The sequence below is a fragment of the Hymenobacter sp. genome (assembly GCF_031398885.1).
Taxonomy (GTDB): Bacteria; Bacteroidota; Bacteroidia; order Cytophagales; family Hymenobacteraceae; genus Hymenobacter.
On the sequence record NZ_JANNOD010000030.1, the window covers coordinates 1 to 56,758 of the forward strand.

General features: G+C 60.3%; 55 protein-coding genes and 1 pseudogene (1 of these 56 cut by a window edge). 29 read left to right on the forward strand and 27 right to left on the reverse strand.

All coding sequences use genetic code 11. From position 1 onward, the window contains the following. Positions 1–169: 169 nt before the first annotated feature. Together RMO51_RS04800 and RMO51_RS04805 are read right to left on the reverse strand one after the other, a co-directional pair. On the reverse strand, positions 170–712 hold the full coding sequence (locus tag RMO51_RS04800) for a YfiT family bacillithiol transferase (RefSeq protein ID WP_310392506.1): 543 nt from the start codon (positions 710–712) through the stop codon (positions 170–172). A gap of 65 nt (positions 713–777) precedes the next feature. After that, entirely contained in the window at positions 778–1,317 is a 540-nt protein-coding gene (locus tag RMO51_RS04805; RefSeq protein WP_310392508.1) for a nuclear transport factor 2 family protein, read from the reverse strand. Positions 1,318–1,400: 83 nt separating this feature from the next. Between RMO51_RS04805 and RMO51_RS04810 the strand changes: the two genes are divergently transcribed. Next, the gene (locus RMO51_RS04810) at positions 1,401–2,318 is read left to right on the forward strand and encodes a LysR substrate-binding domain-containing protein (RefSeq protein WP_310392510.1); all 918 of its coding nucleotides are present in this window, start codon (positions 1,401–1,403) and stop codon (positions 2,316–2,318) included. On the opposite strand, the gene RMO51_RS04815 is transcribed toward RMO51_RS04810, so the two are convergent. The 10 genes from RMO51_RS04815 to RMO51_RS04860 form a co-directional block, all read right to left on the reverse strand. After that, complete coding sequence (locus RMO51_RS04815; protein WP_310392512.1) at positions 2,293–3,201, reverse strand: alpha/beta fold hydrolase; 909 nt, start codon at positions 3,199–3,201, stop codon at positions 2,293–2,295. The two genes, RMO51_RS04810 and RMO51_RS04815, sit on opposite strands and share 26 nt — an antisense overlap. Positions 3,202–3,612: 411 nt before the next feature. Beyond that, positions 3,613–4,005, reverse strand: coding sequence for a nuclear transport factor 2 family protein (locus RMO51_RS04820; protein ID WP_310392514.1), 393 nt, complete (start codon positions 4,003–4,005; stop codon positions 3,613–3,615). A gap of 150 nt (positions 4,006–4,155) precedes the next feature. Continuing rightward, positions 4,156–4,758, reverse strand: a complete 603-nt coding sequence (locus tag RMO51_RS04825; protein WP_310392516.1) for a cyclic nucleotide-binding domain-containing protein — start codon at positions 4,756–4,758, stop codon at positions 4,156–4,158. Positions 4,759–4,999: 241 nt separating this feature from the next. Continuing rightward, on the reverse strand, positions 5,000–5,476 hold the full coding sequence (locus tag RMO51_RS04830; protein ID WP_310392519.1) for a DoxX family protein: 477 nt from the start codon (positions 5,474–5,476) through the stop codon (positions 5,000–5,002). 111 nt (positions 5,477–5,587) lie between these two features. Further along, a complete protein-coding gene (locus tag RMO51_RS04835; protein ID WP_310392521.1) occupies positions 5,588–5,941 on the reverse strand; it encodes a nuclear transport factor 2 family protein in 354 nt (117 codons plus the stop codon). Positions 5,942–6,026: 85 nt separating this feature from the next. After that, positions 6,027–6,641 carry a Crp/Fnr family transcriptional regulator gene (locus RMO51_RS04840; protein ID WP_310392523.1) on the reverse strand — a complete coding sequence of 205 codons (615 nt, stop codon included), beginning with the start codon at positions 6,639–6,641 and terminating at the stop codon, positions 6,027–6,029. Between the two features lie 389 nt (positions 6,642–7,030). Next, the gene (locus RMO51_RS04845) at positions 7,031–7,684 is read right to left on the reverse strand and encodes a DJ-1/PfpI family protein (RefSeq protein WP_310392525.1); all 654 of its coding nucleotides are present in this window, start codon (positions 7,682–7,684) and stop codon (positions 7,031–7,033) included. 107 nt (positions 7,685–7,791) lie between these two features. Then, positions 7,792–8,136 (reverse strand): OsmC family protein, encoded by a 345-nt coding sequence (locus RMO51_RS04850; RefSeq protein WP_310392526.1) that lies wholly within the window; start codon positions 8,134–8,136, stop codon positions 7,792–7,794. A gap of 174 nt (positions 8,137–8,310) precedes the next feature. Further along, the gene (locus RMO51_RS04855) at positions 8,311–8,847 is read right to left on the reverse strand and encodes a GNAT family N-acetyltransferase (protein WP_310392529.1); all 537 of its coding nucleotides are present in this window, start codon (positions 8,845–8,847) and stop codon (positions 8,311–8,313) included. Then, positions 8,804–9,784 (reverse strand): LysR substrate-binding domain-containing protein, encoded by a 981-nt coding sequence (locus tag RMO51_RS04860; protein ID WP_310392531.1) that lies wholly within the window; start codon positions 9,782–9,784, stop codon positions 8,804–8,806. Before RMO51_RS04860 ends, RMO51_RS04855 begins: the two co-directional genes overlap by 44 nt. A gap of 60 nt (positions 9,785–9,844) precedes the next feature. On the opposite strand from RMO51_RS04860, the gene RMO51_RS04865 reads away from it, so the two are divergent. The 5 genes from RMO51_RS04865 (at position 9,845) to RMO51_RS04880 (ending at position 12,660) form a co-directional block, all read left to right on the forward strand. Then, positions 9,845–10,249, forward strand: coding sequence for a rhodanese-like domain-containing protein (locus RMO51_RS04865; protein WP_310392533.1), 405 nt, complete (start codon positions 9,845–9,847; stop codon positions 10,247–10,249). A 187-nt stretch (positions 10,250–10,436) separates the two neighbouring features. Next, entirely contained in the window at positions 10,437–11,387 is a 951-nt protein-coding gene (locus RMO51_RS04870) for an IS481 family transposase (RefSeq protein ID WP_310392534.1), read from the forward strand. Positions 11,388–11,491: 104 nt separating this feature from the next. Then, entirely contained in the window at positions 11,492–11,794 is a 303-nt protein-coding gene (locus tag RMO51_RS04875; RefSeq protein WP_310392536.1) for a transposase, read from the forward strand. A gap of 61 nt (positions 11,795–11,855) precedes the next feature. Next, entirely contained in the window at positions 11,856–12,473 is a 618-nt protein-coding gene (locus RMO51_RS22560) for a DDE-type integrase/transposase/recombinase (RefSeq protein WP_409025028.1), read from the forward strand. Then, positions 12,424–12,660: an integrase core domain-containing protein gene (locus RMO51_RS04880; RefSeq protein ID WP_310392601.1), complete on the forward strand. Its 237-nt coding sequence runs from the start codon at positions 12,424–12,426 to the stop codon at positions 12,658–12,660. Before RMO51_RS22560 ends, RMO51_RS04880 begins: the two co-directional genes overlap by 50 nt. A 14-nt stretch (positions 12,661–12,674) precedes the next feature. Here RMO51_RS04880 and RMO51_RS04885 read toward each other — a convergent pair whose 3' ends face one another. The 3 genes from RMO51_RS04885 to accC form a co-directional block, all read right to left on the reverse strand. Beyond that, complete coding sequence (locus tag RMO51_RS04885) at positions 12,675–13,730, reverse strand: ATP-binding domain-containing protein (protein WP_310392538.1); 1,056 nt, start codon at positions 13,728–13,730, stop codon at positions 12,675–12,677. A gap of 26 nt (positions 13,731–13,756) precedes the next feature. Continuing rightward, positions 13,757–14,833 carry an exonuclease domain-containing protein gene (locus RMO51_RS04890; RefSeq protein ID WP_310392539.1) on the reverse strand — a complete coding sequence of 359 codons (1,077 nt, stop codon included), beginning with the start codon at positions 14,831–14,833 and terminating at the stop codon, positions 13,757–13,759. 79 nt (positions 14,834–14,912) lie between these two features. Further along, positions 14,913–16,424, reverse strand: coding sequence for an acetyl-CoA carboxylase biotin carboxylase subunit (gene accC / locus RMO51_RS04895; protein WP_310392541.1), 1,512 nt, complete (start codon positions 16,422–16,424; stop codon positions 14,913–14,915). A gap of 202 nt (positions 16,425–16,626) precedes the next feature. Between accC and RMO51_RS04900 the strand changes: the two genes are divergently transcribed. Together RMO51_RS04900 and RMO51_RS04905 are read left to right on the forward strand one after the other, a co-directional pair. Further along, positions 16,627–17,874: an aminotransferase class I/II-fold pyridoxal phosphate-dependent enzyme gene (locus tag RMO51_RS04900; protein ID WP_310392542.1), complete on the forward strand. Its 1,248-nt coding sequence runs from the start codon at positions 16,627–16,629 to the stop codon at positions 17,872–17,874. Between the two features lie 253 nt (positions 17,875–18,127). After that, a pseudogene (locus tag RMO51_RS04905) lies at positions 18,128–18,298 on the forward strand (histone H1); the annotation flags it as partial. Between the two features lie 304 nt (positions 18,299–18,602). Here RMO51_RS04905 and tyrS read toward each other — a convergent pair. Then, entirely contained in the window at positions 18,603–19,952 is a 1,350-nt protein-coding gene (tyrS, locus tag RMO51_RS04910) for a tyrosine--tRNA ligase (protein WP_310392544.1), read from the reverse strand. 197 nt (positions 19,953–20,149) lie between these two features. Then, a complete protein-coding gene (locus tag RMO51_RS04915) occupies positions 20,150–20,929 on the reverse strand; it encodes an MBL fold metallo-hydrolase (protein ID WP_310392546.1) in 780 nt (259 codons plus the stop codon). A 138-nt stretch (positions 20,930–21,067) separates the two neighbouring features. Between RMO51_RS04915 and RMO51_RS04920 the strand changes: the two genes are divergently transcribed. From RMO51_RS04920 to trmB, 11 genes are all read left to right on the forward strand, one after another. Then, positions 21,068–21,418 (forward strand): helix-turn-helix domain-containing protein, encoded by a 351-nt coding sequence (locus tag RMO51_RS04920; RefSeq protein ID WP_310392548.1) that lies wholly within the window; start codon positions 21,068–21,070, stop codon positions 21,416–21,418. A 281-nt stretch (positions 21,419–21,699) separates the two neighbouring features. After that, the gene (holA, locus tag RMO51_RS04925; protein WP_310392549.1) at positions 21,700–22,758 is read left to right on the forward strand and encodes a DNA polymerase III subunit delta; all 1,059 of its coding nucleotides are present in this window, start codon (positions 21,700–21,702) and stop codon (positions 22,756–22,758) included. Positions 22,759–22,809: 51 nt separating this feature from the next. After that, entirely contained in the window at positions 22,810–23,544 is a 735-nt protein-coding gene (locus RMO51_RS04930; protein ID WP_310392551.1) for an ATP-grasp domain-containing protein, read from the forward strand. Positions 23,545–23,713: 169 nt separating this feature from the next. Continuing rightward, complete coding sequence (locus tag RMO51_RS04935; protein ID WP_310392553.1) at positions 23,714–26,956, forward strand: tetratricopeptide repeat protein; 3,243 nt, start codon at positions 23,714–23,716, stop codon at positions 26,954–26,956. Positions 26,957–26,991: 35 nt separating this feature from the next. Further along, complete coding sequence (locus tag RMO51_RS04940; protein ID WP_310392554.1) at positions 26,992–28,791, forward strand: hypothetical protein; 1,800 nt, start codon at positions 26,992–26,994, stop codon at positions 28,789–28,791. Positions 28,792–28,924: 133 nt separating this feature from the next. Then, positions 28,925–30,085 carry an SPOR domain-containing protein gene (locus tag RMO51_RS04945; RefSeq protein ID WP_310392555.1) on the forward strand — a complete coding sequence of 387 codons (1,161 nt, stop codon included), beginning with the start codon at positions 28,925–28,927 and terminating at the stop codon, positions 30,083–30,085. Positions 30,086–30,093: 8 nt separating this feature from the next. Further along, the gene (locus RMO51_RS04950) at positions 30,094–30,789 is read left to right on the forward strand and encodes a MotA/TolQ/ExbB proton channel family protein (RefSeq protein ID WP_310392556.1); all 696 of its coding nucleotides are present in this window, start codon (positions 30,094–30,096) and stop codon (positions 30,787–30,789) included. Between the two features lie 89 nt (positions 30,790–30,878). After that, complete coding sequence (locus RMO51_RS04955; RefSeq protein ID WP_310392558.1) at positions 30,879–31,298, forward strand: biopolymer transporter ExbD; 420 nt, start codon at positions 30,879–30,881, stop codon at positions 31,296–31,298. Between the two features lie 113 nt (positions 31,299–31,411). Beyond that, positions 31,412–32,290, forward strand: a complete 879-nt coding sequence (locus tag RMO51_RS04960; RefSeq protein WP_310392560.1) for a hypothetical protein — start codon at positions 31,412–31,414, stop codon at positions 32,288–32,290. 121 nt (positions 32,291–32,411) lie between these two features. Continuing rightward, on the forward strand, positions 32,412–33,728 hold the full coding sequence (locus RMO51_RS04965; protein ID WP_310392562.1) for a folylpolyglutamate synthase/dihydrofolate synthase family protein: 1,317 nt from the start codon (positions 32,412–32,414) through the stop codon (positions 33,726–33,728). Positions 33,729–33,788: 60 nt separating this feature from the next. Next, positions 33,789–34,454 carry a tRNA (guanosine(46)-N7)-methyltransferase TrmB gene (gene trmB / locus RMO51_RS04970; RefSeq protein ID WP_310392563.1) on the forward strand — a complete coding sequence of 222 codons (666 nt, stop codon included), beginning with the start codon at positions 33,789–33,791 and terminating at the stop codon, positions 34,452–34,454. Here the strand turns inward: trmB and RMO51_RS04975 are convergent. Beyond that, complete coding sequence (locus RMO51_RS04975) at positions 34,451–35,047, reverse strand: hypothetical protein (RefSeq protein ID WP_310392564.1); 597 nt, start codon at positions 35,045–35,047, stop codon at positions 34,451–34,453. The two genes, trmB and RMO51_RS04975, sit on opposite strands and share 4 nt — an antisense overlap. A 139-nt stretch (positions 35,048–35,186) precedes the next feature. Here RMO51_RS04975 and rpe point away from each other — a divergent pair, with 139 nt between their 5' ends. Continuing rightward, a complete protein-coding gene (gene rpe, locus RMO51_RS04980; protein WP_310392566.1) occupies positions 35,187–35,909 on the forward strand; it encodes a ribulose-phosphate 3-epimerase in 723 nt (240 codons plus the stop codon). 27 nt (positions 35,910–35,936) lie between these two features. Beyond that, positions 35,937–38,540 (forward strand): TonB-dependent receptor plug domain-containing protein, encoded by a 2,604-nt coding sequence (locus RMO51_RS04985; protein ID WP_310392568.1) that lies wholly within the window; start codon positions 35,937–35,939, stop codon positions 38,538–38,540. Here RMO51_RS04985 and RMO51_RS04990 read toward each other — a convergent pair. The 3 genes from RMO51_RS04990 to RMO51_RS05000 form a co-directional block, all read right to left on the reverse strand. After that, on the reverse strand, positions 38,537–38,770 hold the full coding sequence (locus RMO51_RS04990) for a hypothetical protein (RefSeq protein WP_310392569.1): 234 nt from the start codon (positions 38,768–38,770) through the stop codon (positions 38,537–38,539). The two genes, RMO51_RS04985 and RMO51_RS04990, sit on opposite strands and share 4 nt — an antisense overlap. Positions 38,771–38,774: 4 nt before the next feature. After that, positions 38,775–39,494, reverse strand: coding sequence for a sterol desaturase family protein (locus RMO51_RS04995; protein ID WP_310392570.1), 720 nt, complete (start codon positions 39,492–39,494; stop codon positions 38,775–38,777). Between the two features lie 96 nt (positions 39,495–39,590). Further along, positions 39,591–40,157, reverse strand: a complete 567-nt coding sequence (locus RMO51_RS05000) for a Crp/Fnr family transcriptional regulator (RefSeq protein WP_310392571.1) — start codon at positions 40,155–40,157, stop codon at positions 39,591–39,593. 441 nt (positions 40,158–40,598) lie between these two features. On the opposite strand from RMO51_RS05000, the gene hisG reads away from it, so the two are divergent. The 7 genes from hisG (at position 40,599) to hisIE (ending at position 48,064) form a co-directional block, all read left to right on the forward strand. Then, a complete protein-coding gene (hisG, locus tag RMO51_RS05005; RefSeq protein ID WP_310392572.1) occupies positions 40,599–41,450 on the forward strand; it encodes an ATP phosphoribosyltransferase in 852 nt (283 codons plus the stop codon). 11 nt (positions 41,451–41,461) lie between these two features. Then, positions 41,462–43,891, forward strand: coding sequence for a histidinol dehydrogenase (gene hisD, locus RMO51_RS05010; protein ID WP_310392573.1), 2,430 nt, complete (start codon positions 41,462–41,464; stop codon positions 43,889–43,891). A gap of 56 nt (positions 43,892–43,947) precedes the next feature. After that, positions 43,948–45,054 carry a bifunctional histidinol-phosphatase/imidazoleglycerol-phosphate dehydratase HisB gene (gene hisB, locus RMO51_RS05015; RefSeq protein WP_310392574.1) on the forward strand — a complete coding sequence of 369 codons (1,107 nt, stop codon included), beginning with the start codon at positions 43,948–43,950 and terminating at the stop codon, positions 45,052–45,054. A gap of 74 nt (positions 45,055–45,128) precedes the next feature. After that, entirely contained in the window at positions 45,129–45,716 is a 588-nt protein-coding gene (hisH, locus tag RMO51_RS05020) for an imidazole glycerol phosphate synthase subunit HisH (protein WP_310392576.1), read from the forward strand. Positions 45,717–45,763: 47 nt separating this feature from the next. Then, positions 45,764–46,480, forward strand: a complete 717-nt coding sequence (locus tag RMO51_RS05025) for a 1-(5-phosphoribosyl)-5-[(5-phosphoribosylamino)methylideneamino] imidazole-4-carboxamide isomerase (protein WP_310392578.1) — start codon at positions 45,764–45,766, stop codon at positions 46,478–46,480. Between the two features lie 52 nt (positions 46,481–46,532). After that, positions 46,533–47,288, forward strand: a complete 756-nt coding sequence (hisF, locus tag RMO51_RS05030) for an imidazole glycerol phosphate synthase subunit HisF (protein ID WP_310392579.1) — start codon at positions 46,533–46,535, stop codon at positions 47,286–47,288. An 80-nt stretch (positions 47,289–47,368) separates the two neighbouring features. After that, a complete protein-coding gene (gene hisIE / locus RMO51_RS05035) occupies positions 47,369–48,064 on the forward strand; it encodes a bifunctional phosphoribosyl-AMP cyclohydrolase/phosphoribosyl-ATP diphosphatase HisIE (RefSeq protein WP_310392581.1) in 696 nt (231 codons plus the stop codon). Here hisIE and RMO51_RS05040 read toward each other — a convergent pair. From RMO51_RS05040 to RMO51_RS05065, 6 genes are all read right to left on the reverse strand, one after another. Continuing rightward, positions 48,061–49,110: a hypothetical protein gene (locus tag RMO51_RS05040; RefSeq protein ID WP_310392583.1), complete on the reverse strand. Its 1,050-nt coding sequence runs from the start codon at positions 49,108–49,110 to the stop codon at positions 48,061–48,063. The genes hisIE and RMO51_RS05040 overlap by 4 nt on opposite strands. Before the next feature lie 662 nt (positions 49,111–49,772). After that, the gene (locus tag RMO51_RS05045) at positions 49,773–50,933 is read right to left on the reverse strand and encodes a tetratricopeptide repeat protein (RefSeq protein ID WP_310392585.1); all 1,161 of its coding nucleotides are present in this window, start codon (positions 50,931–50,933) and stop codon (positions 49,773–49,775) included. A 178-nt stretch (positions 50,934–51,111) separates the two neighbouring features. After that, a complete protein-coding gene (gene gyrA, locus RMO51_RS05050) occupies positions 51,112–53,712 on the reverse strand; it encodes a DNA gyrase subunit A (protein WP_310392586.1) in 2,601 nt (866 codons plus the stop codon). Between the two features lie 145 nt (positions 53,713–53,857). Then, positions 53,858–54,088 (reverse strand): hypothetical protein, encoded by a 231-nt coding sequence (locus tag RMO51_RS05055; protein WP_310392588.1) that lies wholly within the window; start codon positions 54,086–54,088, stop codon positions 53,858–53,860. Positions 54,089–54,148: 60 nt separating this feature from the next. Further along, a complete protein-coding gene (locus tag RMO51_RS05060; RefSeq protein WP_310392589.1) occupies positions 54,149–54,796 on the reverse strand; it encodes an HD domain-containing protein in 648 nt (215 codons plus the stop codon). 98 nt (positions 54,797–54,894) lie between these two features. Next, positions 54,895–55,695 (reverse strand): DUF547 domain-containing protein, encoded by an 801-nt coding sequence (locus RMO51_RS05065; RefSeq protein ID WP_310392591.1) that lies wholly within the window; start codon positions 55,693–55,695, stop codon positions 54,895–54,897. A 195-nt stretch (positions 55,696–55,890) separates the two neighbouring features. Here RMO51_RS05065 and RMO51_RS05070 point away from each other — a divergent pair, with 195 nt between their 5' ends. Next, positions 55,891–56,758: the beginning of a TonB-dependent receptor gene (locus tag RMO51_RS05070; protein WP_310392593.1), read on the forward strand. 2,135 nt of this gene lie beyond the right edge of the window; 868 of the gene's 3,003 nt are visible here — the first part of the coding sequence; its start codon is at positions 55,891–55,893; its stop codon lies beyond the right edge, outside the window.

The window sequence follows — 56,758 nt, forward strand, 5'->3', positions numbered from 1 at the left end:
CCTCCAGGTAGGCCACCCGCAAGCGGGAAGTAGGCCCCACCACCGTGGTGCTGCTGCACGCCAACAGCGAGCTGGCAGCCATAGAGAGAAGGGACGGATAAGGTGGTGAAAACGTGAATCAACCGGGGAGAAACTCTCCCCAGCGCTGCCGGTGGAGCCGGCAGCGGGATTAAAGGTGCTGCCCAGCCAGCAGGCGCACGTGGCCCAGGTGGTGCCGGCTGTGCCAGGCGTACAGCGTCAGGGCATGGTTTAAGGTGAAATGGCGCTGGAAAGTGGACTGAAAGAAGCGGCGCTGCCACTGCTCTTCGCTCAGTTGCTCCAGCAGCACCCCCCAGCGCGTGTGCAAGGCTTCCAGCAGCGCCAGCGACACCCTCACCGGCGTTCTCGCCACGTCGGGCAGGGCTGTCCAGGCGTTTTGGTTGTAGCCGGCTACGCTGAGCTGGTCTTCGGTGAGTGTGAGCCGGAACCGCAAATACCCCAGCTGGTGGGCATCAGCCAAGTGGTGAATAACCTGACGGCCGCTCCAGCCACCGGGGCGATAGGGTTGCTCCAGGCGTATCTCCCCGGCGTCGCGGACGGCCTGCATGAGCTGCGCCGGCAGAGCGGCCAGCTGCTCCAGCAGCGGACGCCGTTGCGCCGCAGTCAGCGGCTCAGCGGGCAGCTCAAGCGGCCCGACGGGGTAGCGGTAGTCAACTGCAGCAGTAGGTTCCATGTACAAGCGGGGTTTAAGTCAGCGGCAATCACTACCGGAGTAAGATTAGAAAAGCGCAGGCTGCCTTACCGACCCCGGCGCAGGCGGATGAACTGCTCAAGGCCCCGCAGGCTGGTCAGGAATGCCAGCCGGACCTTGGTGGGGTTGAAGTACGCTACCCGCTCCACCACGCATCCGTCCCGGATAAGGAAGCGGTCCACGTTGTACCAGGTCAGGTAGCGGCCGCCGATGGTGGCGCTGAACGTCATTTCCACGAATATCACCTCGCCGCTGTGACTCCAGCGCAGCACCTTTCCGGTCAGGTCGGGCAAGGCTATCAGCGTCTTGGCAAAGGCGCGCCGGCCCGCCTCGTGCCCCACCGTGGGCTTATAGCCGGGGGCGACGAGGCGAATGTCGGGCCCGAAAATATCCATGATGCGGTCCAGGTGCCGGGCCGGGTCCGACCAGACCTCCGCAAAGGCAGCCACCCATTCCGCCACCGGCCCGCGCCGGCCGGCCCGGGCACTGGTGAGCAGCGTTGCGGTGCCGTTAGCCTGGCTGGCGGTGCCGTTGCTTTGGCTGGCCACGGGGGGATAATTTCCGTTCGACATAGTGAAGGGGAACATGTGGGTGAAAAGCAGTACAAGATTACGCGGTGTTTTTGCGTGAGCAAAATGATTTAATTTTGCTATTTGCATGAAAATATTTCATGTTTACGCTCCACCACTTTCGTATTCTCCAGCTCATTGCTACCCACGGGTCCATCACCCGTGCGGCGGCCGAGATGAGCTTAACCCAGTCGGCCCTTAGTCATCAGCTTCGGGACCTGGAAGCAGCGCTGGGCGTGACATTGCTGCACCGGGTGGGCAAAGCACTGGTTTTCACCGAAGCCGGCAACCGGGTGCTGCAAACCGCCCAACTGGTGCTGCCGGAAGTGGCCGCGCTGCGCGGCGACCTGCGGCGGCTGCAAGCCGACGCCGCGGCCCGCATCCGCCTCAGCACCGAGTGCTACACCTGTTACCAATGGCTGTCCCCGGCGCTGGCCGCATTTCAGTTGCAGCATCCCGGCGTAGAGCTTGCCCTGGTGCCCGAAGCCGCCGCCGACCCGCTCACCCAACTGGCCAAAGGCCGGCTCGACATTGCCATCGTGAGCGAGGCCGCCGCCCCGGACCCGTGGGTGAAGCTGCCATTGTTCGACGACCAGCTGCTGCTCGTCGTGCCGGCCGCGCACCGGCTGCTGGCCCACCCTCAGCCCCTGGCTCCGCCCGATTTTGCTGCCGAGACCTTACTGGTCTACAGCTTGAAGCGCCCGGTGGGGCTGCTGCGCCATCCCTTCTTTGAGGCGCTGCGGCCGAAAGCAGTGCTGGAAGTGCATTCCACGGAAGCCATCATCGAGTTGGTGAACGCGGGGCTGGGCGTGGCCATCATGCCGCACTGGGCCGTTCAGCCCTTTTTAAACGTTAGGCAGCTGGCCATGCTGCCCTTGCCGGCCGACGTGCCCCCGCGCACCTGGTCGGCGTACGTGGCCCCCACCGCAGCGCCCGTCGTGCACCGCTTCGTGGAGGCCATCCGGGCTACCGCACCCCAGGCCCATGCCCCGCTTACCGCGTTTCTCCCGCTTCGGTAGGCTCAATGTTGTTGGGTTGTTGCTCAGCTGCAACGAATTGCAGCACGGCACTCAGCACGGCCGGGTTGCGCAGCAGGCGGTAGTGTCCGATTCCGCTGACCAGCAATTGCTCAACGCCCGGATTCTCACCCAGGTAGCGGCGTACGGCCGCTACCGGCAGCAGTTCATCGGCCGTGTCATAGACAGCCAGTACCCGCCGGGCTCGCAGCTGCGGGCGAGAAGCAAATGCGAAGTTGTCAATGGATTGGCCCAGGTGACGGCTAAGTCGCGTGTAGAACTGCTGCTGCACCTGGGCCGGCACCCGGAGTTGGGAGAAGCCGATGTCGAACGTGGCCCGCGCCGTGATGGGGCTGGCCAGAAACACGAATTTTTCCACGCCCACCGCCTCTTCGGCCAGCAGCAGCGCGGCGGCCGTGCCCCCCAGGGAGTGGGCCACCACGGCGTAGGGCAGGCCAATGCTCCGCCCGTAGTCCAGCAAAGCCTGCTTCATTTCCAGCAGATTGGTTTGGGTGCCGGGCGAGCGGCCGTGAGCGGGCATGTCGAAGCTGGTGACGGCAAAGCCGGCCGCCACCAGGGGCGGTACCAGGTCGCGGAAGTCGCTGACGCCACCTTCCCAGCCGTGCACCAGGAGCACGGTGCGGTGGCCCTGCCCCCAACGGTAGCCCTGCAGAAAGACGGCCTCGCCCTTCAGGGCGCTGTGGCTGACAAATGTGAAGGGCTCGGCCGTCTCCAGAAACTGCTCGTCGGTCGGGCGGAGCGGGCGCCGCCGCGGCGTAAAGAGTTTCCACAGCAAATTGACAGCCAGGCGCGGCAAGATGGTGCTGATGGTAGCGTAGAAAAACCGCAGCAGTCGCACGGCTAAAGGCAGAGAGGCTTGCTTCATACGGGATGGAAAATCGCCAAAACCTGTTGTTTCACTTTTCAAGTCAATAGAATGAGTACTGCAATTGAGCAATGTCTAGATGCTACTCTATTCATCGGCGTTGTCAAGGCAACAGCATGCAGCAACTGGGGTCGGGCTTGCGCAGTACAGACGCTCACAACCAGGGTTGGCAGGATAGCCGAAATTCTTGTGCAACATTAGCTTTCGGTTTCTCATGAGCAAAATGATATATTTTCCACTGGCACATGAAATAAAATCATACTCCATTGTATCCTATTTCTATTTTGCCTTCAAAAGCATCTCCTGATATCCAATATAGTCAGCTTGGCTATACTTGATTCAGCCGCTCGGCTAGCCACTAATGGCCAAGGGAGCACACGCTAATGACCCAGTACCCGGTATGTGCGTGGTCTAAAGAGGACGGTAAGTTGCGTGGGAGGCCAACAGGCTCCATTGCCCTTGCTCTTTGACGTAGGTTTCGGTAATTCGCTCCCACAACTCGCGGGCGGGCATCTTGCCGCTGATAATGGAAATATGCAGCACCGCTGTGACAACGGCGGTGCCACCCTCGATGGTCACCCGCTGCTCTGAACCAGCAAAGACGGGCAACTGGATGGCAGAGTTCATGGCAAAACCTTTGATGAAGCCCGCTTTGGTGAGCACTTCGGCGTTGGCTGAAGTAAAGACAAAGCCGCTATTTAGTCGCTTTTCCAGGGTGGCTTCGTCTCTGGCCGCAACGGCCACCAGTAGCTGGGAGTGTAATTGCAGCACTTGGGCTTGGTCCGTATTGCTTGCGGTTTGCATGGGAATTCGGGAAAAAGATTCAGAAGTAGTTGTGAGTAGCCCTATCATGGCCACAACGGTGGTTGGGGTTATGAGCATTGCGCCTTTGCTGTGCAGTGATTGGAAGATGCAAAGCTGGAGCAGTTGCCATGCGCGATTGTATAACCCAGGTTATAATCCTTTCGAGTGGGAACTCTCTACTAGTCTTTTTCTTATCCGACTGAGGGAGGGTTGCTTGACGCCGATGTAGGAAGCCAGATGATAAAGCGGAACCCGGGCCATGATGTCTGGATGAAGGGTAGGCAATTGCAGATACCGGTTCTCGGGCGTGTCCAGCAGCAGCGACTCCGCGCGTACCTGCGCGACGATAAATGCGTTTTCGCTAGCAATCCGGCCGAACCGCTCCCAGTTTTTACTCTCTTTAAATAATCTCTGGAGGTGGTCGTAGCTGATAAGCAACAAGTTAGTGTCCTCCAGTGCCCGAATCCACAACCGACTGGCCGTGCGGGTCAGAAAGCTATGATAGGCCTTGGGCCAGTGACCTTCGAAAAAAAACCCGCAATTGACTTCTTCGCCATCGACCAGGTAAAACGCCCGCATTAAGCCTGTGAGCATAAAACCAATGTAGTCATACGTCTTGCCCGCTTCAATAAAACATTCCCCTTTTCTTACTGCCGTAAAACGTAAGCCTGGCTGGGCCATTTGCCAGTCGCTCTCGGTGAGCGGAGTTAGTGATTCTACCGCTTCGCGTAGCAGCTGATAACCGGCCGTCATAAGTTTGAGTGTAAAAATGAAAATGTTCTATTGCGAGGTGAGGTTGCGCCAATTGATTACAACTTTAATTCAACTACTCTATACGAGTGTGCTTTGCTAAAGAAACAGGTTTTGAATAGGTCTCGCGCGCCAACACGCCTCAGCGCTGCCGTAACGAATACTGGTGTTGTTCAACAAATGGAGAAGAACTACCGAATTAGCCCTACTCGGGTTGACCCGGCGGCTGTTCGGCCCAGTAGGCTTAGGCGAAAGTCGAGCCGGGTGCGGGAGGACGGGAATGCAGCGCGGCATCGACCGAGTACCGGCCGCCGCCATTTATTAGCAGCGCCCCGGCCAGGCCGAGCATCAGCAGGAAATACTCGTAGCCTTCGCCTTTCTGATTGCCGAACCAGTTCATGAAAAAGCCGTGTTGGAGGCGTGAGGTGAAGACAATGCCCAGCGCCAACCCGGCAAAGGCAGCGGCCCACAGGCGGCTGGCCCAGCCGACCAGGATGCACAGGGCGCCGAAGAATTCGATGACGATGACCAAAAAGCCCAGCAGCCACGGCAGGTGCACCGTGCCGGTAAAGAATTGCATGGTGCCGGCAAAGCCGTGACCACCGAACCAGTCCAGCAGCTTCTGGGCCCCGTGGGGCCACATAACTATACCGAGCGCCAGGCGCAGAATTGGGCCCGTCCAATCGGGACGGGCTGTTACCAAGGAAGAAGCGACACTCATGGGCAGGAAAAAAAGGAGGTGTCGACCCCGCGGGCTAAGTGTTCAGCAACTTGCTGGGTGTGGCCTTAGGCGCTGTGGTATACTCCGGCGACGGTGGGCGGAGTAGCGGCGTCAGCTGCCATAGAAAAACTGCTCGCGGACAATGAGCCCGTCCTGCCAGTGCTGCACCGACGCCTGAGTGTAATTGCGCACGCCCCACTCGCGGTGAGTGTAGTCGTAGTGCCAGACGACGACGGTCATTTCATCGCCCACAGCTACGTCACGTATCTCGGCGCCCCGGAACTGGGTAATGGCGTCGAAGAACTCCTGCTCGCGGCGGCGGTTGGCGTCTTTGCCCACGGTGAGGCTTTGTTCGTTTTCCTGCACCACCACATCGGGATGGTAATACAGTTCAAAGGTTTCGAGGGCTTTGCCGTCGAGGACCAAGGCGTTCAGGCCTTGGATTCTTGCCAGCAGCGGGGACATACGGATGCCGTTTAATGCAGCACAAAGGTCCGCTCGGCGTCCGGTGGAGCCAATGAAGTAGCACAAGAACAAACCTTAACCTAACTTAAGAATCGGCGTCGGGCTGCTGCAGCACCTGTTTGCGCACCTTGCTCAGAAACTCCGGCGTCAAGCCCAGATAGGACGCGATGTGCCGCTGGGGTAGCCGCTGCTCCAATTGCGGGTACTGGGCGCGAAATCGCCGGTACCTCGCCTCGGCCGAGAGGCTGATGGCCTGCAGCGCCCGGCGCTGCTGCGCCACAAAGGCGTTCTGTAGCAGAATGCGTAAGTAGCCTTCCAGGGTCGGCACCTCCCCGTACAGGCACTCCAGCGTGTCGCGGTCAAGCTGCAGCAGTTCACAGTTCTCCAAGGCTTCCACGTGGAGCGTGGCCGGGGTTTGCGTCAGGAAGCTGGCCAGGTCGGCAATCCACCAGTCTTCGACGGCAAACAGGATGTTGTGCTCGAAGCCGTTGGCATCGGTGTAATAAGCCCGCAAGCAGCCCCGTACCACGAAGCTTTCGTACAGGCACACGTCGCCGGCCTGCACGACCAGCTGCCGACGGCGCAGCCGGCGGGGGCGCACCGCGGCCGCGATGCACTCCGCGTCACGGGGCGTTAGCGACAAGTAGCGGCTTAGGTTATCGAGCAGCAGTTGAACGGAAATGGAGCCAGCGGCCAGCATACGCAAAGATATTGGTACCCGCGTCGGCTGTGACGCTTGGTTGGCTAGGGACGGCGCAGTTCCTGCCAGCCTCGGTTCCGTTTGACAGGAACTTGATATGCCGTCTAGCAACCACCGGGTCAACCCGTGCAGAACTGGGTGGGCAGTTTTCCCCTACTTGTTGGACAGCATCGCAGTAAGCGCGAACCAGGAGCAGCTAGCGTCCGTTATTCAACGGCTCGTTTAACTTTGGACCAAGCTTTCAACCAAGGCCTTCTCTGGTTCTTCACCCACTCGGTGCCAGGGGTGGGGCCGCCTGGCTCTGCGCTTCAGCAAGTCAAATACCGGTTGTGGCTCGCCCCTGTGGCCTACAGCAAATCGGTTAAGGATGACCATCGATATACCAGAAACTATCCCTCATGCTGAGCTAATACCGATGCTGCCCAATCGGATTGTTGCGCCACTGGCCAGGGCTCGTATTGCATTTTCTTGGCCGTCGCTGCAGCCACTTCCGGCCCTAGCAGGCGGCTAACCACATACAAAGACAAATCGATGCCGGCCGATATGCCGGCCGAAGTCAGAATGTTGCCGTTGTCGGTCCACCGGTGGGTGGCCTCTACCTGGGCCCCGGGGGCTAGGCGCTGCAGGTCCGCTGCCGCCGTGAAATGAGTGGTAACCGTCAGCCCCTCCAATAAACCTGCTTTGGCCAGCAACCGGGCGCCCGTGCACACGGACAGCACCAGAGCCCCGGCCGCCGCGTGGCGTCGTACCCATTTTTGCAGCGCTTCATTGTTCATTTCTCGGCGGGTGCCTAACGGAGTACCGTCGGCCAAAAAGCCGCCGCCCCCGGGCACCACAATTAGGTCTGCTTGGGGGTGGTCGTTGAGCAAATACGTGGGGTTGACTGACAACCCGTTGCGGGCGTATACCGGCCCGCGCTCCGCTACGGTAAATACGCTGAACGGGCGCTGCCCCTCCACCTCTGTAACCGCAAACACCTCAAAGGGCCCGGCAAAATCCAGCACTTCTACTTCGTTAAACAGCAGAATGGCAACTTGATACATGGTTATTTGGAAAAAGGGGGGTAAGAGAAAAGAAACGTTGACGTGACCGCCACGGGCTGAGCGGCTACTTAAGGGAGCGGCCGCTTCAGCCCGCGGGCTTATCTATTTCAGCCGGGCTGCCCCCAACTGCCTTGCACGGGAATGTAGGCACGGACGGAAGTGGCCTGGTAGCATTGCTCATGGGCTTCGTGATGCAGGTGCCGCACCCCAGCTTCATCAACGGGCAAGGAACCCCCAAAAGTGATGCCCGGGTGCGGGGTGACCTCCGTAATGCTTTGCCGACCCTGCGCATTGAGCGCCATATTTCCCACCGGCTGGTCGTAACATGAATCGACGACGAGGCCGCGGCGGGCTGCCAGCCACCGGAAGGTGAGCATATGGCAGCTGGCCCGGGCCGCCACGTAGGCTTCCTCGGGGTCCACGTTGGCGGGCTTCGAGTAGGGCGGCGGCACTATGTGCGGGGAACTGAAAGCCGGCACCCCAACCCCGCCGTCAAACTGCCAGCGATGCGCCCGGCTGTACTTATTGTCAGTAACGGTGCACCCTGGCGATACCAGGCGATGCGCGCGCCGTAGTGATGAGGTTCAGACATACAATAGGCCTTGGGAAGGTGACTGAATAAGCCTTCAGACGGCTGCTTGAACAGCCAGCACTTGCTCCGCCGCGACGTAAAATCGAAGCTTATTTTTGGGGCGGGCGCCCAGCCGCTGGTAGAAAGCAATGGCCGGTGCGTTGAACTCCGGGGTTTGCCACTGCAACTGCGCACAGCCGAGCCGTTGGGTTTCGGCGGCCACTGCTTCCATCACGCGGCGACCCACGCCGCTTCCCCGGACCTCAGGGCGCAGAAACAAGCAGTCCAGGTGCAGGTAGTAGGCAGCATCCCAGGTCGAAAACTCCGGCATGTAGGTGGCAAAGCCCACTAGGACATGGGCCTGGGCCACTACCAGGCAGTAGGCGGCGGGCCGCGGCCCGAACAGCTGCACGGCCAGGCGCGCCGCCTGGTCGTTCTCTGCAAACGCGGCTTGTTCAAAGGCGGCGTGCTCCCGGCACAGCGCAACCAGTTGCGGCACGTCGGCGGGTTCCAGTCGGCGCAGCTCCAGGTCAGCCGGGCCGCCGGGCTTAAAACTGAATTTCTTGGGCAAGAAATCGAAGGAAGCTTTCATAGTAGAGCGGATAATCTTGGTTGCGGAGCCGGGCGGCGTATTGCTGGCGCACTAGTCCTTCGGGGGTGATTTGCACAGTTGCCAACTCACCCGAAACCAGATAAGGCTTCAGCGCCCACTGCGCCATCACGGCCACTCCCATATCTGCTTTCACCAGTTCAATGGAAGCCTCGGTCAGGGGCAGCACCGTGAGCTTTTGCGGGGTGACCCCAGCTGGGCTGAGCAGCTTTTGAAACACGGTCACCGTTTCCAGGGGCAGGGAGTGAATAATCAGGTGGACAGCGGCAAAATCCTGGGCCGTCACGTAGGATTTAGTTGCCCAGGCGTGGTCTCTGGGAACGACAGCCACCAGCTCGTCCTGAAACAACTCGATGAATTCCAGGGCCGGCTCGGCCACCGGGTCGCTAGTGATGGCCAGGTCAATATGCCCGCTCAGCAGCTTAGGCAGCGGCTGGTGGGTAGCCTCGAAGTTGATGCTGACCTCGACGTGGGGGAAATCCGCGTGGAAGCGCCGCAAAATTCCCGGCAGCCAGTGGTAGCTCGTGTAGCATTCCGTGCTGAGCCGGATACGGCCCACTTCGCCGCCCATCAACTCTTTCACTTCCCGGACAATAGTGTCAAGTTCACCGAGTATGACGTGGGCGCCGCGCAGTACCTTTTCGCCCACTGGCGTGAGCACCATCTTCTTATTGACCCGGTAGAAGATTGGAGCCCCCAACTGGCTTTCGGCTTCCCGCAGTTGGTGGCTAAGCGCGCTGGAAGTCAGATGCAGCTTGTCAATGGCGTTGACAATGCTGCCCTCTTCCACAATGGCCTTTACCAGACGCAAATGACGTATTTCCACCGATTTTTTTGCCCAAAGGTAAACGGGAAAACCCCTCAGGGAGCGCAGTTGATTGCATGAAAAGATTTCAAGGGAATCAGGAAATATTTTCACTTTTTCCGCATCCTGCCCCCCTGCATCTTTGCCCGTCCTTAACCTTAAACACTCGCCCTTATGGAAGCTCAACTAGCTCACTACCAGCACAAGCTGGCTTACGAAATGGACTCGGCTGATTTGTACGACGCCGTGCAGAGCGGAGCAGGCCTAATTATCATCGACGCCCGCAAGCCAGCTGCCCACGCCGCGGAGCACATCCCCGGCGCCATCAGCTTCAGTCACCGGCTCATGACGGAAGAATCCACCCGCGCGCTCGACAAATCCAAGCTTTACGTCACGTACTGCGACGGCATTGGCTGCAATGCTTCCACCAAAGGCGCTTTGAAACTAATGCAGTTGGGTTTTCAGGTGAAAGAGCTATTGGGCGGAATTGATTGGTGGAAACGGGACGGGTATGCCACGCAGGGCCAAGCCGCACCACTCCCGGCTGACGCCGAAGCAGACGTGACTTGTTCCTGCTGACAAGTGTGTTGGGTACTGTTAGGTCCCAGGGACTGGACTATGCCGGCTCCCGTAACTGTTTTTTCAGCGTTGCGAGGTAGTCTAGGCAAGGCGGACAAAATAAATATACGTCTTTCTTCTGTCCGCCTATGTGTATAGTCCCAAAGAGTGATGGTGCATTTTCCGGGCTGGAATTTCGCACCGACCTATGGGACAAGTACTCCACGGCAGCGCCCGCACAACAGCGGCAATACGGGCCGCTATCCAACGTAGTCAGGAAAGCTTACAAGCGCTAGCTGTACGGCACGGCAGCAACCCGAAAACAGTGGCCAAGTGGCGTAAACGCGCCACCGTAACCGATGCGCCGATGGGGCCAGTGCCGGCCTCGACGGTGCTCACGGCCGAAGAAGAGGCCATCGCCGTGGCTTTCCGCCGGCACATCCTGCTGCTGCTCGATGATTGCTTCTACGCGCTGCAGGCCGCGATTCCGCACCTGTCCCGCTCGGCGCTGCACCGCTGCTTTCAACGCCACGGCATCAATCGCCTGCCGCTGAACGACGACGGGCAAAGCCCGCCGAAAAAGAAGTTCAAGGACTACCCCATCGGCTACCTGCACGTCGATTTTGCCGAGGTCCAGACCGAAGCAGGCAAGCAGTACCTTTTCGTGGCCATCGACCGCACCAGCAAGGGGGCCTTTGCCGAACTGCACCCGCGCGCCAAGCGCGTCGTCGCGGCCGAGTTTCTGCGGCGCGTGCTCGACAAGCTGCCCTACCAAGTGCACACCGTCTTGATCGACAACGGCGTCCAGTTTACGCCGCAACCGCACCAGTTTCTGCCCGGTGGGCACAGTTTTGACCGCATCTGCCGTGAATACGGCGTGGAACACCGCCTAACAAAGCCGGCCCACCCGTGGACAAACGGCCAGGTCGAACGCATGAACCGCACGATTAAGGAGGCCACCGTGCAGCGCTACCATTACCAGACTACGGAAGAGCTTAATGAGCACCTGCAAGCCTTTTTGCTGGCCTACAACCACGCCAAGCGGTTGAAGACGTTGCGTGGCTTAACACCGCACGAATTCATTTGTGCCCAGTGGCAAAAGAACCCCACTACCTTTACCCGTGACCCGACCCACCTCACGCTGGGACTACACATCTAGACCGCCTCAACCGGACATCTATCCCAGGTTGCCTCAACCTTACGATAACTTCATGAGGTGGTCTAGCTAAAACGGACAGTGAGAAGTCTTAACTTTCACTGCCCATGACCGAGAAACCGAACTCTGGCGGCTTGCCCGCCCCCCGCAAGAAATGCGCGCCGGCATTTAAGGCTGAGTGCGTGCGCCAAGTGGCCGCCGGGGCCCAGCAAAGCGACGTGGCCCGTGCTCAGGGCATTTCGCCGGCCCTGCTGGGGCGCTGGCAATGCCAAGCCTTGGAAGCCGCCGTACCTAACAGCGCGGAGCGCGAGGAAATCAGGCAGCTGCGCGCCGCGCTCAAGCGCGTGGAAATAGCGCGCGACATTTTAAAAAAAGTCGTGGCCATCTTTTCCCAACCGCTCCAGTCGTGAGCCGCTATGCCTTCATCGCGGCTTGCACCGAGCCCTGGCCCGCGCAACTGCTCTGCCGCTTATGGGCCGTGAGCCCGGCAGGCCATTATCAGTGGCGGCAACGGTCGGCACCGCGACCCGTCCCGTGGCATACAGCCGCGCAGGCGGCCTTCACGCGCCATGCCCGCCGCTACGGCACCCGGCGGTTGCGGCCGAATTACACGCCGAGGGCCACCCGGTTGGCCGCTACGCGTTGCGCAACTGGCTGCACCGGCACGGCCTCCGGGCCCTGAGCACTCGCCCGCACCGGCCGCGCACGACCGTGGCCGACCCGGCCGCTGTGGTGGCTGAGAACCGGCTGCTGGGCCAGTCGGCCCCCACGGCTCCGAACCGGGTCTGGGTCGGGGACATTACGTACCTGCCCTTGGTCGGCGGGCGCTGGTGCTACCTGGCCACGTGGCGCGACGCCTGTTCGCGCCGGGTCGTGGGCGGGCACCTGGCCGCGCAGATGCCTACTGAACTCGTGCTCCACGCGCTGGAACAAGCCCTGACGTTGCGCCAACCCGCGCCTGGGCTTATCTGTTCACGCCGACCGCGGCAGCCAGTACACCAGCGCGACCTGCCGCGCCCGCATCGCCCAAGCCGGGGCCCTGCCCAGCTTCAGCCGGCCGGGCAACCCCTACGACAACGCGCAGGCTGAAGCCGGCTGGAGCACGCTCAAAACCGAGCTGCTGCCCGGCGGCAGCCCCTTTGCTTCGTTGGAAGAAGCCCGCCTGGAAGTGGCCCACTACCTCGACACCTACTTCAACCTCGACCGTCACCACTCCGCTCTGGGCTACCGCTCGCCGCATCAATTTGAACGCGACTTCAAATTCAACCTACCTTAGCTCACTGTCCGTTTTTACTGGACCACCCCAGCCAGCGTGTTTTTTGCTTGCATGTAACTGTGCAACTTGTGCCGCAATAGGCGCCCGAATATCGGTTTTTGCGCGTCGTTACGCAAGCCTAACGCTTCACATAGCGCGCCTACGGCTCCTTTTAAGTCACCCCTGTCCAAAAGCTTCAGACTTTGCTTATGTAGCTTACTTGGGCGGGCCTCTTCTAAAGCCGCGTTTACCTGCTTCTCGTCATTGGCCGTGCGATGCGGCTCTACTACCTCCCGACTTACCATCACGTCCCGTTCTCTCACTAGCGTTCGCAGCTGCAACCCTTCAAACGAGCGACACCGGCTAAGCGCCACATATAGCTGACCCGCGTCAAAAAAGCCTCCCGGCGCATTAATTTCCACGGCATCAAACGTCAGACCCTGGCTTTTATGAACAGTCAGCGACCAAGCGAGCTTGAGAGGCAATTGGGTGAATGTCCCAATGACTACGCTGGTAATGCGTCCAGTTGCCTCGTCGTAACCATAGGCGAACTTCTCCCAGGTCTCTGCTTCCACCGTGTAAGTAGCCCCGTGCTCGGTTTCCACCTTTGCTACCTGCTTTTCTAGCTTCACTACCCGCCCAATAGTGCCGTTCACCCAGCGGCTGCCGCGGTCATTGCGCACGAACATCACTTGCGCCCCCTCTTTCAGAGCCAGCTCTCGCGCCGTTGGAAAGTCACTTTCCACAAAGTCGCCCGTTACAATTCCCTGGAACTTTACCAGCAGAGTTGTCAGCTTGGTCAGTTCACCCGCGTTATGGTCTTCCGCGTCTTTATTGCGGGTGCTGAGCATGACGCGGCGTCCCGTCGTTTTTGGCAGGTCAGATCTTCTTTTATTCAGAACATTCAGGTCTTTACCATCCGCCTGGTTCGTTCGAACCCGGTCTAATAGTTTAATAAATTGGGGGTCCTGCTGTCGATACACCTTGCGTAACTCGACGGTAATGAGCGGAAATTCCGCGAACGCCTTGGCACTAAAGAAATATCGGGTCTGGTAAAATCGCTCATACAACTGCCAGTCGGTCGGCGTCAACACCGGCGGTAATTGGTAAGCGTCACCTACCAGCAGTATTTGCTTCCCCCGAATGGCTCACGCAGTCGCCGGCTGTTCAGTCTTAACGACCGATTAATAGCATCCAATATATCAGCCCGTACCATTGATACTTCATCAATGATGACCAGCTCTACGGCTTGTAGAAGGTCGTATAGAGCTGTGTTAACGGATTTTCCGGTATATCGCTGCGGACCCAAATACAATACTCGATGGTCGTTAGGCTGCATAATACCCAACGGCAGACGAAACAGCCGATGCATATTCGTGCCGCCCACGTTCAGTGCCGCTACGCCTGTAGGAGCCACCACCACAGCCTTCTTTCGTGTGTTGGCTATAATGTGCCGCAAAAACGTGGATTTACCCGTGCCCGCCTTGCCGGTTAGAAATACGCTCCGGTTATTATTTTCAATCAGGTCCAGCGCCTGCTGAAATTCTGGATTATCCAAGTCCAGTACTATTGTGAGCTGTGGGAGTTTGGGTGCTATTGGCTGCACCGGTTTCCGTGTTTCTGGCAAACTCACTTCTTTTGCCAGCAGAGCAAACAAGCACCGGGCACAGGCTGCTACGTCAGCCTCCGCCCGGTGCGCGCCCGCTATTCCTTCATCAAACAGAATCTCATGTAACTCGTGCAGCTTCGGCGGCTTGGCCCCGCGCCCGCCCGGCCCCTTGCCAATACCGGTGCCCATGCGCATAGTACACACTGACCGTAAACTTTGCGGAAATTCCGGCCGCATCAATCGGTGCAACTCGGCACCGACAATGGCCAAATCATATTCGATGTTGTGGGTTACTACATATTTGCACCCGTCCGCCGCAGTTATTAATTGTACAAGCGCCTCGCCCAGATTTATCCCTTCGGCTGCGGCCTGCGCCGTAGTAATACCATGTATGTGGGTGGCTTGAACTGGAATAGTAAACCCTTCTGGTCGTATTAAAACTTGCCCACTACTGCGTCGCATTCCATTCTCGCCGTACACCCCACAGGCTAATTCTACCAAGCGTGGCCAATTATCGCTGTCTGTAACCGGGGCTTGGAAATCAGCGGGCAACCCCGTTGTTTCTGTATCGAAGACGAGGTACATAACAGATATAATGAGAAAAAAAGATAATTAAATCAGTTGCTTAAAGCCGAATGTAATCTACTTTCTCCGCAATAATCGACTACCGCACGCCCAGCCGATTCCGCCGCCATTCCGAAACTTCCGCGCCGGCCGTTTCATCAGTTGCGGCCGCCGCTTTGGGTTTCTTCTCGCTTAGGAGCAGGGCGCCCAGGGCGGCGGCTACTTTGGCCGTGGACTCGTTCGGCGGGGTGGGGGCGAGGGTGGTGGGCGTGAAATGGTCGCGGATGAAGTTCGTGTCGAAGTGGCCGCTGACGAAGGCGGGGTGCGTGAGCACGTAGCGGCCGAAGTCGAGCGTGGTCTCGATGCCCGTGATTTGATACTCCTCGATGGCGCGCAGCATCCGGGCAATGGCCTCGGCGCGGTCGGCCCCGAAGGCGACCAGCTTGGCAATCATCGGGTCGTAGTAAATAGGGATGTCCATGCCCTGCTCGAAGCCATCGTCGACGCGCACGCCGGGGCCCTGGGGGCGCACGTAGGTGGTCAGGGTGCCGATGTCGGGCAGAAAGTTGTTTTGCGGGTCTTCGGCGTACACGCGCAGCTCCAGGGCGTGGCCGGTGATGGTGAGGTCGGCCTGGGAGTAGGCGAGGGGCTCGCCCCGGGCCACCCGAATTTGTTCCTTCACCAAATCCAGCCCCGTGATTTGTTCCGTCACGGGGTGCTCCACCTGCAGGCGGGTGTTCATCTCCAGGAAGTAAAAGTTGTGCTGGGCGTCGAGCAGGAACTCCACGGTGCCGGCGCCCGTGTAGGCGCAGGCGCGGGCCACGTCCACGGCGCACTGGCCCATCTGGGCCCGTAGTTCTGGCGTGAGCACCGACGAAGGCGCTTCCTCCAGCACCTTCTGGTGGCGGCGCTGGATGCTGCACTCGCGCTCGAACAGGTGCACGATGTGCCCGTGCTCGTCGCCCAGCACCTGAATTTCGATGTGACGCGGGCCGGTCACGAACTTCTCGATGAACACCGCGCCATCACCGAAAGCTGATACGGCCTCGTTGATGGCCAGCTGCATCTGCTCCTCGAACTCCCCGGAGTTGTTCACGATGCGCATGCCTTTGCCGCCACCGCCGGCCGACGCTTTGATGAGGATGGGGAAGCCCACTTCCTGGGCAATGCGCTTGGCGGCGGGCACGTCGGAAATGGCCTCGGCCGTGCCGGGCACCAAGGGAATATTGTAAGCCAGCACGGCCTGCTTGGCCGAGAGCTTGTCGCCCATGATTTCCATGGCCTCCGGGCTGGGGCCCACGAAAATGAGGCCCGCGTCCCGCACCGCACGGGCAAAGCCGGCGTTCTCGCTCAGGAAACCGTAGCCGGGGTGAATGGCGTCAACGCCCAGCGCTTTGCAGGCGGCGAGGATTTTGTCGCCGCGCAGGTAGCTGTCTTTCGAGGCCGGTGGGCCCACGCACACGGCCTCGTCGGCGTAGCGCACGTGCAGGGCGTTGCGGTCGGCTTCGGAGTAGATGGCCACGGTGGCGAGGCCCATTTCTTTGGCAGAGCGCAGCACGCGCAGGGCAATTTCGCCGCGGTTGGCGACGAGCAGCTTGGTGATTTTCTTCATGAAATGTGGTTCGGGTGCGCAAAGAAAGTTGGAAATCGCAGGCCGGTGGCAAACCCCGGGAGCGTGACGCGGTTGTTAAGCCCAAATTATGTACATCCGTCCCCTGGGCTTACCTTTGCGTTTAGGCCGCTTTCGGGCTGTTTAATCACTCCCTCAGCGGCCCGCGGCTGGCTTTCCTTCTCACCTCACCCTCGTTTCTTCAGTGGATATTTTCGACCGGATTTCGGCCAACCGCGGCCCCCTGGGCTCGCACTCGCACTACGCCCACGGCTACTTTACGTTCCCCAAGCTGGAAGGCGAAATCAAGCCCCGCATGACCTTTCGGGGCAAAGAAGTGCTGACTTGGAGCCTGAACAACTACCTGGGTTTGGCCAACCACCCCGAGGTGCGCCGCGTCGACGGCGAGGCCGCCGCAGAGTGGGGCATGGGCTACCCGATGGGCGCCCGCATCATGAGCGGCAACACCAGCTACCACGAGCAGCTGGAAAGCGAGCTGGCCGATTTTATCCAGAAGCCCGCCGCCCTGCTGCTCAATTTCGGGTACCAGGGCATCCTGAGCACCATCGATTCGCTGGTGACCCGCCACGACGCCATCGTGTACGACGCCGAATCGCACGCCTGCATCATCGACGGCGTCCGCCTGCACCAGGGCAAGCGCTTCGTGTACCCGCACAACGACACTGAGAGCCTGGAGAAGCAGCTCCAGCGCGCCACCCGCCTTACCCAGGAAACGGGCGGCGGCATCCTGGTCATCACCGAGGGCGTGTTCGGGATGTCGGGTAACATGGGCAAGCTGCGCGAAATCGTGGCGCTGAAAGAAAAGTATGCCTTCCGCCTGCTGCTCGACGATGCTCATGGTTTTGGCACGATGGGGACCACCGGGGCCGGCACGGCCGAAGAATTAGGCGTTACGGACGGCGTGGACTTAATTTTTTCAACCTTCGCCAAGAGCATGGCCAGCATCGGCGCATTCGTGGCGGGCACCGAAAGCGTGATTGAATATTTGCGTTACAACATGCGGAGCCAGATTTTCGCCAAATCACTGCCCATGCCCTTGGTCATCGGCGCGCTAAAACGGTTGGAATTGCTGCGGACCCAGCCCGAGCTGAAGGAAAACCTGTGGACGGTGGTGCGGGCCCTGCAAAGCGGCCTGCGCGAAAAAGGCTTCAACCTCGGCACCACGCAGTCGCCGGTGACCCCCGTGCTGCTGGCCGGCGAAATCCCCGATGCCACGGCCCTAACCTTCGATTTACGCGAGAATCACGCCATATTCTGCTCCATTGTGGTTTATCCAGTGGTGCCCAAAGGCGTGATTATGCTCCGGCTCATCCCCACGGCGGTCCACACCCTGGCCGACGTGCAGGCGACCATTGCGGCCTTTGAGGCCGTGGCGGCCAAGCTCGACAAGGGGCTGTACAGCAAAGCGGCGGCCACGGTCCAAACCGCCTAAAATCACCCACTACGGCACTTCGCGCCGGCCATCCGAGAGGGTGGCCGGCGCGCTTGTTTTTGTATTATCCCAAGGAGGAGGCGGGTGAGTGAATTTGCGCAAACGGCCTTTTTTTGAGCAAAATCACGCTTCAAAAGCCGGAGAGGGGGTTTTAGAAAAAAAAGCAAAAACTTGCTTGCATTTGAAATCCCTGTATATTAGGGCCGGCTTAACACCGCCCCAAACTCATTTTTCACCCCAAACCCAACCCCAAATGAACAATTTTGGCAAACTGAAGGACCTCGTGATGTCGCTCGAAGACGACTTCTCGAAATTCTACGACAAGCAAAACGCTGCCGCCGGCACCCGCGTGCGCAAAGGCATGCAGGAGCTGAAGACGATGGCCCAGGCGTTCCGCACCGAGGTGCAGAACACCAAGAACTCGGGGGCTGCTGCGCCTGCTCCGAAGGCGGCCGCTGGCGCCAAAAAAGCGGCTCCGGCGGCTAAGAAAGCCGCGCCCGCTGCTGCTAAAAAAGCCGCTCCGGCCAAGAAGAAGTAATTTTAAGCGGCTGCAAAGCCGCTTTTGCGTTACCAAAAAGGGAGTTCGCACTGCGGACTCCCTTTTTGGTTGCCGGCCGGCTTGCCCACTGGAAAAACACCGAAGAAAGTTTGCCATGCTGCGCGGAGCAGTTGGTCCTATTGACGCGAGCAGTGCAGCGGGGATGTGGGATGCTCCGCACGCGCGGTGTTTACGCTAGTTCCACCAGGAAGTAGTTCTTCTTGCCTTTCTGCACCACCAGGTATTTGCTGGCTACCAGGGGCAGCGCCGCGACTGAGGCGTCGGGAGAAGCCACCTTTTCGCGGTTGATGCTCACGCCGCCGGCTTGAATCATCTTTTTGGCTTCGCCCTTGGAAGGAAAGATTTTATTCATCGTCGCGTCGCTGAGCAGCGCGGCGGCGGTGAGGGCGACCGAGTCGGAGCGGAGCACACGCAGGTGGGGCACGCCCGCAAATACGTCGAGCAGGGTGGCCTCGTCCAAGGCCTGCAGGGCCGCGAGGTCGCCCTTGCCGAACAATACTTCCGAAGCAGCAACAGCGGCTTCGGTGGCTTCGGCGGAATGCACGCGGGTGGTGACGTCGTGGGCCAGCGCTTTTTGCAGCGTGCGCAGGTGCGGGGCTTGGGCGTGCTCGGCTTCCAGGATTCCTATTTCGGTCTGGGTGAGCAGCGTGAAGACGCGGATGAGGCGGGGCGCGTCGGCGTCGGCGGCGTTGTAGAAGAACTGGTAGAACTGATAGGGCGAGGTCAGGGCGGGGTCGAGCCAGACGGTTCCAGTCTCGCTCTTGCCGTACTTGGTGCCGTCGGCCTTGGTGATGAGCTGGCCGGTGAGGGCGTAGGCTTTGCTGGGACTTGGATTTGTCTCGTCCGCGCTACTTAGGCGGCGAATCAACTCGGTGCCGGTTGTAATGTTGCCCCACTGGTCGCTGGCGCCCATTTGCAGGGTGCAGCCCAGGGTGCGGTGCAGGTGCACGAAGTCGTAGCCCTGCAGCAGTTGGTAGCTGAACTCGGTGTAGCTGATGCCTTCGGCCCGCTGCTCGGATGCGTCGTTGGCGTCCGCGTCGGCGGAACCGATGCGGCGCCTCACCGAGTCCTTGGCCATCATGTAATTCACGGTGAGGTGCTTGCCCACTTCGCGCAGGAATTCCAGAAAGCCGAAGTTTTTGAACCAGTCGTAGTTGTTCACGACCAGCGCGCCGGTGGGGGAGTCGTCAAACACCAAAAACTTCTCCAACTGAGCGCGGATGCCGGCCTGGTTGGCGCGCAGCGTGGTTTCGTCGAGCAGGTTGCGCTCGGCCGATTTGCCGCTGGGGTCGCCAATCATGCCGGTGGCGCCGCCCACCAGGGCCACGGGGCGGTGGCCGGCCCGCTGCAAGTGCACCAGCAGCATGATGGTGGCCAGGTTGCCGATGTGCAGCGACGCCGCCGTGGGGTCGAAGCCGATGTAGCCGGTGACGGGCGCGTTGGTGGCCAGGTGTTCGGCGGTGCCGGGCATGGCGTCGTGGTACATGCCGCGCCAGGTCAGTTCTTCAATTAGGCTCAATGAAGGAGAAATTAAGGATGAGGAATAGACGCCGGGAGGGGTGCCCACTGGCGAGCGTGGCCTAGCCAAGCGGCTTTGCAAAGGTAGCCAGCAGGCTTCCCGCCACCAGGAGGAAAGCCAATTGAATAACCGGAACGGCACCGCTAGCTCTCCTTCGGGCGCCACAGGCATTCCACCCGACGCAAGGGGGCCGCGCGCTACCCCACCTCCGTGGCCACGCCCGGGGCCAGCCAGAGCAGGCGGTTGCTGAGCCCGGCGGCGGCAAACACGCGGGCCACTTCTGCGCCGGGCTCCTGAAAGTGCGCCCAGCCTTCGTAGTGCGCCGGCACCAGCACGGCATTGGAAAAGGCCCGCGCGGTTGCCAGCGCCCCGGCCGCATTCATCGTCAAATCAACGGGGCCGACGACCTCAATGCGGGCGGCGCCCAGGTTCACCAGGGCCACGCGCACGTCGAAGCGCTGGGCAATTTCCGCCACGCCTTCGTACCAGACGGTGTCGCCGGACACGTAGAGGGCGCCCGCGCGGTCGTCCTCCCAGTGCAGCACGAAGCCCGCGACGTCGCCGCTGAACGCTTCGGCGCCGTGCGGTCCGTGCCGCGCCGGGGTGGCCGTGATGCGGAGCCGGCGCCCATCGGGAGCCGTGAGGTAAGTGGCTGCCCACGGGGCCAGCCCCAGCGCGTTCGGGCCAAGGTTGGCGGCGCTTTGCGGGGTGGTGAAAACGCGCGGCACCGTGGCCAGCAGCTCCCGGCCGAGGTCGTCCAGGTTGTCGCGGTGCTGCTCGTGGCTGAGCAACACCGCGTCGAGCCGCCCCACGGCTTCGGCGGCCTGGGCCGGACCGCTTAGCTTGTGCAGCGTGACCGGACCAAGGCGGTATTCTCGACCAGGCGGGTCAAAGGTGGGGTCCGTGAGCAGGCGCAGCCCGCCGATTTCCAGCAGGACGGTTGGCCCGCCGATGAGGGTTAATTTTACGTTGTTCATAAAGGGGTTTAGTATGCGTGTGAGGGCCGGAGAATGCCGGCAGTGGGGGCGGCCTGCTCCCGGCCTCAAAAGTACCGGCCTCCGCAAAGCATTCTTCAATCGCAACTTCTTGGTAACCTGGATACTTTTCGGTGTCGCATGACCTATAACGACTTTGAACGCTGCGCCGTCAACGTGACCGTCGGCATGATTGCCGGCAAGTGGAAGCCGGTCATCCTACAGCACCTCGAACCGGGCGAAATTCGGTTTGTGGCGCTGTGGCGGGCCATTCCGCGGGTGTCGAAGAAAGTGCTGCTGGAGCAGTTGCGCCAACTGGAAGCCGACGGACTGGTGGGCCGCCGCGAACACCAGACCTTTCCCCCCGAGGTAGGCTACTGCCTCACCGAGCGAGGCACTTCCCTCATCCCCGTGCTGCAGTTCATCGACCGTTGGGCGGCCCAGCATCTGCCAGACCGGGTCGTTTACCGCCCCCACGAGGTGAGTGAATAGCTTAAGCTTACCTGGCCTGCCGAAGACCGGGGCAACTCGCCGGGCTACCGGAATGGTTTTTAGCGTGGTTCCTGGGTTCGTCTTCGGGATGCCTTAGGCGTCTCCTCGTGGAACGAGCGAACCCGCGCTGTTGCGGCGCAGAAAACAAGGGTTGCAACCGAAGGCCAGCGGCGCTGACGACGAGACGCCCGGAGTGGCGGCTTCGCAGGGCCGTTTCGGGCGGCGACAAGCTGTAAATTTGAAGGCCGGTATTCGCCCGCCATCACATTCCTCGTTCCGCCTTGACCACTGACCCCGACATTGTTTTGAAGCAGCTCCAGCAGCGGCAGTTTCAGCCCGTGTATTTTTTGCAGGGCGAGGAGCCGTACTACATCGACGCGGTGGCCGACTTGATTGAAAAATCGGTGCTGGCCGAGCACGAGCGCAGCTTCAACCAGGTGGTGCTCTACGGCAAGGACGTGGACGTGGCGACCATTCTGGGCCAGGCCAAGCGGTTTCCGATGATGGCCGAGCGGTCGGTGGTCATCGTGAAAGAAGCCCAGACGGTGGCCGACCTGGAGCAGGAGCGGAGCTGGCCTTTTCTGGAAGCTTATCTGAACAACCCCCTGGCCAGCACCGTATTGGTCGTTTGCTACAAGCATAAGACCCTGGACAGCCGCAAGAAGCTGGGCAAGCTGCTGGCCGGCAAGGAGTCGCCCGCCGTGCTCATGACCAGCAAAAAGCTCTACGACAACCAAGTGCCCCAGTGGCTCACGGCCCACGTGCGCGGGCGGGGCCAGCAGATTACGGGGCAGGCCACGGCCCTTCTGGCCGAGTACATCGGGGCCGACCTGGGCCGACTGGCCAACGAAGTGGACAAGCTGGTGCTGAACCTGAAGGCCGGCCAGCCCATCGACGAGGAGCTGGTGCAGCGAATGGTGGGCATCAGCAAGGACTACAACATTTTTGAGCTGCAAAAAGCCCTGGTGCAGCGCGACGTGCTTAAGGCCAACCGCATCCTGGGCTACTTCGCGGCCAACCCCAAGGCCAACCCGCTCATCCCGAACCTGACCCTGCTGTTTACCTTTTTTACCCGGCTGCTCGTGCTGCACCAGGCCGGCCCCAACCCCTCGGACGCGGAGTTCAAGAAGCTGGGCATCCTGAACGGCTTCGCCCAAAAGGAGTACCAGCAGGCCCTGCGCGCCTACCCGGCGGAGCGGGTGGTGGGGCTCATCCACGCCATCCGCCGGGCCGATGCGCAGAGCAAAGGCATCGAAAGCGGCTCGATGGACGACGCCGAGATTTTGCGGGAGCTGGTGTGGCTGATTCTGCACAACGTGCCGGCCGGAGTGCTGGAGTGAGCGGGTTGTGAGCCGGACCATCTATTTTACTTTTTCCTATCCCGCCCCGCCATGCGCGCCCACATTCATTTCGACCACGGCTACCCACAAAGCGTTAATAACTACCTGGCAATGGACGGTTTCCAGCAGATGGGCTGGGAGATAGTGCCTTACACCGACGTTGCGCCCATGCCCGGCCACGCGCCCGACGAGGTGGTGGTGGGCCACATTGCCGCCGTGCGGGCCCGCCTGCGGGCGCTTGGGCTGGCGGTGCCGGCGGAGTTGGAGTATCCCGCCGTGCTGCACTCTTTTTGGGGTCGCCGGCTCTGGCCGAGCACCATCAACGCGGTGGCGGCCGATGCGGGGCAGTGGCCAGTGTTCGTCAAGCCGATGTACGACGCCAAGAAATTCACGGGGGTGCTCGTGCGCAGCCCGCGCGACCTGGTGGGCTGCGGCGACCAGTACGAAGACACGCCGGTGTGGTGCGCCGAGCCCGTGCAGTTCGTGGCCGAGTGGCGCTGCTTCGTGCGTTACGGCCGCATTCTCGACGTCCGGCCCTACAAAGGCGACTGGCGCGCCCACTTCGACCCGGCCGTGGTGGAGCAGGTCCTGGCCGCCTACGCCCCGGAAGCGCCCGCCGCCTTTGCCCTCGACGTAGGCCGCACCGCCGCCGGGGCCACCCTCGTGGTGGAGGTCAACGACGGCCATTCCCTGGGGGCCTACGGGCTGATGTCCCTGGCGTACGCCAAGTTTCTGGCCGCGCGGTGGGCCGAAATGACGGGGAGCGAGGACTACTGCAATTTTTAAACGGCTGCGCGGATTGGCCGCCGCGCGGTGGTGAACGGGGCCCGGGGCGGCCGTCCCGCGGGGCAATGCCGAGGCCCATTCCCGCGTTAGCTGGGCAACCTACGGGCATTTTTCGCTACTTTTGGCCACTTCCCGGGCCTCGTGCGGCCCTTCCACGCAAGGTATTTACATGAAGCTATTTCCCCGGCTGGCGCTGGCCGCCGCCCTGAGCGCCGCGGCGCCAATGGCCGTCCAAGCCCAGCGAACCCAGGTATTTGCCGCCGACGAGCGGTATTTTCAAGAGGGACTGGAATTGTTTGACCGCGGCCAGTACGGCGCGGCCCAGGAGGCATTCCGGCAGTATTTGGCCCTTGAGCCGGTGCACACCGGCCAGGCCGGCCCCACGGCCCGCGACCGCACCGCCGACGCCGAGTACTACTACGCCGTGAGCGGCCTCTACTTGCTTCACCCCGACGCGGAAGGCCTCATTCTGGACTTTGCCGAGCAGCACCCGGCTCACCCGCGCTCGGCCGTGGCTTACTTCGAGCTGGGCAAGTTCTACTTTGACCAGAAGAACTACGAGTCGGCCATTCGCTACTTCCAGAAAGTGGCCCCCGACAACCTGAGCAACGACCAGCGGGCGGAGTCGGATTTTAAGCTGGGCTACAGCTATTTCGAACAAAAGGACTACGAAAAGGCCCGCCTGCTGTTCGACCGCAACAAGCAGGTGCAGAGCCAGTACAAGTACGCCAGCGCCTACTACGCCGGCTACCTGGGCTACCGCGCCGGCGACTACGCCGCCGCCCGCGCCGACTTGGCCGTGGCCGAGCAAAACGACGCCTACAAGCCGGTGGTGCCGGCCGTCGTTTCTCAGATTTACTACCGGGAGGGCAACTACGACGGGCTGATTGACTACGCCACGAAAGCGTTGAAAAACACGCCGCCGCCGCAGAACTCCGACGAAATCCAGCTGTTGCTGGGCGACGCTTTTTATCAAAAACAGCAGTACAAGGAAGCGGCCGAATATTTTGATAGGTACGCCGCCGTGCGCAAGGGCCGCATCGAGCCGGCGCTGCAGTACAAGATTGGCTTCGCTAACTACAAGATGGGCGACTACAAGGGCGCCATTGCCAGCCTGAAAAACGTGGCCGTGCGCCGCGACTCCCTAGGGCAAAACGCCGCCTACCATTTGGGGCTCAGCTACGTGCAAGCCAACCAGAAGCCCCAAGCGGTAACGGCCTTTGAAGCGGCCCGGCAGGGGACTTTTAGCAAAGGAATTGCGGAAAACGCCACCTTGAAGCTGGGGCAAGTGCAGTACGAGCTCGGCAACCTGCCCGAGGCCGTGGCCGTGCTGCGGGATTTTCGGAAGAAGTTTCCCCGGTCGTCCAACCAGGCCACGGTGGACGATTTGCTCAGCACCAGCTTTTTATCATCCACGGACTACGCGCAGGCGCTGGCCTACCTGGAGGGCATTGACGACCGCAGCGACAAGCTGAACGCGACGTACCAGCGCGTGGCCTACGCCCAGGCCGCCACCCTCTACAACAACGGCAATTACGGGGCGGCCCTGCCGCTGCTCGACAAATCGCTGCGGTTTCCGGCCGACGACGGGCTGCGGGCCGCCGCCCAGGTGCTGCGCGGCGAGATTTACAGCGTGGGCCAGCAGTATCCCGACGCCATTGCGGCCTACGTGGCGGCGGCCCGCTCGGCCCGGCGGGGCGGCGTCAGCGCCGAGGAGGCGGATTTTGAGCAGAAGGCCCGCTACGGCCTGGGCTACGCCTACTACAACACCAAGCAGTACGAGCGCGCGCGGCCGCAATTCCAGGCCTTTCTCAGCGACGGCGACGCCAAACCGGCGGACCCCAACTACTACGACGCGACCCTGCGGCTGGCCGACACCTACTACGTGGCCAAAAGCTACCCGCAGGCGCTGGATTTGTACGACAAAGTCATCAAGGCCAACGCCGCGGACAAAGACTACGCCTACTACCAGAAAGGGCGGACGCTGGGGCTGCTGGGCCGCCGCGACGAAGCCAATAACACCCTGGCTTCCTTGCTCAAGACCAGCCCCAACTCGCGCTACGCCGAGGATGCCGTGTTTCAGCAGGCGCAGCTTTCATTTGAAGCCGGCGAATACCAGCCGGCCGTCACCGGCTTCTCGCGGCTGCTGGACAACCGGCCCAACAGCCCGCTCGTGCCGCAGGCGTTGCAGAAGCGCGGCGTGGCCTACGCCAACCTGCAGCAGCCCGAAAAAGCCGTGGCCGACTTTCAGCGCGTGCTGGCCGAGTACCCGCGCAGCGAAGCCGCCTCGCAGGCCCTCTACAGCCTGCAGGAAAGCCTGGCCGCCCTGGGCCGAACTGAAGAGTTTGACGCCGCGCTGGCCTCGTTCAAGATTCAGAACCCGGACAGCAAGGCCACGGAAAGCGTCGAGTTTGAAGCCGCCAAGTCGTTGTATCTGGCTGAAAAATACCCGCCGGCCATTCTGCGTCTGGAGTCGTACTTGAAGCAGTACCCGGCGTCGGCGCTGGGGCCCGATGCCCGTTTTTTCCTGGCCGATGCCTACCTCAAAACCGGCGACAAGCAGCAGGGCCTGGCCCGTTTGCGCGCGGTGGTCACCGAAGGCAAAAGCGAATTCGTGAACCGGGCCGTGGGGCGGCTGGCGGACTTGGAGTACGAGAATAAGAACTACGCCGAGGCCGCCAAGTACTACGAGCGCCTGCGCGGGGCCAGCACCAACCGCCGCGAAGTAGCCAACGCCACGCTGGGCCAGCTGCGCAGCCTCTACGAAAGCGGCGACTACCCCGGCACGCGCCGGGTGGCCGAGGAGCTGCGCACGCAGGCCGGGGCTTCGGCTAACGCCATCAATGCCGCCTTGCTTTACCTGGGCAAAGCCAGCTTCCGCACCGATAGCTACGAGCTGGCCGCCACCGAGCTGGCCGCCGCCGCCGCTGCCGCGCCCAACGACGCGAACGGCGCCGAAGCCCAGTACTACCTGGCCGAAACACTGTTCAAGCAGAAAAAGAACGAAGAAGCCAAAGCCGCCGCGCTTAAAGTCAACGCCAACTTCAGCAGCTACGCTCTGTGGCAGGGACGGGCCTTCCTGCTGGTGGCCGAAGTGTACGCCGCCGAAGGCGACAACTTCCAGGCCCGCGGCACGCTGAACTCCATCATCGACAACAACTTCCCGGTGCCCGAAATAGTGGAAGCCGCCAGGCAGCGCCTCAAAACCCTGGGGGCCGACCAGCCCGACGATGCCGCCGAGCCGGCTGCGCCCAAGGCCGCGCCGGCCAAAGCCCCCGCCCGAACCCCGGCCAAAGCCCCCGCCCTGGGCAAGCCCGCCCCGCCGGCCCCGGCCAAGGGCAAAGCGGCGGTGCCCCGCGCCAATTTGCGCGGCACCGCCCCTGCGCCCGCCGACACGGCCACGCAGCGCTAGGCGCGGCATTTTTTTCACTGAAGTACAAGTAGCCGATGAAGCATTTGACGAAAACCGGTTTTAAGCCGCTGCTGCGCCACTCAGCAGGGGTGGCGGCGGGCCTGGTGGTGGCCGCCGTGTTGGTGGGAGGCGCGGCGCCGGCCGCCGTTGGCCAGCCCACCAAGGGCAAAACCACGGGCAAGATTGAGGAAGCCGAGATTGAAATTGTAAAGGAGCGGGTCAATCAGCTGCCCGAGGCCACGCGCAACTTTGATAAAATCAAGCTGCCGGCGCCGCCTAAAATCGAGCGGAAAGTAACCTACACCTTTCCCGACTTTCGGCTGCCTACCGACCGCCTCAGCCCTTCGGTGAAGGTGTTGACCATTCGGGCCGAGGAGCCCGCGCCGCTCACCGGTAATTTCGTGAAGGCGGCCCTGGGCAACTTCGGCACCTTTTATGGCCGGGGCTATTTCCACAGCACCCGCACCACCGACCGGGCTTACGGCATCGACCTCAAGCACACCGCCTCCGTGAACGGGCCGGTGGACGGCAAAAACTCCGGCGTGGCCCAAACCAGCGCCCACCTCATGGGCGAGCTGTACAGCGGCACGGCCGCCTTTGGCGCCAACCTCGACCTGGGCCGCGAGCGGTACAATTTTTACGGGTACGAAAAGGCCGCTAATCGGCCCGAGCTGCCGCCCACCCCCCAACCCAAGGACATCAAGCAGGTGTTCAACCGCTTTGGCGTGAAAGCCTACGCCCACAACCGGGCCCCCGACCAGGTGCTGCAATACGAGGCGGGCCTCGGCTACCGGTACTGGGGCGATGACTTTGCGGCCCGCGAAAACAACGTGTTGCTGAACGCCAAAGTCGCCTATGCCCTGGGCGAAACCAGCCGCGTGACCGCGGCGGCCGACGCCTCGTTTATCTCGGACAAGGACCAGGCGGCCGCCACCCTTGCGCGGCCCAACCCGGCGGAGGTAACGCGCACGCGCACCTTCGTGCAAGTGACCCCCGCGTACGAGTTCGTGAACAAGCAAATTGCGTTTTCGGTGGGCGCCACCTTGGGGTATTCTTCCGACACGGCCACGAACGTGAGCAAGGCCGTGGTGTACCCGGCGGTGCGTCTCGGCTACACGGTTGAGCCCGAGAAGTTTGCCGTGTACGCGGGCCTGGGCGGCTCCCTGCAGCGCGTGACCCGCTACGATCTGAGCACCGAAAACCCCTGGCTCAACCGGGGCCTCAACGTGGCCGACACCCACCGCGGCCCCACCATTTACGGCGGGTTCACCTCGACGCCCGCGCGGGGGCTGGAGCTGAATGCCCGCGTCACCTACGCCCGCGACCGCAACCTGTATTTCTACCTCAACAACGCCATCGACCCCACCAAGTTTGACCTCGTGTACGACCAAAACGCCACGGGCGTGCTGAACATTCACGGGGAGCTGCTGTACAACGCCGACGAAAAATTCCGCCTGGGCACGCGCTTGGACTACAACAAATACGCCCTTAAAACCCTGCCCGAAGCCTTTCATCGTCCCGAATTTCAAGGCTCGGTGTTCGGCACCTACAACGTTTTTGACAAGTTGATGCTGGGCGTGGAAGGCTATTTCTACGCGGCCAGCTACGGCATCAGTTACCTTCCCACCGCCACGGCCGGCAGCGCCCGAACAGCCGACTTTTACCGGGCGACCGACCCGATTGTTGACCTGAACTTGCGGGCAGATTACCGCATTACGCCAAAAATATCCATCTTTGCAATGGGTAATAACCTCGCCAACCGTGAATACCAGCGCTTTTACGGTTATCCCGTGCAGGGCATCAACGTGCTGGGCGGGGCCACCTACACCTTTTAGGTTTCTCGTTGCCAGGTGCTGGTTTCTGGTTGCGGTCAGGGCGTCAGGGGGCGTGTGCGTCCCCAAAGCTTGAGCCGGATGACCGGCGCCCGGAAAACCAGCAAGCAGGAACCAGCCACCAGAAACAACCGCCATGCACCTCGCCGACCACATCCGCCCCCTGCTCCGCGACCACGATTGCGTGATTATCCCGGGTTTTGGGGGCCTGGTGGCCGACGTTTCCCCGGCGCGGGCGCGGCCCGGGCGGCAGGCGCTGAGCCCCCCCACCAAGCTGGTGGCCTTCAACCAGGCCCTCACCCGCAACGACGGCCTGCTGGTGGATGCCCTCAGCCAGCACCTGGGCCTGCCCATCGCGCAAGCTCGTGAGGCCGTGCGCACGGCCGTGGCCGGGCTGCAGCGGGAGCTGGACGAAACCAACCGCACCGAGCTGCCGGGCATTGGCATTTTTCGCCGGGCCGTGGGGCGGGGGTTGGCCTTTGAGTACACGGGCACCGACAACCTCCTAGCCGCCGCCTTTGGCCTGCCCGAACTGGCGGCCCGGCCCGTGCGGGCCAACGATGCCCGGCCGCGCCGGCCCCAGCCCCAGCCCGCCTTGCGCGGCATAGCCACCCGCCGCTCGCGTCTGGCACGCCTGCTGCCCGGCGGCATCATTGCCGTGGCCGCCGGGTTGCTGCTGCTGGCCAATTACCAATTCTTGTTCACCGCCGGCTATTTGCCCGCCAACTGGTTAGCCCGGTTGCCCCGGGTGGAGCCGCGCAGTGCCGAGGCGGCCTCCGTCCCCGCGTTTCAACAAGCCGCGCGTAGCCAGCACGGTTTTGGCAGCGGTGTCCCCGTTGAGGTGGAAACGGCAGCTCCCGAAGCTGCCACTGAGCCGGCCGATGGCCAGCCCGAGGCGGCGGCCGCCCGCCGCGAGCCGGAGGCGCCCGAGCTGCCAGCGGTTCCCGCTGCTGCTGCCGGCAAAAAGGTCGCCGGCAAAAAGCTGGAATCCGCGGCCCCCGCAGTTACCGTAGCTAGTGCCCCCGCTGCTGCCGCTGCCGCCCAACCCACCACAATTAAAAGCCGTACCGGCCGTTACTACGTCATTGCGGGGGCTTACAGCACTTTGGCTCACGCCGAGCGCGGCCATAAAGCCCTGACCCGTACCGGCCACGCTTCGCGCATCATCTTGCCGCCGGCGGGCAGCCGGCTGTTCCGTCTCACCGCCGCCGACTATCCCGACCTGGCTTCGGCCCAACGCGAGGCCCAGCGGCTGCGCGTCCGCACGCGGGGTGACTACAATACCTTGAAATTTTAATTGTCCGCATGTCCGTACTCCTTTTGCAAGTTGCTGCCACCTCAGCCGATACAGTAAATACCGCCGTTACGGCCGCTCCGGTAGTGCAAGCCGACGTTCCCATCATCGATTTGCTTTTGCGCGGGGGCTTGGTCATGATTCCCCTGGTTGCCCTCTTCACGCTCTCGGTGTACATCATCATCGAGCGCTACCTCACCATCCGTAAAGCCGCGGGTAACCCCGATTCCTTCATGGCCGGCATCCGGTCGCTGATGGTGAAAGGCGACCTGCCCGCCGCCAAGCTGCTGTGCGCCCAAACGCCCTCGCCGCTGGCCCGGATGGTGGAAAAAGGCCTGCGCCGCATCGGGCTCCCGCTCAAAGAAATTGAAACCAGCGTCGAAAACGTGGGCAAAATTGAAATTGCCCGGCTCGAAAAGAACATCAGCATCCTGGGCATCATCGCCGGCATTGCGCCCATGATTGGGTTCGTGGGCACCATCATCGGGGTAATCAAGATTTTCTATTCCATTGCGGCCACCAAAGAATTCGGCATTCCGCAGGTGGCCGACGGTTTGTACGTGAAGCTGGTTACCTCCGCGACCGGCCTCGTGGTGGGCATTATCGCGCACGTGGGCTACCATTGGCTCAGCATTCTGGTGGAGCGCATGGTGTTTCGGATGGAGAATTCAGCCATCGAGTTCATGGACATCCTTCAGGACAACTAGTCTTTAGTTGTCAGTTGCTCGTTGTCAGTTGTCAGGTGTTTCCTGTCGCTGTGACTAACAACTGACAACGAGCAACTGACAACTATAAAATGAACCTTTCCCGCCGTCATCGCCTCACCTCGCATGTTGAGACCGGAGCCATGAACGACATCATGTTCTTCCTGATGTTGTTTTTTCTCATTGCCTCCACGCTGGTCAACCCCAACGTCATCAAGCTACTGCTGCCCAACGCCAAGTCGAGCAAGCAGGTAATGAAGCAGCCCATTACCGTCTCGGTGGATGCGGCCGGGCAGTATTTTGTCAACAAGAAACCCGTCAACCCGTCGGCCGTAGAGGCCGAGCTGGTGGCCCTGGTGGGCCCGGCGCCCGCCGCGGAGCAACCCACGGTGGTGCTGCGGGTCGACGCATCGTTGAACGTTCAGAAGCTGGTTGATATTCTGGAAATTGGCAACCGGCTCAAGCTCAAAATGGTGATGGCCACCCAGGCACAGCAGGCGGCGGCTAACTAAATTTCTTGATGCGCTGATTTTTTGACGTGCCGGCGGGTCATTTATCGATATCTTACGAATTGTATCGTCAGTTCACGAAAAAACAGCGCTTTAACGCGTCCGCACATCAGCCAATGGCAATTGACTATCCCGAACCGCACCGTCGCGAGGCCCTGATTGGCACCTTGGTGGTCAATGGGCTGCTGCTGCTGCTGTTCATCTTCACGGTATTCAAGGGGCCCAACCCTCCGCTGGCCGCCATCGGGGGCGACGGGGTGGAACTGAACTACGGGCTGGACGAAGCCGGCTCGGGCGACGTGCAGAGCACGGCCACGGCCAACAAATCGCCCAACCGCGAAGACAGCCGCCCGCCCGTGGCCCGCCCCGACCCCCAGCCGCGGGCCCAGGCCGCCCCGCCCGACCCCACGCCGCCGGCGCAAGCGAAGGTCATCACCAGCGAAGCCGAAGAGAGCGGCGTTTCGGAAACGCCCGTCAAGACCCCCGCCCCGCCCAAGGAGGAGGTGAAGCCGACGCCAAAACGAGAGCGCAAAGTGGCCGTTGCGTTTTCGCCCAATGGCAACGCCACGGGCGGGGGCAACGGCGTGAACGGCAGCAGCGACGCCCCGACGGGCAACAACAACGGCGACCGCCCCGGCAGCGTGGGCGACCAGGGCGACCCCGACGGCACCCTCGACGCGAAGGCTTTGTACGGGGCCGCGGGCCGGGGCGGCTCCGGCAGCAGCCCCGGCAGCGGCGGCCTGGAAATGAGCGGCTGGCGCTTTGCCAGCACGCCCGTGGTGGAAGCCATCGACGATAACTCGGGCGTGGTCCGGTTTAAAATCAAAATCTCGGCCGACGGCGAAATCGAAGCCGTGACCAAGGTATCGGGCAATGTCTCGGCAGCGCAGGAAAAGGCGTGCCGGGACAAGCTGCTGGACGCCAATTTTGTGAAAACCAACGGTGCGGCCGGGGGAGCGACGGGCTTCTACACTTTTAAAATAGTGGTTCGCTAAGCAAGCGCGTTGCTCGTGCAAGCCCCGCGGTCTGCGCAGCAGGCGGCGGGGCTTTTCTGCGGCAATCCGGCCAGGCGGCCGTTAATTTGCGGCGGATTATACGCTTTCAACGCGGCCCTGAATGACTTACGCCGAAACCCTGGCTTACCTTTTGGAGCACCTGCCCATGTTTCAGCGGGTGGGAGCGGCTGGTTTCAAAAAAGGCCTGGGCAACACCTTGGCGCTGGCCGGGGCAATGGGGCACCCGGAGCGGGAGTTTCGCAGCGTGCACGTGGCGGGCACCAACGGCAAGGGGAGCAGTTCGCACTTGTTGGCGGCCGTGCTCCAGGCCGCGGGCTATAAAGTAGGGCTCTACACCTCGCCGCACCTGCGCGATTTTACCGAGCGCATTCGCGTGAACGGGCGGCAACTGCCCCCGGAGTATCTGGTGGAGTGGGTGGCGCGCTGGCGGCCGCAGTTCGATGAGGTGCAGCCCTCGTTTTTTGAGATGTGCGTGGCGCTGGCCTTCACTTATTTTGCCGAGCAGCGGGTGGACGTGGCCATCGTGGAGGTTGGCCTCGGCGGCCGGTTCGATTCCACCAACATCATCACGCCCCTGGTTTCGCTCATTACCAACATCAGCCTCGACCACCAGGCCTTTCTGGGTGACACGCTGCCGGAAATTGCGGGCGAGAAAGCGGGCATCATCAAGCCCGGAGTGCCGGTGGTCGTGAGCCAGACGCAGCCCGAAACCGTGGGCGTATTCGAGCGCGAAGCCAGCGCCAAGCTCGCCCACCTGGTGCTGGCCGACCAAATCTATCAAGCTGCTTTCACGGCCGAGCCGGCGGCCGAAACCGGGTTGCGCCCCCTGGCCGTTACCCAGCACGGGCGGCCTTACCTGCCCAACGCGGAGCTGGGCCTGCCCGGCGACTACCAGCAACTCAACCTCCCCGGCGTCCTGGCCACGCTGGATGAGCTGCGTGCCCTGGGTTTTCGCACTACCGAAGCGGCGCTTCGGACCGGCTTGCGGCAGGTCGTGCCGCTCACGGGCCTGCGCGGGCGCTGGAGCGTCATCGGCCGCCGCCCGCTGGTGATTTGCGACACGGGCCACAACGCGGCCGGGTTGGCTTTGGTGGTGGCGCAGTTGCGGCGGCTGCCCCGCGAGCACCTCCACCTGGTCATTGGCGCGGTGAACGACAAGGACGTGGCCGGCATGTTGGCCCTGCTGCCCCGCGAGGGCACGTACTATTTTTGCGCGGCCGACATCCCCCGGGCCCTCGCCGCCGCTGAGTTGGCACAGCAGGGCGCGGCGCTGGGCCTGGCGGGTGAGGCCCACGCTTCGGTTGCGGCGGCCGTGGCGGCGGCCCGCGCGGCGGCGGGGCCCCGGGACGTGGTGTTCATCGGCGGCAGCACCTTCGTCGTTGCCGAAGTCGACGACTTATTCACTCATTTCCCGTGAGTGGCCCGGAAACAGCTCCGTAATTCTGCGCATTCCCTTCAATCCTTACTGCTTCCCAATTTGCCGCGCGTCAAACTGCACCGTTTTACGGACAACGCCACCCGGCCCGACATCATTGAGCCGGGCAAGCCGGAGTACGAACAGCTCGGGGGCCGCTGGCGCACCGATTTTTTCCCGGAGCCGCACCCCCTGACGCTGGAAGTGGGTTGCGGCAAGGGCGAATACACCGTGGGGTTGGCCCTGCGCCACCCCGGCCGTAATTTTCTGGGCCTGGACATTAAAGGCGAGCGAATCTGGCGGGGCAGCACCCGGGCGGCTGAACTGGGCCTGGCCAACGTGGGCTTCGTGCGGATGCGCGCCGAGGCGCTGGCGGCCCAGTTCGGGCCCGGGGAGCTCGATGAAATCTGGATTACGTTTCCCGACCCGCGGCCCCGCGACCGCGACATCAAGCGCCGCCTGACCTCGCCGCGCTTCCTCAACCTCTACGCTGAATTGTTAAGCCCCGGGGGCCTGCTTCACCTCAAAACCGACAACGCGGGGCTGTTCGAGTATTCCCTGGAAATCCTCGCGGCCCGGCCCGACGCCGTTGTGGAACGCCACACGCGCGACCTCTACGCCGAGTCCGGGCCAGAATTCGCCGAAGCCCAGGCCATCCAAACCAATTTTGAGGGCAAGTACCGGGCCGTGGGCCTGCCGATTAACTACCTGCAATTTCGGCTGAGCTAGTCGGTTTCGAGCGCTTCAAACACGGCTTCGAGCTGGTCAAAATCGCGCAGTCCGGGTTTTACTTCGTTGCCCGACGGGAGCGACAAGCCCGCCAGCGGGAACCGGGTGGCCAGTTCCCGGGCCCGGGCCGGGTCCAGGCCCGGGCCGAGCCAAAGTTTGTGGGCGGCGGCGAGCACCTGCAAGGCCCGTTCGTCTTCGCTACTCGTAACGGCCGCCAACTCCACCACAATGCCGGCCACGGGAAAGGGGAGGGGCAACGCTTCGGCAACCGCGTCCGGGCCAAGCGCCAAATACACTGGCGGGGCGATTTCGGCCATTGCCGCCGCCGTTGGGAAGGAGCGAAGCAGCACGGCATCGAGCGCGCATTCGGCCGCTATGGCATTGATTTGAGGAGCGCTAAGCTGGTCGAACTCCCCGAGCAGCTCAACGCCGGCAATCCAGCCGGCCAGTTCCTGGACGGTCTTGGCATCGACGTGGCCGGGCAGCGCCGGGTCGAGGATGAACGTAAGCTTGGCGGCCCCCATGCCGGCGCAGTAGCGGGCGTCGGACAGGTTGTTGATGCCGCGGATGAGGAGGGGAACGAGGTGGGGCACGGGGTGGGAAGAACGATTAAACCGGAGGCCCGGGCAAAGCGCGCGAGCCCGCACTGGCGGGCCGGGGCGCCGCAAAAGTAGGGCCAGGCCGTGGGTTTGGGGGCGTGTGCGCTGCGCGCGCCGGCGTATCTTCGTCGTCATGAATCCACCCCGCCGCGTTCCCTTGCTTGCCCCCTCGTTCCTGGCCGCCGACCTGGCCAACCTGCAGGCCGAAACCGAGCGCCTGGCGACCAGCGCTGCCGACTGGCTGCACTTCGATGTGATGGACGGCCGCTTCGTGCCGAACATTTCGTTTGGTTTGCCGGTGCTGCAGGCGGTGGCCCGCCACGCCAAGCAGCCGCTCGACGTGCACCTCATGATTGAGGAGCCCCAGCGCTACCTGGCCGCGTTTCGCGACGCCGGCGCCGGCATCCTCACGGTGCACTACGAAGCCTGCCCGCACCTGCACCGCGTGGTGCAGCAAATCAAGCAGCTGGGCTGCCGGGCCGGGGTGGCGCTGAACCCCCACACCCCGGTCGCGCTGCTCGAAGACATTGCCGCCGACCTTGACGTGGTGCTCGTGATGTCGGTCAACCCCGGCTTTGGCGGCCAGGCCTTCATTCCGAATACCTTGAAAAAAGTGGCCATGCTCAAAGAGCTGCTGCTCGACGCCGGGTCGGATGCCCTGATTGAAGTTGACGGCGGCGTAAGCCTAGCCAACGCGGGCCCCCTGGTTGAGGCCGGGGCCGACGTGCTGGTGGCGGGTAATTTCGTGTTCAGCGCGCCCGCCGGGCCGGTGGCCACGCTGGCTAGCCTGCGCTCGCATTTGGCCGGGCTGGAACTCAATGCGGCCGAGGCGCCGCGCGCGGGCCGCCGGCAATAATCCCGCGGCCCGCCCGTTTTCAAACCCGTGAAAAAAACCGTTACGCCGCGCTTGCCGCATCCGAGAGCTTTGGGGAAAAACATTGGTGCCCGCTGGGTCCGGGCCGCGGCTTGGGGCCTGGCCCTGGTGCTGCCGCCGGCCGCGGGCGCGCAAGCCCAAATTCCAACCCCCGCGCCGGTTCAGGGCCCCGCCGCGGCCGTGGTGAGCATAACCGGAACCTTGCGCGATGCCAACGGCCAGCCCCTGGAGCTGGCCGCGGTGGGAGTGGAGGGCCAGCCCGGTGGCACCAACACCACCGCCGAGGGCGCATTCGTGCTGCCGGTGCGGGTGCCCGCCGCCGGCCAGGCGGTGTTTCTGGTGGTGCGCCGCCTGGGCTACCTGCCTTTGCGCGTGCCGCTCCGGCTGCCCGCCGACGCCGCCCAACCCCTGCGCTTGGCCATGCGCCCGGACGCCCGCGCCCTGGGGGGCGTTCGGGTGCTGGGCCGCTCCAACCAGGCCGACACCCGCGAGCAGGTCAGCATCACGCGCATTGACCCGCGGGCGGCCAAGGAAATTCCCTCGCCGTTTGGTGATTTCAACGCCATTCTCAAGACGCTGCCCGGCGTGGTGTCCAACAACGAGCTGAGCAGCACCTACAACGTGCGCGGCGGCAACTACGACGAAAACCTGGTTTACGTCAACGGCTTCGAGATTTACCGGCCGTTTCTGGTCACCTCCGCCCAGCAGGAGGGCTTGAGCTTTATCAACCCCGACTTGGTGCAGCAGGTGGAGTTCAGCAGCGGGGGCTGGCAGCCGAAGTACGGCGACAAGCTGGCCTCGGTGCTGAGCGTGGACTACAAGACGCCCGAAAAGTTTGCCGCTTCGCTCACCGGGAGCCTGGTGGGCGGCGCGGCCCACGCCGAAGCCCGGTCGGCCAACGGCCGGGTGAGCTACCTGGCCGGGGTGCGCTACAAGAACGCGCAGTACGTGCTCAACTCTTTGCGCCAGGCCCAGGGCGGCTACAACCCCACTTTCTACGACGCCCAGGCCTTCGTCAACATCGGGTTGGGCCGGGCCGACGACTTGCAGCGCACCACGCTGGGCCTGCTGGGCGTGGTGGCCCACAACGACTACCGCTTCGCGCCCGAAACCGGCCAGGCGACGTTTTCCACGGGCACCAACCAGTTCACGCGGGTATTCATCGCCTACGGGGGCCGCGAGCGCATGCAGTTCGACACCTACCAAAGCGGCCTGAACCTGAAGCACGACTTCTCGCCCAATCTGCAAATGGAGCTGCTCGGCTCGGCGCTCGTCTCGCGGGAGTTTGAGTTTCGCGACGTGGAAGCGGCCTACACCTTTGCCGAAATCAACCGCGACCCCGATTCGAAAGAATTCAATCAGCCCGTGCGGCAACGCGACATTGGTTCGCAGTTCAAGCACTCGCGCAATTTTCTGACGGCCCGCATTTTCACCGCCGAAACCCGCGGCCGCTGGACGCCCGGCGCCGCTCACACGGTGCGCTGGGGCGCCAAAATCGGCCGCGAGAAAATCAGTGACGTCCTCGACGAGTACAGCTTTGCCGATTCCGCCGACTTTGTGCCCGATGCCCGCCGCCTGCGCCTGCGCACCGATTTGGGTTTGCTCAGCACCCGCAGCCAGGGCTTCGTGCAGGACACCTGGGCGGTGGATTCCCTTCGGACCCTGACCGTTGGTGCCCGGGCCCACTACTGGACCGCCAACGGCCAGCTCGTCATCAGCCCGCGGGCCCAGTACTCCCAACTCAGCCGGCGCCACCCCAACCGCTCGTTCAAAGCGGCGGTGGGCGTGTATTACCAGCCCCCGTTCTACCGCGAGCTGCGCGACCAGCAAACCATTCAGTTGGGTGTGCAGCAGGCCTTTCTCAACCCCGCGTTGCGGGCTCAGAAGTCCTACCATTTTATCTTGGGGAAGGAAATCAGCTTCGAGAAGTACGGGCGGCCCTTCAAGTTTTCCGCCGAAGCTTACTACAAGTACCTGACCGACGTGGTGCCGTACGACGTGGACAACGTGCGCCTGCGCTACTTCGCCAAAAACAACGCCCGGGCCTACGCCGCCGGTTTTGATGCCCGCGTGAGCGGCGAGTTCGTGAAAGGGGCCGAGTCGTGGTTCAGCCTGGGGGTGCTCACCACGCAGGAAAACGTCGACGGAGATTCCATCAACAGCGTGGCCAGCGACGGTACCCTCGTCGGCCGCCGCGCCAAGGACTACATCCGCCGGCCCCAGGACCAGCGCCTGAACGTGGGCGTTTTCTTCCAGGACCATTTCCCCAACAACCCGTCGGTGCGCGGCTACGTGAACCTGGTGTTTGGCACCGGCCTGCCGTTCAGTCCCCCCAACGAGCCCGACCTGCGCGGCACGAGTGCCCTCGAAACCAATTACCGGCGCGTGGACCTGGGTTTTTCCAAAGTGGTGAGCCTGAAAAACAAGGACGCTTCGAGGGCCCATTTTTACAGCCTGGAAAGCCTGTGGATGGGGCTGGAAATCCTCAACGTACTGGCGGCCAACAACGTGGCCGGCTACAGCTACCTGCAGGACGTAAACGGCGTGACGTACTCCGTGCCCAGCTACCTGTCGCAGCGCGTGGTGAACCTGCGGCTGATTGCGCGCTTTTAGCGCGTGCCGCCAATCAGCAGAATCAGCATCCCCAGGACCACCATCAAAGCTGCGACCAGCAACGTACCCGTCGTTACGATGGCCGTGGTTCGCAAAAAACCAAGCCATTTGCTCCGGGCGGTCCGCTCAGCCTGGTCCGTCAATCCGGCAAAGCACCACTTCATGACCTGCCAGCAGGCCCCCGCCACCAGCAAGCCCCCGGCTCCGACGAGCATTAGTAGAAACAGCATGGCCTCAGGGCTTGTGCACGTCCCGGAAGCGCAGCATGTCGAGCAGGCGCAGCTCCTTGGACGTATCGAAGCCGCAGGAAGTCGTGAATTTTTCCGGGTTGTGGTACGTGCCGAACAGCATGTCCCACCACACGATGTCGCCGTAATTGTTGGCGTGCTTTTCGTACTCGTGGTGGATGCGGTGCATCTCAGGCCGCTGAAAAACGTAGCCCACCCAGCGCGGCGTGCGCACGTTGGTGTGGTAGAAGAACTCGCCCAGCGCCGTGCAAAGCGTGTAAATGGCCCCCGCCTCGGCGCTCAGGCCCAGCAACGTGTAGATGAGCAGGCCGCCAATGATGGAATTAACGGTCATTTCCACGGGGTGCTTGTAGAATGAGGTGATGACCTCGATGCGCTGGGGGCTGTGGTGGATTTGGTGGAAATGCCGCCACAGGAAGTCCACCGTGTGGCGCCAGCGGTGCCACCAGTAGAACACGAACGTGGCAATGAAGTAGGCCACCAGGCCGCCCGCCCAGGCCGGCACGTGCCGCGACAGATGAAACAACGAATACGCCGACAGCCATTTCTCCCAGCTCAGGCCCGCTGCGATGACAACCAGCAGCTGCACAAAATTGACCGCCAGCACGCGGATGGTCCAGGTGGGCACGGCCGGCAGCTTCCAGCCGGGAATGAGGCGTTCGAGTAAAAAACAGCCGGCGAACACGGCGAAAATGGTGAGGAGCATGGCGTGGTTTTTTTGGGGTGATGGAATGCCCCAAAGGTGGCGGCTTCCCGCACGCACGTTCCTGACAAATGTCATTTTCGCGGCCCGCCGCCGGAGCTACGCGGACCGGTTGCGCAGGCGGCTGAGCGTCTCGGGGGCCATGCCCAGGTGGGAGGCAATGTGCTGCACCGCCACCCGCTGAAACACCGTGGGAAAGGCGCGCAGCAGCAGCTCGTAGCGCTCGGCGGCCGTCCGCGAGCGCAGGTGCAGGGCCCGTTGCTCGCTCAGGACGTAATACTTCTCAATCAGCCGCCGGCCCGTAAAGTTGAATTCCGGGAAGTCCCGGTAGAGGCTTTGCAGCTGCTCGTAGCTGATGGAGTGCACCACGGCCGGCTCCAGCAGCTCCAGGTACTCTTCGGAAGGCTGCTGGGTGAAGAAGCTCAGGATGGAAATCACAAAATCACCGGCCTGCATGAACCACGACGAAACCTCGCGGCCGTGCAGCAGGGTGTAGCCCCGCACCAGGCCGGTTTCCAGAAAATACACCCGCCGCGCCACCTGGCCCGGGCGCAGCAGCACGTGGTGCGCCGGCCACTGCTCGCGAACGGTGCGCGCCGCCAGCGCCGTGGCCAGCTCCGCGCTAAGCGGCTGTATCGCATGTAGAAAGGGGATGAAATCGGCCATGCAGCGGGAAGAAAGCGGCAAGTTCGCACCCCGCCCGCCGACAAATGCCTGGCCGGGCCGCAAACTTTTGGGCGGGCTCAAAGGTATTGACCTCCGAGGCCGCGGCTTTACGGGCGGCCCTCGTTTCGTTTTTCGTTTTACCTTTGCCCCCGATGACGCCTCCGGCTTTCCCCTTGTGCTTTGATGTAGCGGCGGCCGCGGCTTTGCGGGCGGCTTCGGACAAGGCCGCGGCAACAGGCGGGCACCACCATCGGTGGGGGGCCGGGCGGTGTGCCGGGTGCTAGCGTAGCACCGGCGGCCCGTGCCCCCGCCGCTGCGCTCCCGGGCAGGCCTGCCCCGGGCTACTTCTTCAATTTCTGGGAAATTCCGCCGCCGGCCATTGGGCCGAGGCTGGCCTGATTGGTGCCCCGGACGGGGCTCCGCCCAACTGTTCACTGCTTCATGCTACGATTAGCCATTCAAAAATCCGGTCGCCTGAGCGAGGATTCCCTTGCCCTCATTCGCGAATGCGGCATCAACTTCATCAGCAGCTCCTACAAGCTCAAGACCGAGGCCACCAATTTCCCGCTTGAAATCCTGTTTTTGCGCGACGACGACATTCCCGGCTACGTGCAGGACGGCGTGGCCGACCTGGGCATCGTGGGCCAGAACGTGCTGGTGGAAGCCGGCCATCCGGGGTTGGAAGTCGAGTCGTTGGGGTTCAGCAAGTGCCGGCTGAGCCTGGCCGTGCCCCGCGCCGACGCTTACGGCTCCGTGACGGCCCTGCAAGGCAAGAACATCGCCACGTCTTACCCCAACATCCTCGGCCGTTACCTGGCCGAGCACGGCGTGCAGGCCCATTTGCACACCATCAGCGGCTCGGTGGAAATAGCCCCCAGCATTGGTTTGGCCGAAGCCATTTGCGACATTGTGAGCAGCGGCTCCACCTTGCTGGGCAATGGTCTCCGCGAGGTAGAAACCGTGTTTCGCTCTGAAGCCGTGCTCATCGCCCAACCCAACCTGACCCCCGAGCAACTGGAGCTGCTCGACCAGCTCCGCTTCCGCATGCAGGCCGTGCGGCGGGCCAAGCGCAGCAAGTACATTTTGCTGAACGCCCCCGTGGCGGCCCTCGACGAAGTGCGGCGGCTCTTGCCGGGCATCAAGTCGCCCACCGTAACCCCCTTGGCCGAAGCCGGTTGGGTGTCGGTGCAGTCCGTGGTGCAGGAGGACGACTTCTGGCACATCACCAGCCAACTCAAGGCCGTGGGGGCGGAGGGCATTCTGGTCTTGCCGATTGAAAAAATGATTGCCTAGCCCGGTCCGTCATGCAACGCTATTCCTATCCTGAGCCCAACACCTGGCCCGCGCTCCAGCAGCGCGCCGCCACCGCCGAAGCGCCGCAAGTGCTGGCCCGCGTGCGCGAGATTTTTAGCCAGGTGCGCGCCCGCGGCGACGCCGCTTTGGTAGCCCTGGCCGCCGAACTCGACCGCGCCACCATCGAGCACCTCCGGGTCTCCGACGCCGAGTTTGGCGCCGCGGCTGCCCAGGTGCCCGCCGCCCTGCAAGCCGCCATCCGCCAGGCCAAAGCCAACATCGAAGCCTTTCACGGGGCCCAGCGGGAGCCCGAGCTGCGCGTTGAGACCATGCCCGGCGTGGCCTGTTCGCGCCGCGCGGTGCCGGTGCAGCGCGTGGGTTTGTACGTGCCGGGGGGCTCGGCGCCCTTGTTCAGCACGCTGCTCATGCTGGGGGTGCCGGCCCGGCTGGCGGGCTGCCCGGAGGTGGTGGTGTGCACCCCGCCCCGCCCCGACGGCACGGTGAGTCCGGTCATTTTGTTCGTGGCGCAACTGCTGGGCATCACAACCGTGGTGAAGGCGGGGGGCGCCCAGGCCGTTGCCGCCCTGGCGTTTGGCACGGCCAGCGTGCCGGCCGTGGATAAAATATTCGGTCCCGGCAACCGCTACGTCACCGCGGCTAAGCAGTTGGCTGCCGCCGAGTGCGGCGTGGCCATCGACATGCCTGCCGGGCCGTCCGAAGTGCTCGTCATTGTCGATGCCAGCGCCAACCCCGCGTTCGTAGCGGCCGATTTGCTGTCCCAGGCCGAGCACGGACCCGACTCGCAAGTGGTTGTGTTGAGCGACTCAAGCGCCCTCCTGGAACAAGTGGCGGCAGAAGTCAACCGTCAGCTGGCTACGCTGCCCCGGCGCGAGGTGGCGACGCTGGCCTTGGCCAACAGCCGGGCAATACTGTTGGCCGACGCAGCCGCGATGCTGGCCTTCTCCAATCAGTACGCCCCGGAACACCTCATTCTCGCTTCGGATGCCGCCGAAACCCTGGCCGCCCAGGTAACCAATGCCGGCTCCGTATTCCTGGGCCACCTTACGCCCGAAGCGGTGGGCGACTACGCTTCCGGGACCAACCACACCCTGCCCACCAGCGGCTACGCCCGCCAGTACAGCGGCGTGTCGCTTGACTCGTTCGTTAAGAAGATTACGTTTCAGCGGTTGTCCGCCACCGGCTTGCGGGCTCTTGGCCCCGCCGTCGAAACCATGGCGGAAGCCGAAGGGTTGGCCGCGCACGCCCGGGCCATCACGCTGCGCCTGGCCGCGCTGACAACGGACGCTGAAACCCCGGCCGCAACCGCCCCGGTGTCCGCCCCGGCCGCCAGCCCGTACGCCGGGCTCATTCGCCCCAGCGTGGAGCGCATGCAACCCTATTCCTCGGCGCGCGACGAGTTTGAAGGGTTGGCCCCGGTGATGCTCGACGCGAATGAAAACAGCCTGGGTTCGGTTGGTCCCGACGATTTCAGCCGTTACCCCGACCCTCACCAGCGGGCCATTAAGGCTGCGCTGGCCCGGTTGAAGGACGTTTCCCCGGCAAATATTTTCCTAGGAAACGGCTCTGATGAAGCCATCGATTTGCTGGTCCGCCTCACCTGCACGCCGGGCCAGGACGGCATTGTGGTGTGTCCGCCCACGTACGGCATGTACGAAGTGGCGGCCACCCTCAACGACGTACGGGTTGAACGACTCCCGCTCACGCCCGATTTTCACCTTCCCTCTAATGCGGTTGACGTGCTGGCGCGTTCTGCTGCCAAGCTGCTTTTCCTGTGTTCGCCCAACAACCCCACCGGCAATCTGTTGGCCTCGGGCGTCCTGGAAACCATTATTCGGACCTTCAACGGGTTGGTTGTGGTCGATGAGGCTTACGCTGACTTTGCGGCGGCGCCCAGTTGGACCACCCGCCTGGCCGAATTTCCGCGCTTGGTGGTGCTCCAAACGTTTTCCAAAGCTTGGGGCTTGGCCGGCTTGCGCCTGGGCGTGGCCTACGCCGCGCCGGCGCTGGTTGCCTACCTTGATAAAATCAAGCCGCCCTACAACATTTCGGCCGCCACCCAGCAGCACGCGCTGGCCGCGCTGAGTGCCGCGCCGCGCCTGCCCGCAATGCGGGCTGCGCTCCTTGAGGGTCGGGCGTGGCTGGCTCAGCAATTGCTGCTGGTGCCCATTGTCGAGCATGTTTTTCCTTCGGAGGCCAATTTCCTGCTTGTGCGCTTCCGCACCGACGCGACCCTTGTGTACGACCATCTGCGTGCTCAGGGGATTGTGGTTCGCAACCGTACTTCGCAGCCCGGCTGCGCCGGCTGCTTGCGCTTGACCGTTGGCACCCCCGATGAGAATGCACGCTTGCTTCGCGCGCTGCGTGGCTTGACTGCCGGCGTAGGGGCGGAGCTGCTCGCCGCTTCAACCACTGGTCTTTGATGCGTCTGGTTCAGCAGGCTTCCGTTTGTTTTTTTCGCTAACTGTTATTCCTTGCTTTGAAAAAGGCCCTGTTCATTGACCGCGACGGCACCATCCTCGTGGAGCCCCAGCCCAGCCAGCAAATCGACGGCCTGACCCCCGACAAGTTTCAGTTTTTGCCGGGAGCAATCAGCGCCTTGGCCCGCATCGCCCAGGACTTGCCCGAATACGAACTGGTATTGGTGTCTAACCAGGACGGATTGGGAACTGCCAGTTTTCCGGAATACACGTTTTGGCCCGCTCATCAACTCATGCTGGACATCCTGGGCGGGGAAGGCGTCCGGTTCGCGGCCGAGCACATTGACCGAAGCTTTGCCCACGAAGGTCTCTCCACCCGCAAGCCCGGTACTGGCTTGCTTGGTCGTTACCTCGATGCCGCTAACGATTACGACCTGGCCAACTCTTACGTCATTGGCGACCGGCTCACGGATGTGGAACTCGCCGCTAATCTTGGCGCGCAGGCTATTTTACTCAGTACCGAACCAAACCCCCGCGCAGTACTAACCACCACCAGCTGGGAAGCCGTGTACCGTCACTTGCGCTATCCCGCCCGGGTAGCAACCATTGAGCGCAATACGAACGAAACCAAAATTTCTATTCGGTTAGATTTAGACGGCACCGGCCAAACCGATATTCACACGGGGTTGGGATTCTTCGACCACATGCTTGAACAGCTGGGGCGGCACAGCGGAACGGATTTACACATAAGAGTAAACGGAGATCTGCACATTGACGAGCATCATACCGTGGAAGATACAGCTCTGGCCTTGGGCACTGCCTTCTCGCAGGCCCTGGGTGATAAACGCGGCCTAGCCCGCTACGGGTTCTTGCTGCCTATGGACGAGGCTCTGGCGCAGGCCGCCATTGATTTTTCGGGTCGACCCTGGTTGGTTTGGAAAGCTGATTTTTGCCGTGAGCGGGTGGGCGACCTTCCCACGGAGCTCTTTTTTCACTTCTTCAAATCGTTCACCGACAACGCTCGTGCTACTTTAAACATTACCTGCGTTGGAGAAAATGAGCACCACAAAATCGAGGCTATTTTTAAAGCCGTTGCCAAAGCCATCAGGATGGCCATTCAGCGGGACGAGTCCGTTGCCATCCCTAGCACCAAAGGCATACTGTAAACCGGTGGATGTGATTCCATAGAGATAACCCATTTGTATAGATTATACATATGGGTTTATACAAGTAATTTGTCATGGAAATAGCAGTTGTTGATTACAAAGGAGGTAATGTGCAGTCTGTTCTGTTTGCTTTGGAGCGATTGGGAGCGCGACCCACGCTCACTTCAGACGCTGAAACATTGCGTAAGGCCGATAAGGTGCTTTTTCCTGGCGAAGGCGAGGCCTCTTCGGCAATGGCAGCACTGCGAGCCACGGGACTGGACCAGGTCTTGCCGACGCTCACGCAGCCCTTTTTAGGTATTTGCCTGGGCATGCAGCTGCTCGGGAGCCACAGCGAAGAAAACGACACGGCCCTGCTGGGCCTGTTGCCTTTTACTGTGCAGCGGTTCTTGCCCGACCCCATCCATAAAATCCCGCACATGGGCTGGAATAATTTGCAATCGTTGCAAGGACCGCTCTTTGCTGGCTTGACCGGCGCGGACCATGTTTACTTTGTGCACAGCTACTACGCCCCAGTGGGGGCCTACACTACGGCGCAGGCACTACACCCGGCTCCCTTCAGTGCCGCAGTGCAACACGGCAACTTTCACGGCGTGCAGTTTCACACTGAAAAAAGTGGGGCCGTGGGCACCCGCATTTTAGCCAATTTCTTGGCCCTGTAGAGGCTTGTTGGTTGCCGTTGCGTTCTCGTTTTTTATCCGTTTTCTCTGTGGAAATAATTCCCGCTATCGATTTGCTTAACGGTCAGTGCGTGCGCCTGAGTGCTGGCGATTTTGCCCGTCAAACAACTTACGACGCGAACCCCGTGGTCGTGGCTCAGCGTTTTGCCGACGCCGGCATTCGTCGCTTGCACTTGGTTGACCTCGACGGCGCGCGCGCCGGGCATCCGGTCAATCTTGGGGTACTGGAGGGTATAGCCCGTTGTACTTCGCTGGACATCGACGTGGGCGGTGGCATCCAGACCGATGCCGCGCTCGCTCAAGTGCTGGCAGCCGGGGCCACCCACGTCACGGCCGGCAGCCTGGCCGTTCGGGAACCGGTCAAGGCCCAAGCGTGGTTGAGGCAGCACGGCTCCGATACTATTTTTCTGGGTGCGGATTTTAGGGGCGAGCACATCCTCATAAATGCTTGGACGGAGCCGAGTTCCTGGACGTTAACAGCTTTCATCGCGGCCTATCTGGCCGCCGGGGCTACTACGTTTGTTTGCACCGACGTAAGCAAGGATGGCTTGTTGCAAGGGCCTTCATTGGCTACTTATCGTGGTTTGGTGCAGCAGTACCCGGTTGCCCGTTTCATTGCCAGCGGCGGCATTACCACCGTCGCCGACCTTGAAGATCTTGCCGAAGCTGGCTTGCACGGGGCTATTATCGGCAAAGCTTTGTACGAAGGCACCATTGAGTTGGCTGATTTACGTATTTTTCTCTAATTCAGCAGGTACGGTTAGCTTGTGCATCCTCCTCAATTTATCTAGCTAGATCGTGATTAAAAAACGTCTCATTCCTTGCCTGGACGTCCGTGATGGCCGTACTGTGAAGGGCATCCAGTTTGAAGGGCTGCGTGATGCCGGCGACCCGGTTGCCTTGGCGGCCCGTTACGCCCGCGATGGGGCTGATGAGTTGGTATTTCTCGATATTACGGCCACCAACCAACGCCGGCAGCCGCTCACGGCGCTGGTGCGTGAAGTGGCACGGGTGGTCGATATTCCGTTCACCGTTGGCGGGGGCATCGGGTCGGTGGCCGACGTTGAGGCACTGCTGCTTAACGGAGCGGACAAAGTTTCTATCAATTCGGCTGCTTTAGCCCGACCGGATTTTATCGCCGAGCTGGCTCGGCGATTTGGTTCGCAGTGCGTGGTGGTCGCCGTGGATGCCCGTTTGGTTGAAGGCACTTGGCAGGTCATGACCCGGGCGGGTACCGTAGCCACCGGCCGCGAAGCGGCTGCGTGGTGTCGAGAAGCCGCCGAATTAGGTGCCGGAGAGTTGCTATTGACCTCCATGAGCCACGACGGCACAAAATCAGGTTTTGCTCTGGAATTGACCCGTGCGGTAAGCGATGCAGTATCGGTGCCCGTGATTGCTTCGGGTGGAGCTGGTCGGCCGGCGGATTTTGCCGCAGTTTTTACCGAAGGAAAAGCTGATGCGGCCTTGGCAGCTAGCATCTTCCATTTTAATGAAACTGCGCTGCCAGTCTTGAAGCAATATCTGCACAGGGCTGGTATCGCGGTGCGGTTGTAATCACCAATTACCCAGTTTCCCGAGTTAAACCAGTGGGCACATGCTAATGTCCCCTAAAGTATGCTCCTTGCTACACTACTATGGTTACTGATTTTCACGTGCCTGTTCCTTCTGCATTGCGTTTTGACCCAGTCACTGGCTTACTTCCTGCCATTGTGCAGGATGCCGATACTGGCCAAGTATTGATGTTGGGATATGTTAATGAAGAAGCTTGGGTGCGTACCCAACAAGAGGGGAGGGTCACGTTTTTTTCTCGTTCAAAGAACAGGCTGTGGACCAAAGGGGAAACAAGTGGCAATTACCTTGCGGTCGTTAGTCTGCACGTTGATTGTGACGCTGACACTGTACTGATTCGTGCTGTTCCGTATGGTCCCACTTGTCACCGAGGTACTGTTAGTTGCTTTGAGCAGTTTGAACAAGCCCAGTATCCCGCTGCGCCGGTTGGTTTTCTTGCCGGGTTGGAGCGACTAATTATAGAACGCCGACAATTTCCTGAAAGGGCTCCTACTTCGTATACGGTGTCACTTTTTAGGAGCGGCTTGTCTAAAATTGCGCAGAAAGTAGGGGAGGAGGCTGTCGAAACCGTTATTGATGCCGTAGCAGGTCGTCGTGATACGTTACCTGGTGAAGTAGCCGATTTGCTTTATCATCTTTTGGTATTACTCGTTATGTCTGGGGTGCCGCTCTCAGAAGTCATCGAAGTGCTCCAGCAGCGTCATCGTCTTCCAAGTACGCGCCATCTCACGCAGGAAGGACTGGGTCATCAGGAAAATTAAGCCCTGAGTTGTCTCCTGATTTTTTCCAGTAGGGCCATCGCAAGAATAATGTCTTCTTCTTCGGTGATTGCCAGAGAAGTATTAATTCCAGGTCCGCTGATTTGGATTTGAAAATTGGGATTTGGGCTTTCCATTGCTGAGTATCCTGGGCTTTTTGTTTGTTCAGGTATTGTTTGCAAGGGCGTTAAATTCTTTCTTATTTGGTTTTCATCGTTTAAATCGAGATTAATCCCTCCAATTCCTTTGGGTTGAGTCTTATCTATATGTACCATTGGAGTAAGTACTGTTGAGCTGGAACGATTTAACTCAAATAATTTGGCAACAGCATCAGACTCGTTTACAGGTTTTTTAAAGGCATTAGAATTGGAATTTTGAGGATTATTGGCTATAGACGTTTCGGGTAAATTCTCAAATAATGGGTTGTCTATTGTGGTGGGATAGAGCTTTATGTCAGCTGACCTTGACGCGGTTGGAGATAAATTGATATTCGTGTTGTTTTCATCTTGTTGGAAAGATTTGAGTACCGGTTGTGGACTGTTTGGTTCGCGTCGTTGGGCCTGTTTGTTGTTTAATGCGTCGATGTCTGCTATTATGTTATGTTCGTCAAGCAGTCCTACCATTCTACATCCATCTACGAAGGCCTTTGCTACTCCTTGAGCGTTTATTTCCTCAACGCCAAATTCTCTAATTAGCATTACGTCCAGCATTTGAACAGGTAACTCTCTGGATCTGAATTTTCGGCAAATTTGCGTGAAAAGTGGGGGTGTAAGAAAAGCTTCTCTGTGGAAGATGAGTTCCTCTTGTTTGTCATACGCGTGTTTAATTCGTTTAAATAAGGTGGTTGTGGTAAGCAATTCACGTTTGCTTGTAAGTAACCTGAATTTTACCGCTGAGCCAATGATTGCTTTGAATGAGCCGCTCACTTTCCGGTCTAGTTTTCGTGCGGCTGTTTCCACTGCACATTTCCCCCCGGTGTCATCCACGATTTCGCTTAGTTCCCAAGCTCCGTCATAACTTGTTCTTGGGTAGTCTATTAGTTTAGGCATAGCTGTAAGAGTTGAAGTGTTGTCTTGTTCGTCTAACTAACTTAGTATAAAAAAGTTTATCCGCGCGTAATCATTTAATACCTTTTATTACTTACTAAGTCTATTTTATACGTTTGTTCAGTGGGCTATGGCACTGCAGCTTCATATCACCTCAAATTTCAGTTGTATCGTCCTCAAACCGTAATTATTTATACTATGCAAGTATATTATAGTATAAATAACATTTTTTTTTTTATATTTTTAACTATAGCCCAATAGAAAGACTACAAAGCATTCACAGACGCAGGCCAAGCACTTACTTATAGCGAGCACTTCAAATCCGGACTGCACCCGACAACCCGGCAGCGAAACAGCAACAAGAAAACAAAGCAGGACAAAACCACATTTGACTTAACTAAATTTGAACACGCACAAGTCGATACTAAAGACTTTGACTATTTAAACTTTAAACTGAATATCACTCATATCGCCTAAGCCAACATAAGCAAAAGTAACGTTTTGACCACAGACTGTTTTTAAGTTAACTTGGCTCAGAAATTGTCTTATAATTTATATTATGTTAAATAAAACTCACACTTACCAATAACCAGATAGCCAAATACGTAAAAAGAGATTCACCCAAATCTTGGATGAACCTCTTTAGCTCAAAAAAAGCTATGCCCCTACTTCTTGTTTAACGACTGCAGCTTGGAGTTTAGTCGCTCAGAGTCAGCGGTACGACCCAAACGAAAATATACTTTCTGTAAAGAACTCAGAGTGTTACGGTCATCCGGCTGTAACAGCAATGCCTTTTCAAAATAAGGTACGGATGCTTCAAAGAATTTTTTTCCTTCGGACTCAAACTTCTTACCAGACGTCTGATATGTCTTGAGGTCCATCTTACTTGCTTTTGTGTACGAATCAGCGGCTCGATTGTAATTATAAACACCCAGATTGAACTGAGCATCAAAATTATTGGGGTCAAGCTCGATGGCCTTACGGTAATCAGCCAAGGCCAAGTCACCTTTCTTCTGCTGGTCATACATAGACCCACGCACGGCGTACAGGTTCGAATTATTCGGGTCGGCGGCGATGGACTTGTTTATTTTACCTAGAGCATCCTCTCCTTTACCACTAGCCAACGACATGTTCAGGTCTTCGAGCATAAAGCTTTTATTACCTGGGTAAGCGACCAATGCTTGTCCGACAACTTTTGCGGCTTCAGCTTCATTCTTTTCTTGTTTAGCCATTTGTAGCAAACGCGAGTACAAATTCACCGATTTATAATTCATCGCTAGCAACTGGTTGTAACTTGCCCTAGCCCCTGCAAAGTCCTGCTTAGCTTCGGAGGCATAAGCAGAGTATAATACGGCAGTAGTATCCTGAGGCTTGATTTGAGAAGCTAATTTATAATTAGCAATGGCTTTATCGTAATCTTTCGCGTTATAGCTGTTTACTGCATCGTTAAACGCTTGACCATACAAACTTTCCATCTTCACCACTGCCTGTTTGCCAAACTCACCAGTTTTAGTATCTAGCTCAATGGTTTTACCATAGGACTCATAAGACTTTTGCAGGCCTTCACCAGGCTGCAAGTTCTTGCTATAAATAGGGCTTTCCAACATAGCCTGGTAGATTTCACCTCGGGTATACCAAGTTTTGGCCTTATTACTGGTTTTTTCATTCACAATAGCCTTGTCTATGTCAACGCGAGCCTTATCCAGCAAGCCAGTACGTTGATTCAGAATGGCGTTGGTCACCGCAGATTGCTGAGCTAACGCAGGAGTTGATACACCCATGCTCAGGCTAATCGCAGCAGAAAGAGTCAAAAAAGTCTTCTTCATAATTTAGGAGAAATGCAGGACAGCATTTTAACGAAGGCTAGAATACTGCCCAAAGTCAAAAAAGAGGGGAAAATTAAAGGAACTTACAATCAAAAAAGCAAAACGCTTCATAACGGCCTCTGGATTCACCAAAATTAAACGGGGCAGCCCAATGGGCTGCCCCGCTCCTATTTAGCAACTACACCATTTCCTCGGGTTCCGGTTCATCAAACGAGTCATCGGTATTAGACTCAAAAACTAAACCAGTAATAGCCTTTCCGTCGACAAGACTAATGGATTCAGATACACTTTCAGAATCAACACTCATGACCAAAACCGATTCAGCTTCTTCTTTTTCATCAGCTGCCACTTTAGCAACTGAAGATATTTCGTCGTTGGGGCTGATTTTTATTAGTCTAACTCCTTGAGTAGCCCGGCCAATGGTACGCAAATCACTCATTCGAAGGCGAATGGTAATACCCGATTTGTTAATAATCATTAAGTCATCAGTGTCGTTGACGTCCTTGATGGCTACCAGATTACCGGTTTTATCCGTGATTTTCATGGCCCGAACGCCTTTACCACCACGATTAGTGACGCGGTATTCGTCCAAAGCGCTACGCTTACCGTAGCCATTTTCACTCACCACAAGCAATTCCTGCGCGGGGTCGGCTAGACACACCATACCGATTACGCGGTCACTCGGTGTATCCGACAAGCTGATGCCGCGCACGCCCGCGGCCGCCCGCCCCATGGAGCGCACCTTGGACTCATTAAAGCGCACCGCACGACCGGAACGCAAGGCGAGCACCACTTCAGAATTTGGCGCCAACAATTGCACGTCCAGAATTCGGTCGCCCTCGTTGATGGTGATGGCGTTGATACCAGCCGTACGGGGGCGCGAATAGGCTTCGAGCGGAGTTTTCTTGACGGTGCCTTGTTCAGTACAAAACATCAGGAAGGTGTTCTCCAAATAGTCCGGGTCTTTTAGGCCGCGGACGTTGAGCACGGAACGAACCTTGTCTTCCCGCGGAATTTCGATGAGGTTTTGAATGGGCAAACCTTTGGTAGCCTTCCCTCCTTCCGGTACCTCATATACTTTAAGCCAAAACACGCGGCCCAATTCCGTGAAAAACAGCAGGTACTCGTGGGTAGTAGCCACGAACAGGTGCTCGGTAAAGTCATCCTTTTTAGAAATGGCGCCGCGCGAGCCGGCTCCGCCCCGACCCTGAGCGCGGTACTCATCCAAATTAGTGCGCTTGATGTAGCCTTCACGCGAGATGGTGATGACCATCGCCTCGTCGGCAATCATGTCCTCGGTCGAGAAATCGCCACCAATGTAATTGATTTCAGTACGACGGTTGTCACCATACCGCTCACGGATGTCTTCCAACTCGGTTTTGATGATGCCACGCTGCAACTCGTCCGACGCCAACACGGCGTTCAGGTGGTCAATGAGGCGCATCAGTTCTTCGTATTCGGCCACAATTTTATCGCGCTCCAGACCGGTGAGGCGCTGCAAGCGCATGTCGAGAATAGCCCGAGCCTGCACCTCGCTCAGCGCAAAACGTGCGATAAGCTGCCCCCGGGCCACCTCAGGGTCGCGTGAGCCGCGAATTAGGGCAATAACCTCATCCAAATGGTCAAGAGCGATGAGTAGGCCTTCCAGGATGTGAGCGCGCTTTTGCGCCTCGGCCAGCTCGTACCGGGTGCGGCGCACGATGACTTCGGCCCGGTGCTCCACGAAGTACTGAATGAGCTGCTGCAAATTCAGCGTCATGGGACGCCCCTTCACCAAGCACACGTTGTTGACGCCGAAAGAGCTTTGCAGTTGGGTGTACTTATAGAGATTGTTGAGCACCACGCTGGGCATAGCGTCACGCTTGAGGTCGTACACGATGCGCATGCCGTCGCGGTCCGACTCGTCACGCATGTCCGAGATGCCCTCAATCTTCTTGTCGTTGATAAGTGCAGCGGTTTTTTCAATCATCGACGCCTTGTTCACCATGTAGGGAATTTCGGTGACGACGATTTGCTCCTTGCCGGTTTTACTGGTTTCGAACGTGGCCTTGGCCCGCATGACCACCCGGCCGCGGCCGGTTTCAAACGCCTGCTTCACGCCCTCATAGCCGTAGATAATGCCACCCGTAGGAAAGTCGGGGGCCGTCACGTGCTGCATTAACTCGGAAATGGTGATAGCGGGGTTGGACAGGTAGGCAATGATACCGTTCACCACTTCCGTCAGGTTGTGGGGAGCCATGTTGGTAGCCATGCCCACGGCAATGCCGGAAGTACCGTTTACCAGCAAGTTGGGAAACTTGGCGGGCATCACGCTGGGCTCTTCCAGCGAATCGTCAAAATTGGGCTGAAAATCAACGGTGTCCTTATCCAAGTCGTTGAGCATCTCATCGGCGATACGCTTGAGGCGGGCCTCGGTGTAGCGCATGGCGGCCGGCGAGTCACCGTCGACGGAACCAAAGTTGCCCTGGCCGTCCACCAAAGGATAACGCAGGCTCCAGTCCTGGGCCATGCGCACCATGGTGTCGTAAACCGAGCTATCGCCGTGCGGGTGGTATTTACCCAGCACCTCGCCCACAATACGGGCCGATTTTTTATATGACTTGTTATATCCCACGCCCAGCTCGCTCATGCCGTAGAGCACGCGGCGGTGCACGGGCTTCAGACCGTCGCGCACATCTGGCAGGGCCCGGGAAATGATGACCGACATCGAGTAGTCGATATACGCGCCCCGCATCTCATCTTCGATGTTTATAGGAATGATTTTTTCGCCTTCCGCCATTGAGGGGGTTGATAGGCGGCTCAAATTATCCCCTTAAAAGGGTGCTTTAAGCCGCACGGTGAGTGGTTCTTGTTGTACGTGCGAAGATACAACAAAAAGGCCGCAACGGCAAGCGCTGCGGCCTTTTTTGGACGTTTTGAGCGGGCTACTTCAACGTCTTGCTCTTGTCATTAGCGTGCGTCCCGGCTTTGGGGTTATAGGTCTTGATTTTTTGGCCAATGGCTGGATTCTGCATTTTCCAGAGCGGCTGTCCACGGTACTTTTGGCCGCTGTGCAGGTGCACTTTACGGGTTTGGCACGATTCAATGGGGCAGGTGCGACAACTGGCCGCCGCAACCAAAAACAAACAGGAAAAAAAGCGGGTAAGCAGAGTCATCGCATAAAGGTAACGGCCTGAAACCAGACGAACGGGCAACCCGGGGCAGGCACCCACAATTTATTCGGTTCCTTCCCACTCGGCCAAAAAACGGGCCACGTAAGCTTCCATGAAGGCGTGGCGCTCCTGGGCAATCTGCCGCGCGGCGACGGTGTGCATTCGGGATTTGAGGTGCAGAAGCTTTTCGTAGAAGTGGTTGAGGGTGGGCGCCACGTTCTGTTGATAGCTCGCGAAGCTCTCATGGGCCACGGGCGCCACGGCGGGGTCGTGCAAGGGACGGCCCTTGTGCCCGCCGTAGGCAAAGGCGCGGGCAATGCCAATGGCTCCGATGGCGTCGAGCCGGTCGGCATCTTGCACCAAGGCTGCTTCCACCGAAGAAACCGGCGTGGGCACCCCCAATCCTTTGAAGGAAACCTCCCGAATTACAGTCTCAACCCTGGCAATAAGCTCCTCGGGGGCAGCTTGGCTACGGAGCCACTCCCGCGCGGCGCGCGGCCCCGCTTCGTAATCCCCGTCATGAAACTTCCAATCGGCAATGTCGTGCAGAAGGGCGCTTAATTCAGTGACGTCCCGGTCGGCTTCGGGGGTGGAAACGGCCAGGCGCTGCGCCATGAGCCAAACCCGGCGAATGTGGGCCCAATCGTGGCCGCTACCCTCGTCGGCAAACTTCTGAGCAATAAACTGAGCGGTGGCGGCGACTAGAGTCAAAGCGAAGGTCGGCTAGGGGTTGGTGAAATCCTGCGAATAAAAAACGCGACGGCCACTACCCAAATAGCAACCGCCGCGCAAATATCGAATAAACCCTTCTATTGCTCGTTGAGCGCCCAGTTGTACTCCAGGTAAGTCAACGAAGCGTCGGGCTTGATTTTTTGGGTGGCGTAGCGGTTGATGAAGTCCTGAATAGAAGTACTGCCGTTCTTGGCAAAATCCTTGGGGTAAAAATTAAAGATGGCCGACACCTGGGGCTTGTCAGCCGGCGTGAGCTTGTTCTTGGCGGGGTTGTTGACGAATTCGCGGCTTTGCGCGTCCAGCTGCTCGTTCAGGCGGACGCCGGTAAAAGCCTCGTTGCGCAGGCGCGGGCACGACATGGCCGCGCACACCAAGGCGGCGTGGATGCGGTTATCGTCAAATTTCTTGCGGATGATGCGCTGCTCGATATCGTTGAGCGAGTACCGATCGCCGTCGAGGGAGATAAAGCGCTGGTCCCAAGTGGTGTTAACCAATGTTTTGGCGCCGCCCAGGTCCTTGATGCTTTTCAGAGGGTAAGCGCGAATGACCCGTTGGATGGTGAAAGCATTGTACGCGTTAATCCAATAGGCGAGCCGGTCGGTCGGGGTCCAGCTTTTGCTCGGCAGATGGGTTGATACTTCCTGCAGGTACGCATTGAGCGCCAAACTATCGGCGCGGAAGCCTTTGTAATTGACCATGCCCTGGTCGTCGACGTATTTTTTGAGGAGGCTGTCCCAGGCCGAATGGCTCAGCGGCGGGGCGTCTTTGCTGGTGCTGGGATTGAGCGGGGTGAAGTAGCGCACGTAGGCGCAACCCGTCTGGCAAGCAGACGTGAAAGCAAGCAGCCCAAACAGGACCAAACGGGAAAGTAAGCGCATGATAAAATAGAGGATGAACGTGGGGACGAAGCAGCGCTGCCGGCGCAAACCGGCGCTACGGCGCGGATGGACTACGAAAGTAAGGGGGCGCGTAGATTTGCGTCTTCTGGAAAAAACCGCGGCCCCCAAACGCTGCGTAATTACGGCACACTCGGACCTGGCTGGCCCGACTTCTCACCACCCCTCCCCTTCTACATGCCACACTCTTTACCATTCCCTCGGCACTGGCGGCCGGCGCTAGCCCTGGTGTGCGCCACGGCGCTGTCGCCCATCGCCCACGCCCAAACCAACTCCAACAGTTCCGTAACGGGCCTAATCAAAGACGGGCAGGGCCAGACCCTGGCCGGCGCCACCGTGGTGCTGACTCCCGGCAACATCGGTACGGCCACTGACAACGCCGGCGAGTTCACGCTGCGCGTGCCGGCGGGCAGCTACACGGCCACCGTATCGTTCCTGGGCTACAAACCCGCTACCCAGCCGTTAACCGTGGCCGAGGGCGGCAGCGCCACCGTGAACGCCGCCCTGGCCGAAGACCCCCTCCTCATGGAAGGCGTGGTGGTGACGGGGACTTTTAACCCCCAGAGCAAGCTGGAGAGTTCTACGGCAGTAACCACGCTCAACGCCCGCCAAATTCAAACCCGGGTTTCGCGCGGCACCGCCGACTTGCTGATGGCGGTGCCCGGCTTCCGGGTGAACTCAGACGGCGGCGAGGCCGCCAATTCCGTTTCGGCGCGGGGCCTGCCGGCGAACGCCGAATCCGGCTTCGGCTTTTTGCAGCTACTGGAAGACGGCCTGCCGCTGCTGGAAGTGGGCGGCCTCACGTTTGCCAAGAGCGACATCCACATGCGGGTGGACGAAACGCTGGACCGCCTGGAGGTGGTGCGAGGCGGCTCGGCGGGCATTCAAGCCAACAACGCGCCGGGGGGGCTGATAAACTTCCTGAGCAAGACCGGCAACACCGGCCAGATTGGGGGCACGGTCAAGTTCACCGGCGGCGACCAAGGTTTCTACTCCGACCGCAGCGGGTTCGACCAGGTACTCGGCCTGCAGCGCGTGGACGCGA

Bases quoted from the DNA above. Each gene is read 5' to 3' on its own strand.
- RMO51_RS04800 (WP_310392506.1), bottom strand. From the start codon at position 712: ATGGAACCTACTGCTGCAGTTGACTACCGCTACCCCGTCGGGCCGCTT.
- RMO51_RS04805 (WP_310392508.1), bottom strand. From the start codon at position 1,317: ATGTTCCCCTTCACTATGTCGAACGGAAATTATCCCCCCGTGGCCAGC.
- RMO51_RS04810 (WP_310392510.1), top strand. From the start codon at position 1,401: ATGTTTACGCTCCACCACTTTCGTATTCTCCAGCTCATTGCTACCCAC.
- RMO51_RS04815 (WP_310392512.1), bottom strand. From the start codon at position 3,201: ATGAAGCAAGCCTCTCTGCCTTTAGCCGTGCGACTGCTGCGGTTTTTC.
- RMO51_RS04820 (WP_310392514.1), bottom strand. From the start codon at position 4,005: ATGCAAACCGCAAGCAATACGGACCAAGCCCAAGTGCTGCAATTACAC.
- RMO51_RS04825 (WP_310392516.1), bottom strand. From the start codon at position 4,758: ATGACGGCCGGTTATCAGCTGCTACGCGAAGCGGTAGAATCACTAACT.
- RMO51_RS04830 (WP_310392519.1), bottom strand. From the start codon at position 5,476: ATGAGTGTCGCTTCTTCCTTGGTAACAGCCCGTCCCGATTGGACGGGC.
- RMO51_RS04835 (WP_310392521.1), bottom strand. From the start codon at position 5,941: ATGTCCCCGCTGCTGGCAAGAATCCAAGGCCTGAACGCCTTGGTCCTC.
- RMO51_RS04840 (WP_310392523.1), bottom strand. From the start codon at position 6,641: ATGCTGGCCGCTGGCTCCATTTCCGTTCAACTGCTGCTCGATAACCTA.
- RMO51_RS04845 (WP_310392525.1), bottom strand. From the start codon at position 7,684: ATGTATCAAGTTGCCATTCTGCTGTTTAACGAAGTAGAAGTGCTGGAT.
- RMO51_RS04855 (WP_310392529.1), bottom strand. From the start codon at position 8,847: ATGAAAGCTTCCTTCGATTTCTTGCCCAAGAAATTCAGTTTTAAGCCC.
- RMO51_RS04865 (WP_310392533.1), top strand. From the start codon at position 9,845: ATGGAAGCTCAACTAGCTCACTACCAGCACAAGCTGGCTTACGAAATG.
- RMO51_RS04870 (WP_310392534.1), top strand. From the start codon at position 10,437: ATGGGACAAGTACTCCACGGCAGCGCCCGCACAACAGCGGCAATACGG.
- RMO51_RS04875 (WP_310392536.1), top strand. From the start codon at position 11,492: ATGACCGAGAAACCGAACTCTGGCGGCTTGCCCGCCCCCCGCAAGAAA.
- RMO51_RS22560 (WP_409025028.1), top strand. From the start codon at position 11,856: ATGGGCCGTGAGCCCGGCAGGCCATTATCAGTGGCGGCAACGGTCGGC.
- RMO51_RS04890 (WP_310392539.1), bottom strand. From the start codon at position 14,833: ATGTACCTCGTCTTCGATACAGAAACAACGGGGTTGCCCGCTGATTTC.
- accC (WP_310392541.1), bottom strand. From the start codon at position 16,424: ATGAAGAAAATCACCAAGCTGCTCGTCGCCAACCGCGGCGAAATTGCC.
- RMO51_RS04915 (WP_310392546.1), bottom strand. From the start codon at position 20,929: ATGAACAACGTAAAATTAACCCTCATCGGCGGGCCAACCGTCCTGCTG.
- RMO51_RS04920 (WP_310392548.1), top strand. From the start codon at position 21,068: ATGACCTATAACGACTTTGAACGCTGCGCCGTCAACGTGACCGTCGGC.
- RMO51_RS04930 (WP_310392551.1), top strand. From the start codon at position 22,810: ATGCGCGCCCACATTCATTTCGACCACGGCTACCCACAAAGCGTTAAT.
- RMO51_RS04935 (WP_310392553.1), top strand. From the start codon at position 23,714: ATGAAGCTATTTCCCCGGCTGGCGCTGGCCGCCGCCCTGAGCGCCGCG.
- RMO51_RS04940 (WP_310392554.1), top strand. From the start codon at position 26,992: ATGAAGCATTTGACGAAAACCGGTTTTAAGCCGCTGCTGCGCCACTCA.
- RMO51_RS04945 (WP_310392555.1), top strand. From the start codon at position 28,925: ATGCACCTCGCCGACCACATCCGCCCCCTGCTCCGCGACCACGATTGC.
- RMO51_RS04950 (WP_310392556.1), top strand. From the start codon at position 30,094: ATGTCCGTACTCCTTTTGCAAGTTGCTGCCACCTCAGCCGATACAGTA.
- RMO51_RS04955 (WP_310392558.1), top strand. From the start codon at position 30,879: ATGAACCTTTCCCGCCGTCATCGCCTCACCTCGCATGTTGAGACCGGA.
- RMO51_RS04960 (WP_310392560.1), top strand. From the start codon at position 31,412: ATGGCAATTGACTATCCCGAACCGCACCGTCGCGAGGCCCTGATTGGC.
- RMO51_RS04965 (WP_310392562.1), top strand. From the start codon at position 32,412: ATGACTTACGCCGAAACCCTGGCTTACCTTTTGGAGCACCTGCCCATG.
- rpe (WP_310392566.1), top strand. From the start codon at position 35,187: ATGAATCCACCCCGCCGCGTTCCCTTGCTTGCCCCCTCGTTCCTGGCC.
- RMO51_RS04990 (WP_310392569.1), bottom strand. From the start codon at position 38,770: ATGCTGTTTCTACTAATGCTCGTCGGAGCCGGGGGCTTGCTGGTGGCG.
- RMO51_RS04995 (WP_310392570.1), bottom strand. From the start codon at position 39,494: ATGCTCCTCACCATTTTCGCCGTGTTCGCCGGCTGTTTTTTACTCGAA.
- RMO51_RS05000 (WP_310392571.1), bottom strand. From the start codon at position 40,157: ATGGCCGATTTCATCCCCTTTCTACATGCGATACAGCCGCTTAGCGCG.
- hisG (WP_310392572.1), top strand. From the start codon at position 40,599: ATGCTACGATTAGCCATTCAAAAATCCGGTCGCCTGAGCGAGGATTCC.
- hisD (WP_310392573.1), top strand. From the start codon at position 41,462: ATGCAACGCTATTCCTATCCTGAGCCCAACACCTGGCCCGCGCTCCAG.
- hisH (WP_310392576.1), top strand. From the start codon at position 45,129: ATGGAAATAGCAGTTGTTGATTACAAAGGAGGTAATGTGCAGTCTGTT.
- hisIE (WP_310392581.1), top strand. From the start codon at position 47,369: ATGGTTACTGATTTTCACGTGCCTGTTCCTTCTGCATTGCGTTTTGAC.
- RMO51_RS05040 (WP_310392583.1), bottom strand. From the start codon at position 49,110: ATGCCTAAACTAATAGACTACCCAAGAACAAGTTATGACGGAGCTTGG.
- RMO51_RS05045 (WP_310392585.1), bottom strand. From the start codon at position 50,933: ATGAAGAAGACTTTTTTGACTCTTTCTGCTGCGATTAGCCTGAGCATG.
- gyrA (WP_310392586.1), bottom strand. From the start codon at position 53,712: ATGGCGGAAGGCGAAAAAATCATTCCTATAAACATCGAAGATGAGATG.
- RMO51_RS05055 (WP_310392588.1), bottom strand. From the start codon at position 54,088: ATGACTCTGCTTACCCGCTTTTTTTCCTGTTTGTTTTTGGTTGCGGCG.
- RMO51_RS05065 (WP_310392591.1), bottom strand. From the start codon at position 55,695: ATGCGCTTACTTTCCCGTTTGGTCCTGTTTGGGCTGCTTGCTTTCACG.